The 46768-nt window shown below is 64.7% G+C and carries 48 protein-coding genes; 18 read left to right on the top strand and 30 right to left on the bottom strand.

What is annotated here, in order from left to right; all coding sequences use genetic code 11:
* Together Q0X61_RS05465 and Q0X61_RS05460 are read left to right on the top strand one after the other, a co-directional pair.
* The coding region (locus tag Q0X61_RS05465) for a M24 family metallopeptidase (protein ID WP_297741124.1) at positions 1–506 on the top strand (506 nt) is incomplete at its 5' end.
* A 165-nt stretch (positions 507–671) separates the two neighbouring features.
* The gene (locus Q0X61_RS05460) at positions 672–1190 is read left to right on the top strand and encodes a general stress protein (protein WP_297741123.1); all 519 of its coding nucleotides are present in this window, start codon (positions 672–674) and stop codon (positions 1188–1190) included.
* Positions 1191–1205: 15 nt separating this feature from the next.
* Here the strand turns inward: Q0X61_RS05460 and Q0X61_RS05455 are convergent, their stop codons facing one another.
* Positions 1206–1559: an FKBP-type peptidyl-prolyl cis-trans isomerase gene (locus Q0X61_RS05455; protein WP_297741126.1), complete on the bottom strand. Its 354-nt coding sequence runs from the start codon at positions 1557–1559 to the stop codon at positions 1206–1208.
* A 277-nt stretch (positions 1560–1836) separates the two neighbouring features.
* Between Q0X61_RS05455 and Q0X61_RS05450 the strand changes: the two genes are divergently transcribed.
* Complete coding sequence (locus Q0X61_RS05450; protein ID WP_297741121.1) at positions 1837–2682, top strand: alpha/beta fold hydrolase; 846 nt, start codon at positions 1837–1839, stop codon at positions 2680–2682.
* Between the two features lie 2 nt (positions 2683–2684).
* Here the strand turns inward: Q0X61_RS05450 and Q0X61_RS05445 are convergent, their stop codons facing one another.
* Positions 2685–5315, bottom strand: a complete 2631-nt coding sequence (locus Q0X61_RS05445) for a multicopper oxidase domain-containing protein (RefSeq protein WP_297741119.1) — start codon at positions 5313–5315, stop codon at positions 2685–2687.
* 161 nt (positions 5316–5476) lie between these two features.
* Positions 5477–6337 (bottom strand): DUF559 domain-containing protein, encoded by an 861-nt coding sequence (locus Q0X61_RS05440; RefSeq protein WP_297741117.1) that lies wholly within the window; start codon positions 6335–6337, stop codon positions 5477–5479.
* Between the two features lie 234 nt (positions 6338–6571).
* Between Q0X61_RS05440 and Q0X61_RS05435 the strand changes: the two genes are divergently transcribed.
* Genes Q0X61_RS05435 through Q0X61_RS05420 form a run of 4 tightly spaced genes read left to right on the top strand, consistent with a single transcriptional unit; the run spans position 6572 to position 9909 of the window.
* Positions 6572–7849 carry a magnesium transporter MgtE N-terminal domain-containing protein gene (locus tag Q0X61_RS05435; RefSeq protein WP_297741115.1) on the top strand — a complete coding sequence of 426 codons (1278 nt, stop codon included), beginning with the start codon at positions 6572–6574 and terminating at the stop codon, positions 7847–7849.
* Positions 7842–8354 (top strand): DUF1003 domain-containing protein, encoded by a 513-nt coding sequence (locus Q0X61_RS05430; protein WP_297741113.1) that lies wholly within the window; start codon positions 7842–7844, stop codon positions 8352–8354. The genes Q0X61_RS05435 and Q0X61_RS05430 overlap by 8 nt, the downstream gene beginning before the upstream one ends.
* Positions 8341–8721 carry a hypothetical protein gene (locus Q0X61_RS05425; RefSeq protein WP_297741112.1) on the top strand — a complete coding sequence of 127 codons (381 nt, stop codon included), beginning with the start codon at positions 8341–8343 and terminating at the stop codon, positions 8719–8721. Before Q0X61_RS05430 ends, Q0X61_RS05425 begins: the two co-directional genes overlap by 14 nt.
* Before the next feature lie 27 nt (positions 8722–8748).
* The gene (locus Q0X61_RS05420; RefSeq protein WP_297741110.1) at positions 8749–9909 is read left to right on the top strand and encodes an Mrp/NBP35 family ATP-binding protein; all 1161 of its coding nucleotides are present in this window, start codon (positions 8749–8751) and stop codon (positions 9907–9909) included.
* A 228-nt stretch (positions 9910–10137) separates the two neighbouring features.
* Here Q0X61_RS05420 and Q0X61_RS05415 read toward each other — a convergent pair whose 3' ends face one another.
* The 4 genes from Q0X61_RS05415 to dapA form a co-directional block, all read right to left on the bottom strand.
* The gene (locus tag Q0X61_RS05415) at positions 10138–10563 is read right to left on the bottom strand and encodes a sec-independent translocase (protein ID WP_297741108.1); all 426 of its coding nucleotides are present in this window, start codon (positions 10561–10563) and stop codon (positions 10138–10140) included.
* A gap of 18 nt (positions 10564–10581) precedes the next feature.
* Complete coding sequence (locus Q0X61_RS05410) at positions 10582–12015, bottom strand: anti-sigma factor (protein WP_297741107.1); 1434 nt, start codon at positions 12013–12015, stop codon at positions 10582–10584.
* A 1-nt stretch (position 12016) separates the two neighbouring features.
* Positions 12017–12589 carry an RNA polymerase sigma factor SigE gene (sigE, locus tag Q0X61_RS05405; RefSeq protein WP_297741104.1) on the bottom strand — a complete coding sequence of 191 codons (573 nt, stop codon included), beginning with the start codon at positions 12587–12589 and terminating at the stop codon, positions 12017–12019.
* A 79-nt stretch (positions 12590–12668) separates the two neighbouring features.
* Positions 12669–13577 (bottom strand): 4-hydroxy-tetrahydrodipicolinate synthase, encoded by a 909-nt coding sequence (dapA, locus tag Q0X61_RS05400; RefSeq protein ID WP_297741103.1) that lies wholly within the window; start codon positions 13575–13577, stop codon positions 12669–12671.
* 80 nt (positions 13578–13657) lie between these two features.
* Here dapA and Q0X61_RS05395 point away from each other — a divergent pair, with 80 nt between their 5' ends.
* Positions 13658–14308 carry an O-methyltransferase gene (locus Q0X61_RS05395; RefSeq protein WP_297741101.1) on the top strand — a complete coding sequence of 217 codons (651 nt, stop codon included), beginning with the start codon at positions 13658–13660 and terminating at the stop codon, positions 14306–14308.
* Positions 14309–14348: 40 nt separating this feature from the next.
* On the opposite strand, the gene glgC is transcribed toward Q0X61_RS05395, so the two are convergent.
* Positions 14349–15575 (bottom strand): glucose-1-phosphate adenylyltransferase, encoded by a 1227-nt coding sequence (gene glgC / locus Q0X61_RS05390; protein ID WP_297741099.1) that lies wholly within the window; start codon positions 15573–15575, stop codon positions 14349–14351.
* Between the two features lie 117 nt (positions 15576–15692).
* Here glgC and glgA point away from each other — a divergent pair, with 117 nt between their 5' ends.
* Positions 15693–16883 (top strand): glycogen synthase, encoded by a 1191-nt coding sequence (glgA, locus tag Q0X61_RS05385; protein ID WP_297741097.1) that lies wholly within the window; start codon positions 15693–15695, stop codon positions 16881–16883.
* A gap of 64 nt (positions 16884–16947) precedes the next feature.
* Here the strand turns inward: glgA and Q0X61_RS05380 are convergent, their stop codons facing one another.
* The 4 genes from Q0X61_RS05380 to dapE are packed head-to-tail and all read right to left on the bottom strand — an operon-like array spanning position 16948 to position 19332.
* On the bottom strand, positions 16948–17115 hold the full coding sequence (locus Q0X61_RS05380) for a DUF3117 domain-containing protein (protein ID WP_108870483.1): 168 nt from the start codon (positions 17113–17115) through the stop codon (positions 16948–16950).
* A gap of 10 nt (positions 17116–17125) precedes the next feature.
* Positions 17126–17521 (bottom strand): hypothetical protein, encoded by a 396-nt coding sequence (locus Q0X61_RS05375; RefSeq protein WP_297741095.1) that lies wholly within the window; start codon positions 17519–17521, stop codon positions 17126–17128.
* Complete coding sequence (locus tag Q0X61_RS05370) at positions 17521–18249, bottom strand: TIGR00730 family Rossman fold protein (protein ID WP_297741093.1); 729 nt, start codon at positions 18247–18249, stop codon at positions 17521–17523. Before Q0X61_RS05370 ends, Q0X61_RS05375 begins: the two co-directional genes overlap by 1 nt.
* 30 nt (positions 18250–18279) lie before the next feature.
* Entirely contained in the window at positions 18280–19332 is a 1053-nt protein-coding gene (gene dapE, locus Q0X61_RS05365; RefSeq protein WP_297741091.1) for a succinyl-diaminopimelate desuccinylase, read from the bottom strand.
* 51 nt (positions 19333–19383) lie between these two features.
* On the opposite strand from dapE, the gene dapD reads away from it, so the two are divergent.
* On the top strand, positions 19384–20310 hold the full coding sequence (dapD, locus tag Q0X61_RS05360; protein WP_297741090.1) for a 2,3,4,5-tetrahydropyridine-2,6-dicarboxylate N-succinyltransferase: 927 nt from the start codon (positions 19384–19386) through the stop codon (positions 20308–20310).
* Positions 20310–21128 (top strand): hypothetical protein, encoded by an 819-nt coding sequence (locus tag Q0X61_RS05355; RefSeq protein ID WP_297741088.1) that lies wholly within the window; start codon positions 20310–20312, stop codon positions 21126–21128. Before dapD ends, Q0X61_RS05355 begins: the two co-directional genes overlap by 1 nt.
* 53 nt (positions 21129–21181) lie before the next feature.
* Here Q0X61_RS05355 and dapC read toward each other — a convergent pair whose 3' ends face one another.
* The 4 genes from dapC to Q0X61_RS05335 form a co-directional block, all read right to left on the bottom strand.
* Positions 21182–22267 carry a succinyldiaminopimelate transaminase gene (gene dapC, locus Q0X61_RS05350; protein WP_297741086.1) on the bottom strand — a complete coding sequence of 362 codons (1086 nt, stop codon included), beginning with the start codon at positions 22265–22267 and terminating at the stop codon, positions 21182–21184.
* Positions 22268–22269: 2 nt separating this feature from the next.
* Positions 22270–22587, bottom strand: a complete 318-nt coding sequence (fdxA, locus tag Q0X61_RS05345) for a ferredoxin (protein ID WP_297741084.1) — start codon at positions 22585–22587, stop codon at positions 22270–22272.
* A 79-nt stretch (positions 22588–22666) separates the two neighbouring features.
* Positions 22667–24370 carry a VanW family protein gene (locus Q0X61_RS05340; protein ID WP_297741083.1) on the bottom strand — a complete coding sequence of 568 codons (1704 nt, stop codon included), beginning with the start codon at positions 24368–24370 and terminating at the stop codon, positions 22667–22669.
* Between the two features lie 90 nt (positions 24371–24460).
* Complete coding sequence (locus Q0X61_RS05335; protein WP_297741081.1) at positions 24461–26146, bottom strand: S49 family peptidase; 1686 nt, start codon at positions 26144–26146, stop codon at positions 24461–24463.
* A gap of 196 nt (positions 26147–26342) precedes the next feature.
* Here Q0X61_RS05335 and Q0X61_RS05330 point away from each other — a divergent pair, with 196 nt between their 5' ends.
* Both Q0X61_RS05330 and Q0X61_RS05325 read left to right on the top strand, forming a co-directional pair.
* Positions 26343–27887: an AbgT family transporter gene (locus Q0X61_RS05330; protein WP_297741079.1), complete on the top strand. Its 1545-nt coding sequence runs from the start codon at positions 26343–26345 to the stop codon at positions 27885–27887.
* 12 nt (positions 27888–27899) lie between these two features.
* Positions 27900–29090: a M20 family metallopeptidase gene (locus Q0X61_RS05325; protein ID WP_297741078.1), complete on the top strand. Its 1191-nt coding sequence runs from the start codon at positions 27900–27902 to the stop codon at positions 29088–29090.
* Positions 29091–29196: 106 nt separating this feature from the next.
* Here the strand turns inward: Q0X61_RS05325 and tkt are convergent, their stop codons facing one another.
* From tkt to Q0X61_RS05305, 4 genes are all read right to left on the bottom strand, one after another.
* Positions 29197–31248, bottom strand: a complete 2052-nt coding sequence (gene tkt, locus Q0X61_RS05320) for a transketolase (protein ID WP_297741076.1) — start codon at positions 31246–31248, stop codon at positions 29197–29199.
* A 119-nt stretch (positions 31249–31367) separates the two neighbouring features.
* Entirely contained in the window at positions 31368–31553 is a 186-nt protein-coding gene (locus Q0X61_RS05315; RefSeq protein ID WP_297741075.1) for a hypothetical protein, read from the bottom strand.
* A gap of 60 nt (positions 31554–31613) precedes the next feature.
* Entirely contained in the window at positions 31614–32180 is a 567-nt protein-coding gene (locus Q0X61_RS05310) for a hypothetical protein (protein WP_297741073.1), read from the bottom strand.
* The gene (locus Q0X61_RS05305) at positions 32180–32686 is read right to left on the bottom strand and encodes a phosphoribosyltransferase (protein ID WP_297741072.1); all 507 of its coding nucleotides are present in this window, start codon (positions 32684–32686) and stop codon (positions 32180–32182) included. Before Q0X61_RS05305 ends, Q0X61_RS05310 begins: the two co-directional genes overlap by 1 nt.
* A 69-nt stretch (positions 32687–32755) precedes the next feature.
* Between Q0X61_RS05305 and Q0X61_RS05300 the strand changes: the two genes are divergently transcribed.
* From Q0X61_RS05300 to Q0X61_RS05290, 3 genes are read left to right on the top strand one after another with little or no spacing between them, the layout of a single operon-like run.
* Positions 32756–33535, top strand: a complete 780-nt coding sequence (locus tag Q0X61_RS05300; RefSeq protein ID WP_297741071.1) for a hypothetical protein — start codon at positions 32756–32758, stop codon at positions 33533–33535.
* A gap of 10 nt (positions 33536–33545) precedes the next feature.
* Complete coding sequence (locus Q0X61_RS05295; RefSeq protein WP_297741069.1) at positions 33546–34157, top strand: SIMPL domain-containing protein; 612 nt, start codon at positions 33546–33548, stop codon at positions 34155–34157.
* Between the two features lie 57 nt (positions 34158–34214).
* Positions 34215–35636, top strand: coding sequence for an MBL fold metallo-hydrolase RNA specificity domain-containing protein (locus tag Q0X61_RS05290; protein WP_297741067.1), 1422 nt, complete (start codon positions 34215–34217; stop codon positions 35634–35636).
* On the opposite strand, the gene Q0X61_RS05285 is transcribed toward Q0X61_RS05290, so the two are convergent.
* The 9 genes from Q0X61_RS05285 to Q0X61_RS05245 all read right to left on the bottom strand — a co-directional run bounded on the left by Q0X61_RS05285 (position 35597) and on the right by Q0X61_RS05245 (position 44111).
* Complete coding sequence (locus Q0X61_RS05285) at positions 35597–36202, bottom strand: ATP-binding protein (RefSeq protein WP_297741066.1); 606 nt, start codon at positions 36200–36202, stop codon at positions 35597–35599. The two genes, Q0X61_RS05290 and Q0X61_RS05285, sit on opposite strands and share 40 nt — an antisense overlap.
* Positions 36195–36620, bottom strand: a complete 426-nt coding sequence (locus tag Q0X61_RS05280; RefSeq protein ID WP_297741065.1) for a hypothetical protein — start codon at positions 36618–36620, stop codon at positions 36195–36197. The genes Q0X61_RS05285 and Q0X61_RS05280 overlap by 8 nt, the downstream gene beginning before the upstream one ends.
* A 60-nt stretch (positions 36621–36680) precedes the next feature.
* Positions 36681–37031: a DUF4298 domain-containing protein gene (locus tag Q0X61_RS05275; RefSeq protein ID WP_297741063.1), complete on the bottom strand. Its 351-nt coding sequence runs from the start codon at positions 37029–37031 to the stop codon at positions 36681–36683.
* Between the two features lie 88 nt (positions 37032–37119).
* On the bottom strand, positions 37120–38235 hold the full coding sequence (locus tag Q0X61_RS05270; RefSeq protein ID WP_297741062.1) for a DUF4185 domain-containing protein: 1116 nt from the start codon (positions 38233–38235) through the stop codon (positions 37120–37122).
* 240 nt (positions 38236–38475) lie between these two features.
* A complete protein-coding gene (gene fumC / locus Q0X61_RS05265; protein ID WP_297741060.1) occupies positions 38476–39885 on the bottom strand; it encodes a class II fumarate hydratase in 1410 nt (469 codons plus the stop codon).
* Between the two features lie 112 nt (positions 39886–39997).
* The gene (locus tag Q0X61_RS05260; protein ID WP_297741058.1) at positions 39998–41167 is read right to left on the bottom strand and encodes an AZOBR_p60025 family cell surface glycopolymer formation protein; all 1170 of its coding nucleotides are present in this window, start codon (positions 41165–41167) and stop codon (positions 39998–40000) included.
* 204 nt (positions 41168–41371) lie between these two features.
* Positions 41372–42112 (bottom strand): MOSC domain-containing protein, encoded by a 741-nt coding sequence (locus Q0X61_RS05255; protein WP_297741057.1) that lies wholly within the window; start codon positions 42110–42112, stop codon positions 41372–41374.
* A gap of 187 nt (positions 42113–42299) precedes the next feature.
* Positions 42300–42920: a response regulator transcription factor gene (locus Q0X61_RS05250; protein ID WP_297741055.1), complete on the bottom strand. Its 621-nt coding sequence runs from the start codon at positions 42918–42920 to the stop codon at positions 42300–42302.
* A gap of 12 nt (positions 42921–42932) precedes the next feature.
* Positions 42933–44111 carry a sensor histidine kinase gene (locus tag Q0X61_RS05245; RefSeq protein WP_297741053.1) on the bottom strand — a complete coding sequence of 393 codons (1179 nt, stop codon included), beginning with the start codon at positions 44109–44111 and terminating at the stop codon, positions 42933–42935.
* Between the two features lie 128 nt (positions 44112–44239).
* Between Q0X61_RS05245 and Q0X61_RS05240 the strand changes: the two genes are divergently transcribed.
* Together Q0X61_RS05240 and Q0X61_RS05235 are read left to right on the top strand one after the other, a co-directional pair.
* Positions 44240–45304 carry an ABC transporter permease gene (locus tag Q0X61_RS05240; RefSeq protein WP_297741052.1) on the top strand — a complete coding sequence of 355 codons (1065 nt, stop codon included), beginning with the start codon at positions 44240–44242 and terminating at the stop codon, positions 45302–45304.
* A gap of 29 nt (positions 45305–45333) precedes the next feature.
* The gene (locus Q0X61_RS05235) at positions 45334–46023 is read left to right on the top strand and encodes an ABC transporter ATP-binding protein (protein ID WP_297741050.1); all 690 of its coding nucleotides are present in this window, start codon (positions 45334–45336) and stop codon (positions 46021–46023) included.
* An 11-nt stretch (positions 46024–46034) separates the two neighbouring features.
* Here the strand turns inward: Q0X61_RS05235 and Q0X61_RS05230 are convergent, their stop codons facing one another.
* The gene (locus tag Q0X61_RS05230; RefSeq protein WP_297741048.1) at positions 46035–46472 is read right to left on the bottom strand and encodes a dCMP deaminase family protein; all 438 of its coding nucleotides are present in this window, start codon (positions 46470–46472) and stop codon (positions 46035–46037) included.
* Positions 46473–46768 lie beyond the last annotated feature (296 nt).

The following is a 46768-nucleotide window of genomic DNA, read 5'->3' as shown; positions in this document are numbered from 1 at the left end:
CCGTCGGAGGTACGTTCACGCCCGAACAGCGTCGGGTCTACGACGCCGTGCTACGTGCCCAGCAGGCCGGCATCGATGCGTGCGTGGCGGGGCGACCTTGGAAGGACGTACACGCCGCGTCGATCCGGGTGGTGGCAGAGTTTTGTGAGGAGCTGGGCATTCTGCCGGTGAGCGTGGATGAATCGGTGTCCGAAGAGGGCGGGCAGCACCGTCGCTGGATGGTGCACGGCACCTCGCACCACCTCGGGCTCGACGTGCACGACTGCGCGCACGCGTCGCGCGAGGACTACCGCGAGGGCACCCTGCAGCCGGGGATGATCATCACCGTCGAACCGGGCATCTACTTCAAATCCACCGACCTGCTCGTGCCCGAGGAGTATCGCGGCATCGGGGTGCGCATTGAAGACGACGTGCTCATCACCGAAGACGGCCCCGTGGTGCTGAGCGACGCGTTCCCCCGCACCGCGGACGACGTCGAGGCCTGGATCGCGCGCCTGCAGGGCTGATGAGCCGGCCGGCACCACGAGTGCCCACGACAAGAACTGCAAAACTCGACATCAGCGGGAGGCGTCACGCGTAGATCACGCATGAGGCGTCAAACTAGTGTCGAGTTTTGCAGTTTGGCGGTCGACGCGACAGAGCTCTCTATCCACACCGGCTAGCCTGGAGACATGACGGTGAACGGCGGAAGACCCATGCGCGGCAGAATGCAAGAACGTTTTCGGTTGCAATTTCCTCAATCGCTGGGGGAATTCACCCACTACGAGGATGCCCAGGCCGCGGTGGACTTCCTGTCTGACAAGGGTTTCCCCGTCCAGAACGTGCTCATCGTGGGCACCGATCTACGTCTCGTGGAACGTGTCGTCGGGCGCCGTACCTGGGGGCGGGTACTTGGACAAGGCGCATTCTCCGGCATCACCACCGGCATGATCCTCGGCCTACTGCTCATGCTGGTCTTCGGCGGCGACAACCCCCTCCCCCTGCTGACGATGGGTCTGGCACTCGGCATCGTCATGGGCGTGCTCACCGCCGGTCTCGGCTACTCGCTCACTCAGGGCAAACGGGATTTTGATTCGATGAGCCAAACCGTCGCAGGCAAGTACGAGGTGCTCGTGGAGCACAACATGGCTCAGCAGGCGAAAGACACGCTCGCAGAGATGCCCGGCTACCGGGCTCGCCACTTCGACTGAGACGACGCCCGCTTCTTACTTGACGGCGACCAGGTCGCAGACGAAGATCAGCGTCTCATTCGGGCCGATGACGCCCTCCACTCCCTCACTGCCGTACGCCATCTCAGGCGGAATGGTGATGCGACGTCGCCCGCCCACCTTCATGCCTTGTAGGCCCTCATCCCAACCCTGGATAACCATGTTTGCGCCAACCTGGAACTCCAGCGGCTCGCCGCGGCTCCAGGAGGAGTCGAACACCTCACCCGTGCTCCAGGAAGCACCGACGTAATGCACCTCGAGGGTGCTCCCTTTCGTGGCCTCGGCACCGCCTCCCACAATCTCATCGTCAATCTTGAGTTCTGCAGGTGGGTTACCCTCCGGCGCTTCGATAGCGGGCGCTTTCCGGCTGTCGGGCACCTCGGTGGGGGCGCCGTCGGAGGAGGGAGCCTCGGAGGCGTCGCCGGAGGGGGCGTCACCGCCGCAGGCGGCCAGCGTGGTGCCCGCGGCGAGCGCGCTGAGGACGGAGAGCATCGTGCGGCGGCGCATCAGGCAACACCTCGACCGAGCAATACAACCAAGAGCTTCATCATGCGAGAAAGCCTAGTCGGAGGCGCTCGTTTTCCCCACCTCGCGCGCCCGCCAGACCGGGTGCAGGTAAGTTACTGGTATGGAACTGACGTGGCACACCTACAACCCCGAGTCCGACGCTGATCGCCTCCTCATCGTTGCTGGCAGTCTGGGCGGCGACACCGCACACCAGTGGAATCAGGTGGCGGGGCACCTCGCCAAGGACGCCGTCGTGGTGTTCTGTTACTTGCCTGGCCAAGGCATGGGAGCGCCATGGAGCGAAGCTATGGAGCCGACGATGGAGGCCCTAGCTACGGCGCTGGCCGAAACCGTCGAAGACATCATCAAGCACTTCCCGGATAGGGCGACGATCTTCGCCGGGCTCTCCTTGTCTGGCGCGCTCGGCCTCTACCTCGCCCGCGACCACAGCGATCTGCTGGAGGGCGTCGTCGTCGTTGCTTCCGCCGCCACCATCGGCACCCCGGAGACGTGGCTCGAGCGCGCGGAACTCGTCGAACGCGACGGCACCGCCAGCCTTGTCACAAGCACCCAAGATCGCTGGTTCACCCCCGACTTCGTCGCCGAGGAACCCGGCAAGGTAGCTGCCATCATGGAAGGGCTGGCGGCATCCGACGACTACTCCTACGCGCAGCTATGCCGCTGCCTCGCCACCTATGATTTCCGTGGCGACCTCCACAAGCTCTACACCCCGATCATGCTGATCTCTGGCGAGAAGGACGAGTCGCACCCGATTGCCGACCTCGAGCTGGTGCTGGAATCGGCACCCGGAGCGGACATGCGCATCGTGCCCGACGTCGCCCACCAGGTGACCGTCGCCGCGCCAGGTACCGTCGCCGACATCATCCGCGGCTTCTTCCGCCGGCTTCGGCAGCAGCACTGGTCGGTGTACGACATCACCGACGGGGACACCCGCCTGGGGCACTGAGCTCAGTTGGTCACCTCGACGATGCCCCGCGCGCCGCGTTCGGCGTCGAGCATGATGTGGTTCACGAATGTGTAGTGTCCTGCTTCCGGGAAGGTGAGTTCGACGAAACCACCCTGAGCGGCGAGGAGCGGCAACACCTGGGCCCCGCCATCTGTGCCACCGTCCGCGGACTCGCCCCGTCGGATGGTGTAGTGCCCTTCCGTCCACACGGTATCGAATTGTCCTCCCACAACGTGGAATGACAGCGCCCGGTTGGGGCCCGCGTCGAGCAGCCAGAATCGCACGCGCTCGCCTGCTCGTACTTGCAGCGGGTGGTGCACGTATTGATCGGCAACGCCGTTGAACACGACACGGTCGGGCTTCTCCGCAGCCAACTTGTCGGCGTCGATTTCCGTCGCGTCGTCCGCGGAGCGCGCAGCGTTGCCGAGGTACAGCTCGGACTGCACCATGACGTACTCGTGATCCACAGGGTCGAGATCGTCTGGCTCGATCACCACCGCCCCGTGCATCCCCGCCGCGATGTGCGTACTCATGGGCATGGTGGAGCAGTGGTACATCCAGATACCCGCGCGCTCAGCGGTGAACCGATACACCAGACGTTCGCCCGGCTGGATGGTGCGCATCGGCTCGTCGGGGGCGAGCACGCCGGCGTGGAAATCGATGGAATGGCCCATCGACCCTTCGTTCACCAGCGTGATTTCGAACTCGTCGCCCACCTTGCCGTGCAGCGTCGGTCCCACGGAAGCTCCGTTGAAGGTCCAGCGGGTCTGCCACAGCCCCGGCGCCACTTCGAGCGGCACCTCGGTGACGGTGAATGTGGCGCGATGCACCCGTTCATCAGGGCGGGGCGGGAGCTTCGGATCCACCGCCGAGGGCAGCGTCGCCCCCGCGACGGGCGGCACCGCCGTCGAGGCTGTGACGGTGTGATCTGGCTGCCCGTCGGTGTCGACCCCGGTGGCGACCACGTCGAAGGTCATCCCCATCTGCTTGTGCCCGGCGACGGTGCAGTAGCCCTGGATGTCGGCTCCGATCACGCCAGCATCCACCTCCGCTTCCTCGCCGGGCGCGAGCCTGCCGGAATGCGCTCCGCCTATCCTGAGGTCGTGCGCGTCATCGCCCGTGTTGCGCAGATGCACGACGAGACGATTTCCCACCGGCACCTCCACCCGACTAGGCACGAAGTGCATACCCTCGACGGTCACCTCCACCCGCGTGGTTTCCCCCGTCGCGACGACGCTCTCCCCGCCGCTTTGCCTATGGAACCCGGCGGCGCCTGGGTCCACCGCGATGCCTACCGCCACAGCCAACGCGAGCGTGAGGCCCGCCGCGAGGAGCCCGCGAGCTGTCCACGCCGTCGGCACCTGAGCCGCCGGAACCTCGTCGCCTGCACGCTTGGCGCGGGCGGCGCGCACGCTCGTGTACGCGCCGCGGATCAGGATGGGCAAGGACAGCGCCAACGTGACGACGCCTACCGCGGAACTGGCAACTTTCACCCACGACGGCACCGGCGCCAACCACAGCACGAGCGCGACGTTGGGCACCACGATGCGGAAGGTGGTCCAGCGGTGCAGCACAGATTGTCCGGCGCGCACGACCGAAGGTCCGCCACCAATCACCGAGGGAATGAGGTAGGTGAGCGCGCCAATGAGAATCTGCGCGCCGAAACCAGCGGCAATGACCCCGCCGATCAGGGGAAACCTTGCCGACGCGGCGGCCCACCCGTCGCCGGTTGCGAGCTGCCACGTCACCCAGCACAACGAGACGAAAGCCCAGCACAGCGCCAACCCGACGGACGCCGGAGCAAATTCGCGGATGCCCTTGCGCGCAACCGGTGCCAACAACGCCCGCCCCCACCACATCAAGCCTGCGAGGTAGGCGACGAGTCCAGCCACCGCCAGCTCGCGCACCCCCGCGAGTGAGCCCGTCGCTCCCAGCAACACTGCCCCGACGAGCACAGGAAGCGCCTGCACGGCCAGGCGCGGCGCGCGGTCATCCATACGTGCGCGCACCATGGTCGGCCAAAAGGTTACGAGTGTGCCCGTCACGGTAAGCCCTATCCAGCCACCGACGTTGATCATGATGTGCGCGGTCAGCACTCGCCCAAACCAAGGCTCCGGGATGCCGAACGCGAGGGTCGCCCCGAGCGTGATGCCGACCGGGAACAGGCCTGCAGCCGCGGCGTAGTAGCGGATCACCACCCGAAACCTCGAAGGCAGCGCCCGTTTCACGACGTAAACCAGATGCGCGCAATGCCAGATGATACTTGCGGCCACGAGCGTGGCGCCTACGACGAGCACCCACCACCACGATGCGGGGTACCCAATGAACACGAGCAAGGAACCGGTGGCCAGAAGTGCGATACGCCACGCTTGACTGGCTTTGGCCTGGTTATCCGGGGTATAGCGCAGCAGCGTGTGGGCGAAATGCTCACTCCACACCAACACCGAATGCGACAACGCGCCCAGCAACACCAAGTGGATCATCAGCCAAGTGGCCTGCGGCACCCACACGTGAGTCACGATCACCACGATCAAGGCGAAGAGCCAAGCGAACGCTACCTGGTCGCGCAAACGGCGTCGTCGCGTGCGAGTGGGCTGGGTAGCGTCGTCGAAAGGGGGCTGCCCGGGGTGCATAGATCCTCCATGGAGTTGATCAGATCAATCTTTCCACAGTGGCCATGATGGCCTTAGCGTCCTCGCCCCTCCCTAGCCCACGACTGCAAAACTCGCCATTAGTTGAGCAGCTCACGCTTGGCTCACGCGGGAGAGACTCAACTAATGGCGAGTTTTGCAGTTCATCGCACGGAGCCAGCGTTCAGCATCTGCAGTGCCGCGCGCACCGAGGGCACCAGGTCGTCCATGGTGTCTTTGGTGAACCGCAGTACCGTCCAACCTTGCAACGTGAGTTCGACGTCTTTCCTCCGGTCGTCGACGAAGGCCTCGCGCGACGAATGGTGCGTCCAGGAGTCCAGTTCCACCACGAGCTGAGGCCCCTCGTAGACGATGTCCCCGTAGCGCACCGCGCCATTGGGCAACACGATGCGATAGTTGCCTTTCCACCCGGAAAGGCGCGCACGCCGCAACCTGCGATGGCCATCTCGTTCAAGCTCAGACCACGGCTCATCCCTGGATTCCAGCAAGAGCCTGCGTCGCTCCGTATTGCCGGGCCGATCTCTCATCTGCCCGAGCGCCCAACGCATGGCGGGCAGCGAGGTGGCTCGTCGGCGCAGGACCTCGTCGATGGCTTCGCCGCCCAGTTCGTCGGTGAGCTCCAGCGCGCTCCACGCGGGATGCACCAACCGTACACCTCCGTGCTCGAACACCACGGACGGTTCGACGGTGCCTCGCGTGAGACGGAGCCCAGGCACCTCGCGGGTGGTTCTGCGTCGTGAGATGGCCTGCACAGTGTCTACCGGAAGGTCATCCCACCAACTGAGCTTGGCTGCCGTGGCGCCGGTGAATACGGCGTCAGGGTCCCATAGCCTGACAGCCGCTACGAGGGTAGAAAACGAGCGCTCCACCGAGTAGGTGCCGGGAAGCAGCGGGACGAGCTGCCCCGCTTGCACCGCGTGGCGAATGGGATTATGCAGCTCAGGGTGCTGGCTGCGTGCGATGGCCCCATCCTCAGCGATGAGCCTGCGAAGTTCTGCGTGCATGCCCACACTTCACCGGAATTCTCCGCTCAGGTGAAGGACGAATTTCTGGGCTGTGGATAACTCCGGTGCCGGGGGTGGCTGGAGCGAACTGCAAAACTCGCCAACAGTGCGACGCCTCACGCTTGGCTCACGCGGGAGAGACTCAACTGTTGGCGAGTTTTGCAGTTCGCGTCAGCATGCCCCGCCACCAAGCGTTGTTCTGAGCCCACGTGAGCAACCGCTAGATTGGTGCCTATGGAGCAGGTGTTCATTTCGCGCGTGATCGGGCTACCCCTCGTCGACGCCTCCGACAGTCAGGTCGGCCGCATCCGCGACATCATCTGCTACATCCGGGCCGACGGTCGCGCCCCCCGGGTGAAGGGCCTTGTCGTCGAGCTGTTTGCTAAGCAGCGGATCTTCATTCCCATGGTGCGCGTGCACCACATCACGGGCAACCAGGTGTCGATCCAGGGCACCATCGATACCCGAAAGTTTCAGCGCCGCGAAGGGGAGCTCCTCGTCGCCGCCGATCTGTTCGACCGCCCGCTCGAGGGCGGCGACGGTACCACCACCATCCTTGACGTCTCCATGAACGAGTTCCGAAGCCACGAGTGGGAGCTTTCCCAGGTGGCCATCCGGCGGGTCACCAAGGTTGGCCGGTTCGGTTTCGGCGGCAAGTCGGAGCCGAAGGTGGTCTCCTGGAAGGAAGTCCCCGCGCTCAAGGCCACGAGGGGGCGCACGACGGCGAACCTCGTCGCCGAATTTGCCGACATGAATCCCGCCGATATCGCCAAAGAGCTGCACGACATGGATCCTGGCCAGCTGGGCGAAGTGCTTGACGCGCTCGAGGACGACATGCTCGCGGAGGCGCTCGAAGAGCTGCCGGAGGATGAGCAGATCGAGGTGATCTCGGCCTTGAATACCGAGCGCGCCGCCGACGTGCTTGAGGAGATGGACCCCGACGACGCGGCGGACCTCATCCGAGACCTGCCCGCAGCCGTCGCCGAGGATCTGCTGCAGCACATGGAACCCGAGGACGCCTCCGACGTGCGACGGCTGCTGGTGTACGGCGAGTACACCGCTGGCGGCATGATGACCCCCGAGCCCGTGATCGTTGAGAGTGATGCGACGGTGGCGCAGGCCCTGGCGTACGTCCGCAACGAAGACCTCACCCCTGCGCTCGCGTCGATGGTGTTCGTGGCCCGACCCCCCGTCGAAACCCCTACTGGCAAGTACATTGGTGCCATCCACGCCCAGCGCCTCCTGCGTGAGGCGCCGACGCTGATGGTGGCCACCATGATGGATGAGACGCTCGAGCCCCTGCACACCAGCACCCCGTTGGCGCAGGTGAGCCGATACTTCGCGACATACAACCTCGTCGTGGCGCCGGTGGTCAACGATGCGGGGCAGCTCGTCGGCGCGGTCACCGTCGATGATGTGCTCGACCACATGCTTCCCGACGACTGGCGCGGCGACCAGATGGACGGTGAGGAACCGTCTGACGATCGACGTGAGGAGGTAGACCATGGCTGAGGTTGATCTCTCGAAACCGCGCGACGGGAAACGCTCCTTCTTCCCGAAGGTGCAGCTCGATTCGGAAGCGTTCGGCCTGTTCGCTGAGGCGGTGGCGCGCTTCATGGGCACCGCCAAGTTTCTGGTTTACATGACGGTCATCGTCGTGGCTTGGGTGGCGCTGAACCTCGTCGGCATTTATGGCTTCAAATGGGATCCGTACCCGTTCATCTTGCTGAATCTATTCTTCTCGACGCAGGCCTCGTACTCGGCGCCGCTGATTCTGCTGGCCCAGAACCGCCAGGAGGATCGCGACAAAATCAGCCTCGACGAGGACCGTCGCCTCGCTGCCCAGTCGCGAGCTGACATGGATTTCCTCGCCCGCGAGATCGCCGCGATTCGCATGAACCTGGGCGAGCTCGCCACCCGCGATTTCGTGCGCTCCGAACTGCGCACCGAACTTCGCGATCTCCTCGACGAACTCGACGCCCGCCAACAGCCGGAGGCCGACAATGCCAACTCCTGAGATACCCAACGACGCCGGCGCCCCGGTGCGCATCCGCTGGTTCGCGCTGCTGTCGCTGATCGGACACCTCATCTTGCTCGCCACGGGTGCCTATTCGCTCTCCAACATCGGCGGGCACGGCTGGGTGGCCATCGTGATCGCCGTGGTCTTCGGCGTCTCCTACGCGGGCATGTGGTGGGTGCTGCTCACCCCGGGGTCTCGACGTAGCCTCGGCCTGCAAGAGCGCTTCATGTTGAAAGTCGTCGTCGTACCGATAGTCGTGGTGATCGCCGCGCTCGGTCATGTGTGGTTGTTGGCGCTCGTCGGAGCGTCGTTCGTGTTCCTCGGGGATGCGCTCGACGGGCAACGCGGCCCCCTCTCCCCTTGATCCTTCCACGATCCGTGACACACTGAGATGGTGACTGAAAACCCACTTCTTCCACTTGTTCGCCAGGCGCTCCACGGCGTGGAGGATCCCGAGATCCGCCGCCCCATCACCGATCTGGGCATGGTTGACGAGATCGACGCCACCGACGACGGTCACGTGTTCGTGCGCGTGCTGCTCACCGTGTCCGGGTGCCCGATGCGCACCGAGATCATCCAGCGCGTACGCGCCGCTGTCGAGCCCATCGACGGTGTGACCAGTGTCGATGTCGAACTGGGCGTCATGAACGACGAACAGCGCGAGGCCATGCGCCAGATGCTGCGCGGCGGCGAACCCGAGCGCGTCATCCCGTTCGCGCAGCCCGGAAATCTCACGAAGGTGATCGCGGTGTCCTCCGGTAAGGGCGGCGTGGGCAAGTCGTCGGTGACGGTCAACCTCGCCGTCGCGCTGGCGAAGGCTGGGCGCTCCGTCGGCATCCTCGACGCCGACATCTACGGCCATTCCATCCCCGACCTGTTGGGGCTCGGCGACGCCCGCCCCACTGTCGTCGACGACATGATCCTCCCCGTGCCCGCGCTCGAAGGGTTGAAAGTCATCTCGATGGGCATGCTCAAGCAGTCGCGCGACCAGGTGGTGGCTTGGCGTGGGCCCATCCTTGACCGCGCGCTCACGCAGCTCCTCACCGACGTGTTCTGGGGCGATCTTGACTACCTCCTGCTCGATCTTCCCCCCGGCACGGGTGATGTCGCGATGAGCCTCGGACAGAAGATTCCCGGCTCCGAGGTGCTCGTGGTGACTACCCCGCAGCAGGCTGCGTGGGAGATCGCGGAGCGCGCCGGCACCATGGCACACATCATGGAGCAGCGGGTGCTGGGGGTGGTCGAGAACATGGCCTACCTCGAGCATCCTTGCTCACATTGCGGCGAGACGGAACGCCTGGAGCTGTTCGGTTCCGGCGGTGGCGCGTTGGTGGCCGAGGCACTCACTGAGCGAGTCGGGTACCCCGTCGAGGTGCTCGCGCAGGTTCCGTTCGACGAGCAGCTCCTCGCCGGCGGCGACCGCGGCACCCCCGTCGTCGACTCCGCTCCGGACCACGCCTCAGCTCAGGCGCTCACGAAACTGGCCGACGATCTGCTCACCCGCAAGCCCTCGTTGCTCGGGCAGCGCCTCAACCTGACCCCGCGCCAGTAGCGTCCGCCCGCTCAGGTGGTTGAGTAGCCCGCCCGACCACCTGGCACCCCGGTGGTTGAGTAGCCGCCGCAGGCGGCGTATCGAAATCCGGGGCGAGATGATTTCGACTCGCGGGCTGCGCCCGCGGCTCAATCATCTGTGTGGAGGCTAGGCGGCGTATCGAAACCATCACCGCGTCTCGATACGGCGGCTACGCCGCCTACTCGACGGTCTGAGGGCGGCAGATGCCTACGTCGCCTCGTCATCGAAGGGGGAGGCCACCCAGGTGGCAGCCGTACCGTCGTCAACGCTGCGGCTCGTGGCGGCGTGAGCCGCCTCTTTCGCCCCGTCGACCTCGCTCTCCACCTTGTGCGTGGCCTCCTCGAGCTGCTGGCGCATCTCCTCGATCTCGCGCTTGGCTTCCTCGATAGCGGCAACCTCTTGGCTGAGATGCTTCTTCACAAACGCTTTGGGGTTCAGATCGGCGAGTTCGAGATCGGCGTACTCAGGACCAAGCTGGTCGCGCAACGTGTTCTGCGTGTTGTTAGCGATACCTCGCAGATACACGTAGATGCGAGCCACCTTCCGCGAAAACTGCGGAAGCTTCTCGGGCCCGAACAACAACACGGCAAGCACGAGGATCAAGACGAGTTCAACCGCATCAATCCCAAACATGAACGAAATGGTACCGAATCAGCCGAGGCCCGTGAGTCGGCCCAGCCCTGCGACGAGTCTCGCGCCAAGCCCTCGGTCGTATGGCGCACGATCAGGCAGCTCCTCGACGGCCTCGGCGAGCAGCTTCTGGCTGCCGTTCGTCGTGACCGACACCACGCCTCGCCCCGCCTGCCATGCAGTCACCGAGGGGAGCCCTGTTACAGCGGCTGCGCTGACAGCTTCACCCTCGGCCAGTCTCCCTTCCATCCACCGCACGCTGAGCGTCTGGAAGCCATTCGAGTACACCAGGCTCATCGTCTGCTCGCCCTGCGTGCTCGTCGACGAGTACGCAACCAGCGGCAATCCGGCGAGCTCATTGGGGCACGTTGTCAACCCGACGCACCACCCGCGCGCACCGCTCGTCGTAGCCTTCGACAGCGACACCGCACGCGGAGCATCCTCGGATAGCGCTACCTCCCCTAGCCGCACTTCTCCGTAGCCAAAGACGATGGTCGGCCGCTCGGACGTCCCAAACCGTTCACTGCGCAACGTGATGCCGGTGGCCACGTCGAGCCACCAGCGAGCAACGACGGCAGCGCCGCTGCGCGCTTCAAGCTCCATCGTCGGGCGCCCCGCGAGCTGCACCGTCGACGGGTAGACATAGAAATCCCAGCTGTCGGGGGCCTGGACGACGCCTGCGATGTAGTCGGGCGCGAAACTCGACGAGAACCGATTGCCATCGCGGTCGAATACCACCAGTTCGGAGCCTCGCCCAGCCACATGGGTGACAGCAACATTGCCACGCACGTATCCGCCGCCGTCGTCGGTTGCGATGTACACCTCCTGCACCCCGCCAAGCCCGACGTAGGACGTGGCGCCCCGCGACAGCATGGCGTCGGCTGCGGTACGCGAAATGGGAAGCGCTGGCGAGGAGGGCACACCGTACACCTCGGCGTGCTGCACGACGGGGAACTGCGCGCCCTTGTCTTGGGCCAGCAGCAACGCGCCCACGGACTCCTGCACGTTCACTGCCGTTATCTGCTGGGCGAACTGCTCGCGCGCTATGTCGACGGTGTTGTCCAGGCGGCGCGGGCCAGGCGCCAACACCACCGCCAGCACGACCACGCCCATAGCGAGCGTGAGCACCGCTGCGGAACCCCGCAGCACGAACCGTTGTCTTGTTCGACGCTTCGAAGGCAGCGTCGAAGGCCCTTCGCTCCCCCAATAAATGGGCACATCGGAATCGTCACCGGCGATGGCTTCGAGTCGGTCAGCGAGCGACGCGGGGGCATCGACATCGACGCTGCGCGCGTTTGACAGCGCCGAACGCAGTTCCCGGATCTCCGCGGTTTCCTTACGGCAGCTGACGCATCCGGCCAGGTGAATCGCGACTTCGTCCCACCGTCTGGGCGTTAGCGTCTCGTCGACGAAGCCCGACAGATCGTCGTGAAATCTCCCACAGCCTTGCGCCACGTCAGGCAACCCCGAGGAAACGCGAACGTCCCTCGGCAGGTGCACGATGCTTCAGCGCCTTACGTAGCTGAGAGCGGCCACGGGCAATGCGGCTGCGAACCGTACCGAGCTTGATGTCCAACACTTGGGCAATCTCTTCGTAGCTCAGACCCTCGACGTCGCACAGCACGACGGCCACACGGTATTCAGGCTTCAACGCGGCGAGCGCGGCGGCAACATCGGCGTCGAACTGGCCGTCGAGGTGCACGTTCTCTGGGGCTTCGCTGAGTCCCCAGATTTGCTCCGGTGCGGTGGACAGCGCATCCATGCGGATTTTCTGGCGGCGACGGGCCTGGTCGAGGAACAGGTTCGTGGTGATGCGATGCAACCAGCCCGACAACGTGCCCGGCTTGAAGGTATGAATCGACTTGAACACGCGCACGAAGACTTCTTGGGTGAGATCTTCCGCGTCGTGCGGATTCCCAGTGAGACGCAGCGCGTAGCGGTACACCTGTGCGGAGTGATCACGCACGAGCTCTTGCCACGTCGGCGCCACCCATTCGGCCGTCGCAGCGTCGTTCATCTGGTGCTCCATGTGCTCTACTTCACCACGGTTTCCTGTGAGGAACCTGTGCATCCACTACAACGAACCAATGAATTGGTTTGTTCCCCGCTCACGCTTCGCCGCGCTCGAATGCGAAATGCGCGTCGAGGATCCGCAGAAAGCCTTGCAGTTGCTCGTCGGTGACCTCTCCCATGGGTGGGCGGCACGGGCCGACGTGCATGCCGCGGGCATTCAGCGCGGCCTTCACCATCATCACTCCCTGTGAAGCGAATACGCCGGTGAACGCGGGGAGCGCGAACTGGTTGAGCTGCGTCGCTTCTCGCACGTTGCCCCCCAGGAACGCTTCGGTGATCTGGCGGGCAATCTTCGCCGTGAAATGCGTCGACGTGCCCACCACGCCCACGCCGCCGACGGCCAGCAGAGGCAGCAGCATGGCGTCATCGCCTGCGTAGTACTGCAGGTTCGTCTGCGACATCACCACAGAACTCGACGCGACGGCGCCCTTGGCGTCCTTCACGGCGACGATGCGGGGATGCTCGGCAAGCCGGATCAGCATGTCTTCCGGGATAGGCAGGCCCGAGCGGTGCGGAATGTCGTAGAGCATGCACGGCAGATCTGTGGCGTCCGCGACGGTGTTGAAGTGCTGCTCGAGCTGAGCTTTCGGCGGGCGGGAATAGTACGGAGTCACGACGAGCACCCCGTCGGCCCCCTGCTCAGCGGCCTCCTCCGCGCGCCCAACCGTGTGACGGGTGTCGTTGGTGCCGATGCCCGCGACGATGCTGGCCCTATCCCCCACAGCTTCGACGACGGCCGCCAGCAGGTCGCGCTTCTCGGCGTCGGTAGTGGTGGGTGACTCCCCCGTCGTACCGTTGATGACGAGCCCGTCGTTGCCGAGGTCGTCAACGAGGTGCTTCGCGAGCGTGACGGCGGCGTCGAGATCCAGTGAGAGATCATCACGCAACGGCGTGACCATGGCGGTCACGATGCGCCCGAAAATCGGCTCGAGCTGTTCGGTCATCAGTTCCTCCCGGGGGTGGACGTGCCTGTCATTCTAGTGTGTCTACGCATTGCGGTGGTGAGCCGACTACGATTGGTTGTGTGAGCACTCCAACGCATCTGGCCGCCCCCACCACCCAGACGTGGGACTGGGCCGAAGACTACGTACCCCCATCGGATGCCGTCCGCGCGGCACGCGACGAGGCCATCGTGAACGGACGGGTTCCCGTCAGCACCGGCGTAGTCGCCACGCTCGCCACCATCACGAAGGCGATGGCGGCGACGAACGTCGTCGAGGTAGGCACGCAGCACGGGGCCTCCGGCATGGCGTTCCTCGAGGCGATGGGCCCGAACGGTGTGCTCACCTCGATTGACGCTGAGACGGAAAACCAGCTCGACGCCCGCACAGTATTCACCGATGCCGGCGTCCCGAATTCGAGATTCCGCCTTATCGCCGGCGCCCCCATCGAGGTGCTGCCGAAACTTCGCGACGGTGCCTACGACATTGCGTTTATCAACGGCGACAAGCTTGAATACGTCGAATACATTGCCGCAGCCGGAAGGCTTCTGCGCCCTGGCGGATTGCTCATCGTGCACGACGTGCTGTGGTTCAACCTGGTGCCCGACGCCGACGACGAGTCAGACGAGACGATCATCATCCGCGAAGCGCTCGAGGCGATCAGCCTCTCCGAGGAGTACACGCAGGCGGTGCTGCCCGTCGGCAACGGCTTGCTGCTCGCCAGCAAGAACTAATGAGCGAGGCCCTCGCCGCATCGGCTAGGGCCTCGCCAGCTCAGTCGCGCGGGACGACCGTGCCCTTCTCCACGACGACGACGCCGCCTGCAGACACGTTCAACCCACGTGCGCGGTCGTGTTCGTGGTCGACACCGATCTGTACACCGTCGGGAACCACAACGCTCTTATCCAGAATCGCGCGACGCACGACGGCGTTCTTACCGATGCGCACCTTGTCCATGAGCACCGAGTCGGACACCTGTGCCCACTTGTCTACCCGGACGTGCGGGCTGAGCACTGAGCGGTCGATCTCGCCGCCGGAGATGATGCAGCCCGAGGTGACGATGGAGTCCTCGGCGCGCCCGCGGATGACGAACTTGGCGCCGGGGGCCTGCACCTGCGAGGTCCAGATGGGCCAGTCGGTGTTGTAGAGGTTGAACTCCGGGTCGACAGAGACGAGATCCATGTGCGCCTCGTGGAACGCGTCGATGGTGCCCACGTCACGCCAGTAGTCCTGGTCTTTTTCCGTCGCGCCTGGGACGACGTTGGATTTGAAGTCGTACACCTGCGATTCGCCCTGCTCGGTGAAGGCGGGGATGATGTCGCCGCCCATGTCGTGCCTCGAGGTTGGGTCTTCGGCGTCGGCGCGCAACATCTCGGTCAGTTGCTTGGCGCTGAACACGTAGTTACCCATCGACGCGAACGACTCATCGGGGGAATCCGGCAGCCCGGGTGGGTCGGTTGGCTTCTCCAGGAACTGGCGGATCTTGCTGTCGGCGCCTGCGTCGATGATACCGAAGGCACTCGCCTCCCGACGGGGCACGCGGATGCCGGCGACGGTAGCGCTCAGCCCGGAATCGATGTGGGCGTCCACCATCTGCCCGATATCCATCCGGTAGATGTTGTCTGCACCGAACACCACGACGTAGTCAGGTTCGGCGTCGCGGATGAGGTTCAGCGACTGGAAGATGGCGTCCGCGCTGCCCTGATACCAGCGCGGCCCGAGCCGCTGCTGCGCGGGCACCGGGGCGACGTAGTTGCCGAGCATCGTCGAGAACCGCCACGTCATCGAGATGTGACGGTCGAGTGAGTGCGACTTGTACTGGGTGAGCACCGCGATCTGGCGCAACTCCGAGTTGGCGAGGTTCGATAAGACGAAGTCGATCAGGCGGTAGGTGCCGCCGAACGGCACTGCCGGCTTCGCGCGATCCGCCGTCAGCGGCATCAAGCGCTTTCCTTCGCCACCCGCGAGGACGATAGACAGAATCTTCGGGCGTGTCACCATGACAACGAACCTATTGCATCCGCGCTCGTTTTTTCGCGTTTTCCGAAATTGCGCCCATTCCGGACCTGACTTACTGCTTCGCCAACATGAACGCCCCAAATCTGGGACGATGCCTCTATGACCTTCAAGCTGTCCTTGTTGACCCGCGAATACCCCCCGTCCATCTACGGAGGCGCCGGGGTGCACGTCGCGCAACTCGTTCCGCAACTGCGCAAGCTCATCGACGTCGATGTGCACTGCATGGGCGAGCCTCGCGACGGGGCCACCGCGCACGCAGAAACGTTCCCCGACGGCGCAAACGCGGCCCTGCGCGTGCTCGGCGCGGATCTCTCTATGGTCGCTGCCCTGGCCCCAGATACGCAGATCCTGCACTCGCACACCTGGTACGCCAACATGGCGGGCCATATCGGCGGGCTCATGCTCGACGTCCCACACGTTGTCACGTCGCACTCGCTCGAGCCCCACCGGCCGTGGAAAGCCGAGCAGCTGGGTGGCGGCTACCGCGTGTCCAGCTGGGCCGAACGCACCGCCTACGAAGCAGCCGACGCCGTGATTTCCGTCTCCGAAGGGATGCGCCGCGACGTGTTAGACAGCTACCCGGAGCTGGACCCGTCGAAAACACATGTGGTGAAAAACGGCATCGACACCGACGAGTTCCGTCCAGATACGGGGACGGATGTCGTCGGGAGCCTCGGGATCGACCTCGACAAGCCGTACGTGGCGTTCGTCGGGCGCATCACTCGCCAAAAGGGCCTCGTGCATTTGGTGCGGGCGGCGCAGGAGTTCGACGACGATGTCCAACTCGTGCTGCTCGCGGGCGCACCCGATACCCCCGAGATCGCTGCCGAGTTCCATCAGGCGTTCGACGAGCTGCAGCGCCAGCGTTCCGCGAAGGTGCTGTGGGTAGAAGAAATGCTGCCGCGCGAATCCGTACGGCAGGTGCTCACCCATGCGACGGTGTTCGCCTGCCCGTCGGTGTATGAACCGCTTGGCATCGTCAACCTCGAAGCGATGGCCTGCGAGACGCCCGTCGTCGCCTCTGCCGTCGGCGGCATTCCTGAGGTGGTGAACGACGGGGAGACCGGCCTGCTGGTGCCCTACGACCCGACGCGCGGCGACGACCCCGCGTTCGTGCGGGCGTTCGAGCAGGATTTCGCGGCGAAGGTGAACGAGTTGGTGCGCGACCCCTCACGCGCGCAGACCTTCGGCAAGGCAGGGCGCCAGCGCTGCATCGACGAGTTCTCTTGGGCGACGATTGCTCGGCAAACCGTCGACGTGTACCGCACGGCCATGGAGCGGCACGGGTGAGCTGAAATACAACGACGCCCGGCGAAACGCGATGCGCCGGGCGTCAATTGGGTGGTGTGGATCGTCAACCGACCACTGCCTGCAGCTCGTCGAGGAGCGCGTTGGCTTCGTCGGCGTTCATCTCGACGACGAGCCGGCCACCTCCGTCGACGGGGACACGCATCACGATTCCACGGCCTTCCTTAGTGACCTCCATGGGGCCATCACCGGTGCGGGGCTTCATCGCTGCCATCGTTGTTTCCTCACTCTTGAACCGAACTGGAGCTCATTCTACCGTCTGGGCCGAAATGGGCAGGCACGGATGCCGCAATAGGTTCCCCAGCACCCAGCCTGCTGATGAGTTCGTCGACGAACTGCATGTCGTAGCCGCGCTGCCGAATGGTGAACTCGACAGGATCGGCGACGATCACTCCGCTGGTCACCAAACTCACGTACTCATCAACCTCGGCGCGGTCGTAGCCGAACATTGCCCCAGGGATGCGCACGTCATCGACGTTTTCGGCGGTGATTCGACCGTCGGGCAGGCGCCCCTTCTGCCGGTCGTTCACGGGCTCCGCCCATTCGCCGAACTTCCCGGTGCCGGCGAGCGCGGCGAGCGCCATCACGGCGAAGGCCGCCAACACGATGACCACCACCATTATTTGCCCTGCGGGGTGGGTTCGCCCATGGCGTCGACGGCTTCATCGATGCTGTCGGTGAGGATGAAGAGGTCGGTGTCGCCGGGTGAGATGCAGCCTTGAGCCTCGACGGTGTGCCTCAGCCAATCGACGAGCGGCGACCAGTAGTCAACGCCGAACAGCACGAGCGGGAACTGCGTGACCTTGCCGGTTTGCAGCAAGGTGAGCGCTTCGAAAAGCTCATCGAACGTGCCGAACCCGCCGGGCATGGTGATGAAGCCGCGGGAGTATTTGAGGAACATCACCTTGCGGGCGAAGAAGTATCGGAAGTTGATGCCGAGGGTGACGTGCTCGTTGATGCCCTGCTCGTGCGGCAGCTCGATGCCGAGGCCCACCGATGTGCCGTCGGCTTCCCGAGCGCCCTTGTTGCCGGCCTCCATGATGCCCGGACCGCCTCCGGTGATGATGGCGAAACCGCGCTCGACGAGCCGCCGCGCGAGCTCCTGGCCCGCCTGGTACATGGGGTCGTCAGGGTTGATGCGGGCTGAGCCGAAGATGCTCACTGCCGGGGGCAGGCCCGCGAGCGCGTCGAAGCCTTCGACGAACTCCGCCTGGATGCGCAGGACACGCCACGGGTCGCCTGTCTCCCAGCGGTACTGCTCGTCGAGGAGCGCCTGGTCGGCGGTGGGTTGGTTGGCGTGTGCACCGTCGAGCACGAGCGGTCCCTGCGTGCGACGAAACGGGATCATAGGAAGGCCTTTCTTTACGGGGTGGGTGTACTACTGGAGCCAGGAGCGTAGAGCGTCGGCGCATTGATCGAGCTCTGCGACATCGACCCGCTCGTCTTGTCTGTGGGCGAGGTGGGCGTCGCCGGGCCCGTAGTTGACGGCGGGGATGCCGAGTTCGGAGAACCGGGCGACGTCGGTCCAGCCGTATTTCGGGCGGGCTTCCCCGCCCACTGCCTGCACGAAGTCCTCAGCCAGCGGGGCGTCGAGGCCGGGCCTGGCGGCAGGCGAGAGGTCGTCGATACGGAACTCGTGGCCCGCGAATACGTCGCGCAGGTGGGCGACGGCCTCGTCGGTGGTTTTGTCGGGCGCGAAGCGGTAGTTCACGGTGAGCGTCGCGCTCGGGGGGATCACGTTGTTGGCCATGCCGCCGTCGATGGCGACCGCGTTGAGGCCCTCTCGGTAGCGCAGCCCCTCGACATCGACCTGCTGCGGCTCGTAGGCGACGAGTGCGTCGAGGAGGGGCACCAGTGCGTGGATGGCGTTGACGCCCATCCAGCTGCGCGCGGAGTGTGCGGCCTGGCCTGCGACGTCGAATATGATCCGAGCCGTGCCTTGACAACCGCCTTCGATGCGTGCGGAGGTGGGTTCCATGAGCACCGCGAAGTCGCTTTGCACCAGATCCCGGTGGTTGCGGGTGAGCCGCCCAAGGCCGTTCTTCGACGCGTCCACTTCCTCATGGTCGTAGAAGATCCAGGTGATGTCGCGCGACGGCGAGGTGAGCTCCGCGGCCAGCTTGAGCATCACCGCGATGCCGCCCTTCATGTCGACGGTGCCCCTCCCCCACAGCACGTCGCCGTCGTGGCGCGACGGGAGGTTGTCTTCTACCGGCACGGTGTCGAGGTGGCCGGCGATCACCACGCGTTCAGTGCGCCCCAGCGAGGTTCGCGCGACGATGCAATCGCCGTCGCGGGTGAGCTCGAGATGCGGGAGGCTGAGCGCCTCCTCGACGAGGTCTGCGAGCGCGCACTCGTTGCCGGAGACGGATTCCACGTCGACGATCTGCGCCAGCAAGGCGGATAAAGGTGCATCCAGGTCGAGGCTCATACGACGAGCTTAGCCAGATAGGCTTACAGGCACTTGGCTACACTGTCGGGCATGACTGAAGCGCGCACAGCTTGGGCCTGGGGCCTCGCCACTATTCACCCACAGGGAGTTCTCGACGTCTGGTATCCCAACCCGCAGCTAGGGGATGCCGTCACCGACGAGGCGCCCGCCGATCTCGCCGATGCTCAGGGAGCCGACGATCTCCGCGGCGTCGAGACCAAGGTGGTGCGCACCCAGATTCAGCTCGACGACGACCCCGCCGGCGTGGAGGACGCCTACCTGCGCCTGCACCTGCTCTCCGCCAGGCTCGTGAAGCCGCACGGAGTCAACCTCAACGGCATCTTTGGCCAGCTGCCCAATAACGCTTGGACGAACTTCGGCCCGGTGCGCGTGCAGGATGTCGCGAAGGTACGGGCAGCACTGCGCGGCAAGGGCGTCCAGCTCACCGTCTACGGTGTCGACAAGTTCCCCCGCATGGTCGACTACGTAGTGCCGACGGGCGTGAGGATCGGCGACGCCGACCGCGTGCGCCTCGGCGCCCACCTGGCTGAGGGCACCACGATCATGCACGAAGGCTTCGTCAACTTCAATGCAGGCACGCTCGGCAACTCCATGGTGGAAGGCCGCATCTCGGCTGGGGTTGTCGTCGGGGCTGGAAGCGACATCGGCGGAGGCGCGTCGATCATGGGTACGTTGTCTGGCGGTGGGCAGGAGATCATCCGCATTGGGGAACGCTGCCTGCTCGGCGCGGAGTCGGGCATCGGTATCTCGCTGGGCGACGACTGTGTCGTCGAGGCGGGGCTGTACGTCACTGCCGGCACCAAGGTGTTGCTGCCCGAGGGCGACGTGGTCAAGGCGCGTGAGCTCTCCGGCCAGAACGATTTGCTCTTCCTGCGTGATTCCGTCACCGGCCAGGTGATCGTGAAGCATCGCCGCAGCAACACGGTGCAGCTCAATTCAGAATTGCATTCCAACTGATGCGCAAACGCTGGATCATCCTGCTGCTGGTCCTCGCGCTCCTCGTTGGCGTCGGGTTGCTTGGCTGGAGGATGTGGAAATCGGTGCACCACGCGCTCACCCCGGAGCGCTGCAGCATCGTGAACCCGAATGGCGAGCCCGTGACGCTCACCGCCGAGCAAGCGCGGATGGCATCGATCATCGTCGCCGCCTCCTACGAAGCCGGACTCTCGGAGCGAGCTGCCACCATTGCTCTGGCGACGGCGTATCAAGAATCCGGCATCCGGAACCTCGATTACGGTGATCGCGACTCACTTGGGCTATTCCAACAGCGCCCCGACCCTCGGTTCGACTGGGGCACAGCCGAGGAGATCATGGACCCTTGGTACTCGAGCCTCAGGTTTTACGAGGAACTGGTGAAGTTCAAGGGTTGGGAGACCCGCGACATCAACGATCAGGCGCAGAAGGTGCAGCGCTCAGGCCACCCGCAGGCGTACCGCAAGCACGTCCCCAATGCGACGGCGCTCGCCGCTGCCGCGCGCGGGTCGCGGAAGGAAGCCATCACGTGCGCGACGACGCAGAATCTCACCGCTGATCCAACGCCCATCCTGGAAGTGCTCGATCGCGTCAGCCAGATCCAGTACACCGTCGAAGGGAACACCATCCGTATCACGGCTGAGTCCGACGAGATGCTCTGGAGCGCCGCCCAACTCGCGGTCTTGAACACGTACGAGGCAGGCGTTGAGTCGGTGCAAGTGCACGATCGACGCTGGAGCCTCAACGATAAGCGCTGGTCGAAGGCGAAACCGGTCGAGGGCGCCGTCGTGACACTCGGCTAAGCAGCGCAGCGGCCCTGCCCTCGGCGCTGTACGCTCCCGCGGAGACGCTCGAGCTACGCGCTGAGCAGACGTTCGGCCGCGGCGGCGATGCGCTCGTCGGTGGCGGTGAGCGCCACGCGCACGTGATTGGCGGCCTTAGCTCCGTAGAAGTCGCCCGGTGCGACGAGGATGCCCCGCTCGGCGAGCCAGTTCACCGTCGCACGGCAATGCTCACCTCGAGTAGCCCACAGGTACAGCGAGCCTTCCGAGTGGTCGACGGTGAACCCCGCAGCCTCCAGCGCAGGCCGCAGCACGGCGCGGCGCGCGAGGTAGCGCTCACGCTGGGCCTCGACATGCTGCTGGTCGTCCAGCATTGCCACGAGTGCAGCCTGCACTGGCGCGGGCACCATCATGCCGAGATGCTTCCGCACGCTGACGAGCCCCTGCACGAGCTCGGGATCACCGACCACGAACCCCGCGCGGTAGCCGGCAGCATTTGATCGCTTGGACACCGAGTGCACCGCAAGCAAGCCCGTGAGATCGCCGTCGTTGACCTTCGGGTCGAGCACCGAGACGGGCTCCGCATCCCAGCCGAACTCCCCATAACACTCGTCGCTGGCTAGCACCGCCCCCAGCTTGCGTGCTCGCTCAACGAATGCCCGCAGCTCTTCAACGGACAGCACCCGCCCCGTCGGGTTCGAGGGCGAATTAATCCAGATGAGTGCCGTCTGCTGCGGGAGCGCTGCCGGGTCGTCGCACGGCTGTGCCTGGAGCCCACGAGCTAACGCGCCAATTTCATACGTCGGGTACGCCTCTTCCGGGAACGCGACGACGTCGTCTCCCTCCAGCCCAAGCAGAGTGGGCAACCACCCGACGATCTCTTTGGTTCCCACCACGGGCATCACGTGCTCGTGGGTGAGCCCGACGGCGCCCCATCGGCGCTGCATGTAGCAGGCGATGCTGTCTCGACACTCGGGTGTGCCCCACACCGTCGGGTACCCGTGCGCATTCGACGCCTCTGCGAGCGCCTTACGCGCCACGTCGGGGGTGTCGTCGACGGGAGTGCCGACGGACAGATCGACGATGCCCCCAGGATGCTCGCTCGCGCGATCCTTCGCGGAGGCCAGTGAATCCCAGGGGAAGCTGGGCAGCTCAAGCATGGTCAGGCTTGCGGCGGGAGCGCCTCGACGATCGGGTGGTCCTTGTCGATGACGCCCAGCTTGGCAGCGCCACCCGGCGAACCGATCTCATTGAAGAACTCCACGTTGACGTCATAGTATTCCGCCTGATCTTCGGGCAGGTCGTCTTCGTAATAAATGGCCTCAACAGGGCAGACCGGCTCGCAGGCACCGCAGTCGACGCACTCATCCGGGTGGATGTAGAGCATGCGGTTGCCCTCGTAGATGCAGTCGACGGGACACTCGTCCACGCAGGCGCGGTCTTTCACGTCAACGCAGGGCAAGGCGATGATGTAGGTCACAACAGTTCTCCTCGTTCGAAGCTCGACTCTAAGCTTAGCCCCGTGATGGTGGGGAAGCACGCGCGCTCTTTGTGTGGCGTCAGGCGCAGGTGATGCGGTCTCCAGCGTCGTATTTCCAGCTGAAGGGTTCCTCTTTGACGACCTTGCCGCCCTTGTAGAACAGGCGTTTGTAGTTCACTGTGAAACCTTGAATCGAACCCTGGGGCTCACAGTTGGCTGCGTGCGAGACGCGAGTGGAGCCCGAGTAATACTCGGACTTCACCAGCGGCGACGACTCCACTTTGTCCCAGGTCTTGATCGACCAGACCTTGAAAGTCACCGACCCAGGCTTACCACTCGACGACGGGTTGATGTACCCCTGGATGATCGCGGGATACTTCGTGTTGTTCTTGAAGCGCAGATCCACCGAGCCGTAGTACACCGTCGCCTCGCGCCCGGCGGGGTAGCGCGGGAAGTACAGCGAGTGCGGTTTGTGCTCGACGTCCTCAAACCCGGCAAAGAACCCTGCGTTGAACAGCGTGGTCGCAGCCTGGGAAACACCGCCGCCAGTTTCCCTCACAAGGTTGCCGCTATTAATCACGTATCCCGCGGTGAAGCCGTTCGACGCCGTGCGCTCACCCACGGTGTCGTTCATGCTGAACGTTTCGCCGGGCAGGAGCACGCTGCCATTGATCCGTTTCGCCGCTGTGCCGATGTTGGTGTTTCGGTACGACGCGTGCGGATACAGGGTGGTGAACTCACCGATCACTTCCTTCGGCTTCACCTTCTCTGCCGCTGCCGTGCTGAACTCAGGCTCTTTCTCCTGCGCCTTGAGTTCCACCGTGCGCTTCGGCCCCGTCACTGCCTGCTTGAAGGCCTCGACCACGCTCTTCTGCTCGACGACTAGACCAGGCCTGCTTGGCACGACGGCGATGCCGCCATCCTTGAACTGGTAGCTCGCCGACCGCGGGCCGTTCTGGTTGAGTTTCTTCAGCCCAGCTTCAGTGGCTTTCTTCACCGCCTGTTCGTCAATACCGACCGCGAGATCCTTACCGCTACCCGTGAGCGTAAGCAGCTTTGGCACATCCGCCTCGGCGATGTCGATCGTGCCGTTCTTGCTGGTGAGGGAGATGGGGCCCGTCAGCGCCTGCTTGAGCGCCCCATCGCGGAAGCTCTGCACGTCGCCGTCACTCACACCGGGCGCGATCACCTCGACATCCGCGGCAGCCTCGTGCTTACCTGCCTGGAAGGCTTCCTTGACGGCGGTGATGCTCTCGTCCACCTTGAGCTTGATGCCTTCCTGAGCCTCGGTGGTGGCCACCTCGCCATCCTTCAGCCCGATAGTGGCGTCGGTGGCTTCCTTGTCGAAGCGAGGTGCAGCGTCGGAGACCGCCTTGGCGAGCGCTTCCTCGTCGATGGTGCGCACCAGCTCGACGGGGTGACCGCCAGTGAGCGAACGGTAGAGGATCACCGGGTTCCAGCTGGCGCCTCCGCCTGCTTGCCCCACCGTCGCAGCCCAATCGATGCTGAGCCCCGACTCTGCGAGTGGCAGCTCTACCGTTACGTCGTTGTGGGCGAGGCTGATGGGCGCTTCCGCGCTCTCGGCCAACTCGTCGCGAAGCTTCTGCTGCGCATCGGCCGGGCTCAACCCGCCAATCGCAACATTCTCGACGCTGGCCTTGGGCGGAACCTGGTCGCCGGCGACGAGATAGGCGGTGACGTAGGCCGCGGCGAGCAGCACGACGAAGGCACCAATACCGATGCCCGTCCACAGTTTCGTATTGCTCTTCGTATTCTCAGCCACCCGTCACCCTTCTATTTCGCCTCTCATCGCGGCGTCAGTGATTCTACGAGAGTGCGGCGGGGTACCCAAACACGCTAGCCCACCGTTCATTCAGCGAAGAGAGAACAGCACTGGCATGCTGAGCACACCCACCGACCGGATTCCGGCCCGGGCGAGCACACCGTCGAGCACTGATTCGACACTGAGTGGGCTCATTCCGGCGGAGCCGACGCTCTCCGACGACTGCGCGGGTAGGTACTTCGCCAGCATCCCGCCGTGCCCGGCTGCAGTGACCTCGACGTTGTCGAGGTCGACGCCAGCCAGCGCGGCCGCACGCTCCAGGGCTAGGCGTCGGCCACCGACGTGGTCGATGAGCCCGTGCTCGGCCGCCTGTGCACCTGTCCACACCCGGCCGCGCGCGAGCGACTCCAACCGGTCGTACTCCATGCCGCGATCTTGGGCCGCGAACGTGGTGAAATCCAGGTAGACGCGATCCAGCCAGGCGTTCAGCCGCTCCCACGCCTCGTCATCCATGGGGTGCGCGTCTGACAGCGCCGCTGCGCCCTTGTCGACGGTGATCGACTCCCGCACGAGCCCCAGCTTGTCGTAGAGCTCCTGCGTGACAAACTTGCCTGCGACGACGCCAATCGAGCCGGTCAAGGTGGTGGGCAACGCGACGATCTCGTCGGCCCCCATCGACACGTAGTACCCACCCGACGCCGCGTACGCGCCCATGCGCGCCACCACCGGCTTGCTGGTCTCCTTGACGGCGAGCACGGAGCGCCGGATGAAGTCAGAAGCGACGGCCGACCCGCCGGGCGAGTCGACGTCGAGCACGGCGGCGACGATGTCGTCGTCGCGGATCACGGCGCGCAACTGCTCATCGACGACGTCGGAGCCCACGTTCTGCCCCTGTAGACCGCTGCTGCCGCGCCCGGTTAGGATGCCACCGTGGACGGGGACGATGCCGATCTTTTTGCGATTCCGACGAGTCACTGCGCGCTGAATATTGGACTTGACGGCATAGCGGTTGACGTACAGCAGGTGCTCCGGCTCGACTCCCCAGCGCTGTAGCAGGCTAGTGTAGGCCTCGTCGCGGTACCCCACCTTGTCGATGAGCCCCAGCTCGAGCGCGCGGCTGGCGTCGATGGAACCCTCGTCAACGACGGAGCGCACAACGCTCTCGTCGAGGTTGCGGCGCCTAGCGATGGTCTGCACACCATCGTCGACGATGGATTCGACGACGGCGGTCATCATCTCGCGGTTCTCGGGGGTGACTTCATCCGCGGCGAAGCGGTCGGCCGCCGTCTTGTATTCATGACGCTTGCCGAACTCGGGCTCGATGCCGAGCTTGTTGAGCCCACCCTTGAGCAGCACGATTTGCGCCTCGATGCCGCCGATGCTGAGCGCTCCGGTGGGTTGCAGCCACACCTCGCGGGCGGCCGTCGCCATCTTGTACAGCGCCAGCGACGGCGCCAGTTCGCCGAAACTTTCGCTCCACACAGCGGTCGGTTTCGATACCCCGAAGCGTTCTATCTCCAGCGCAATCTCGTCCAGCGTGGTGACCGGCATACGCACCGCCGCGGAGGCGTGCACGATCAGCCCCCTCACCTTGCTTTCCTTCGCGGCGGCACCGAGCACGGTGCGCACAGCGCCCGTCGTGGTGATGTTCAGCATCTGCATCGCCTGCAGCGGGTTCGAGGGCCGGGCCTCAAGCACCCCGCGAGCGAGGTCGAGCTCAAGCACGACGGGTTTCTTGGACAGCAAATTCTGGAGTGCGCGCAACGGGTTCGGCATGGCGCCATCCTACAAAACAGCGCCAACCCGACCGGCTCACATCTCCCGACGGCGTCCCTCACCGCAGTGGGCCGTGAACGTCGGCAGCTCGCCATATTGTGGTCTATGGCTGTGACGACCCCGTTTGTGGTTAGGGTTGCCTCCGTACGGCGCAAGTACCCACGAGGATGTGCACCCGACAGGCCAAGGAGCTGCCATGAGTACTGATTCGACTACCGCGAACAAGCCCGAAAAGAGGGGTTTGCTCGACCGATTTTTGGATTTCATTGAGTGGACGGGTAACAAGCTGCCTGATCCCATCATCATCTTTGCGGGTCTGTGCCTCGTCACGCTCCTGCTGTCACTACTCGCCGGCGGCCTGGGCTGGAACGCAACGCACCCGGGCACGGGTGAGGTCATCACCGCCGTGAACCTCCTCACCGCCGACGGGATGCGCGTCGTGCTCGGCGACGCCATCAAAACCTTCGGCGCGTTCGCCCCGCTCGGCCAGGTGCTCATCATCATGCTCGGCATCGGTGTCGCCGAACGCTCCGGCTGGTTCGAGACCATGCTGTCGCACTCCATGCGCAGTGCACCGAAGATGCTCGTCGTGCCCGCCATCGCGTTCATCGGCCTGCTCGGCAACATCGCCGGCGACGCGGCCCCCATCGTGCTGCCCCCGCTCGCGGCGCTGATCTTCATCCAGCTCGGCTGGCACCCCATCGCAGGCATCGCACTCGCCTACGCCGCTTCCGTCGGCGGTTTCGCAGCCAACCTGATGATCGGCATGTCCGACGCGCTGGTGCAGGGCTTCACGCAGGAAGCGGCCATGATGATCGACCCGCAGATTCAGACGTCGGTGCCAATGAACTGGTACTTCATCGCGGCTTCCGTCGTCGTCTTGCTGCCCATCTTGTGGGTGGTGACGTCGAAGGTGATCGTGCCGCGTCTGGGCAGCTACGACAACCCCGAGTACGTACACGAAGATAAAGAAGTCACTCCTCTGCAGCGCAAGGCGAACTTGTGGGCAATCGTGTCCGTTCTCGTCGTGTTTGCCCTCATCGTGGTGGCTTGCATCCCGGCAGGTTCCTTCATGCGCAATGCGGAGACGGGTTCGCTCACCACAAATTCACCGCTCATGAACGGCATCGGCCTGATCCTGTCGATCATGTTCCTGGTTCCCGGCCTGGTGTACGGCATCATGACCGGCTCCATCAAGAAGTCGAAGGACGCCACCGACATGATGGTGGAATCCATGGCGTCCATGGCGAACTTCATCGTCGTCGTGTTCTTCGCATCCCAGATGCTGGCCTACATTTCGACGTCGAACATGGGCGCGATCCTCGCCATCAAGGGCGCGAACCTCCTCAAAGACCAAAATGGCGTCGTGTTGATTCTCGGCATCTTCGTGCTGTCGGCCTTCGTGAACCTGTTCATCGGTTCGGCGTCGGCGAAGTGGGCCATCTTGGCCCCGATCTTCGTGCCCATGATGATGCTGCTCGATTACCACCCCGCGTTCACCCAGATGATCTACCGTGTCGGCGACGCCATCACCAATCCCATCACCCCGATGTTCCCCTACTTCGCACTGGTGCTCAGCTACGCACAGAAGTACGACAAGAAGATCGGCATCGGCACCTTCATCTCAACGCTCGTCCCATACTCCCTCGCCATGGGTATTGGATGGGTGCTCATGCTCATCATCTGGTTCCTGATCGGCTTGCCGGTGGGTCCGGATGGGCCGATTATGCTGCCGCGATAGGAAGGACGATACATGTCTGAATTGGATCCCTACCTGAAGCAGCTCCTCACCTGGCGACGCCACCTGCACCAGTGGCCGGAGGCGTCGTTCGAGGAGCACGAGACCGTCGCCTACATTCGCGACGAGCTCACCCGGCGGGTGCCTGATGCCCAGCTCGAGAATCTCACACCGACGAGCCTCGTCGCCGTGCTCGACACCGGGCGTCCGGGACCGAAGGTGGGCGTGCGGGCAGATATCGACGGTCTCGCCATGACCGAGAACCGCCCGGATCTGGAGTTCGCGTCGAAGGTGCCTGGCCGCATGCACGGCTGCGGCCACGACGCGCATACCGCCACCGTGATGTCGGCGCTTGCCTGGGCTGCCGATCATCTCGACGAGCTGCACGGCACCATCGTCGCCATCTTTCAGCACGCCGAGGAGACACCTCCTGGCGGTGCGAAAGAGATGGTCGCCACCGGCTACTTCGACGATTTCGACTACATCTTCGGATTCCATTACTGGGCAACGCTGCCGACGGGCACCGTCGATGTGAAGGATGGCCCGGCCTCAGCGAACTCAGACCTATGGCAGGTGCATCTTCATGGCAAGGGCGCGCACGCGTCGCTGCCTGAGCTTTCCGTCGACGCGGTGCTCGCTGCGACGACGCTTGTCCAGCAGCTGCTGCAGATTCCGGCTAGGCGCATCGGCGGGCTCGACCCAGCCGTCGTCACCACAACCTGGCTCGATGCGGGAAGGCAGCAAGCCCTCAACGTGATTCCTCCGGACGCAAACGTGGGCGGCGTGGTACGCACCCACTCCGACGAGGTGCGCGAGCTCGTGATGGCTGCCTTCAAGGACATCTGCGCGGGGCTCGAGGCTGCGAACCCTGGGCTCACGTGCGAGCTGGACTACCTCGTCGGATATGACATGACGTGGAACGCCCCCGCTCCAACGCAGATTGTTCGGGAGCTCGCGACGAAGCGCTGGCCTGACAAGGTCATCGCCGAGCCGGCCATGCTCGGCGGCGAAGATTTCGCAGCGTTCTCACGCACGGCTCCTTCCACCTACGTCTTCGTGGGCGCTGGCAACGCGGAGAAGGGCTTCGATTCCAGCCATCACTCCCCCACGTTCGGCCTCGACGAGGACGCCTTCCCCATCGCGCTCCAACTCGTCGTTGATGTGCTGCGTAACGCGGAAGCTCTCGCAGCTGCCGGACGCGACTGAGCATGACAATGGGTTGAGCCCTCTCCCGCCTGCACGGGGGAGGGCTCAACCCATTGCTACGTTGCCGCCGGATGCTGGTGGGCCGACGTGGCCCACCAGCCGCGCGTCAGAGAAGGCCCTTGGCGGCCTTCACGACGGCATCGGCGGTCATGCCGAACTCCTCGAAGCACTTGGCGCCGCTCGCCGACGCACCGAAGTGTTCGATGGACACCGACGCGCCATTCGCGCCGAGGTACTTGGCCCAGCCCATCGAGATGCCGGCCTCGACGCTGACGCGCGCGGTGCCCTCCGGGAGCACCTCGGCCTGGTACTCGGCGGGCTGTTCGTCGAACCACTCCTGGCAAGGCATCGAGACGACGCGGGTGGGGGTTCCCTCCGCCTCGAGCTTGTCCTGTGCATCAAGGGCAATTTCCACCTCGGAGCCCGTGGCAATCAGCACCACCTTGGGCGTTGACGACGCCTCGCTCACCACGTAGGCGCCGCGAGCTACACCGTCGGCAGAAGCGTACTTCTCGCCGCGTTCGATGGTGCGCAGGTTCTGGCGCGACAAGATGATGGCCGCCGGCTCGTCGGCACGGCGCAGGATCTCGCCCCACGCCACCGACGTCTCATTCGCGTCGGCAGGGCGCACCACCGAGAAATTGGGGATGGCGCGCAGCGATGCCAGGTGCTCGATGGGCTGGTGGGTGGGCCCATCCTCGCCAACACCGACGGAATCGTGCGTCCACACGAACACCGTCGGAATGGACGACAGCGCCGCGAGGCGTGCCGTTGGGCGCATGTAGTCGGAGAACACGAGGAACGTGCCGCCGTAGGCGCGGGTGAGGCTCGAGAGGTTGATGCCGTTGAGGATGCCTCCCATGGCATGCTCGCGAATGCCGAAGTGGAGGGTGCGGCCGAGCTCGGAGCCTTGCCACTGCGCGGTCTGATGCTCTTCGGGGATAAAGCTCGGCTGGCCCTTCATCGTCGTGTTGTTGGAGCCGGCGAGGTCGGCTGAACCGCCCCACAGCTCGGGCAGCTGGTCGGCCAGTGCGGTGAGCACTTCGCCGGAGGCAGCGCGCGTCGACATCGACCCTTCTTCGAACACGGGCAGCGACAGATCTTCAGGGAGCTTGTGCGCGCGGATGCGTTCAAGCAGCTCGGCGCGATCGGGATGAGCTGCCTTCCACTCGTCGAAGCGGGTGTTCCACTCGTCGCGGGCGGCCTTGCCGCGCTCGGCCAGGTTGGCGCGGGTGGCGGCGACGATGTCATCTTCAATCTTGAAGGGCTCGTTGTCGAAGCCGAGGAGTTCCTTCATGGCGGCGATCTCGTCGGCACCGATCTTGGCGCCGTGCACGCTGTGGTCGCCCTGCTTGTTCGGCAGCGGCCAGCCGATGACGGTGCTCAGGCGGATGAAGGACGGCTTGTCCGTTACCTGCTGGGCCTGCTCGATGGCGTTGTACAGCGCCTCGACATCCTCGCGGTACTCGGTGTGGCCATTCGTCCAGTCGACCTCCTGCACATGCCAGCCGTAAGCCTCATAGCGTTGAGCGACGTCCTCCGTGAAGGAGATTTTCGTGTCGCCTTCGATGGAGATGTTGTTGTCGTCGTAGATGACGATGAGGTTGCCGAGCTCCTGGGTGCCGGCCAGCGACGACGCCTCCGACGTGATGCCCTCCTGGAGGCATCCGTCGCCGACGATGCAATACACGTTGTAGTCGAACAGCGACTCGCCCGCCTTGGCTTCGGGATCGAACAGCGCACGGTGGCGACGAGCAGCCATCGCCATGCCGACGGCGTTACTCAAGCCAGCGCCGAGGGGCCCCGTCGTGCACTCAATGAACTTGGTGTGGTTGTACTCGGGGTGGCCGGGCGTCTTGGAGCCCCAGGTGCGCAGCGACTGGATGTCTTCCATCTCGAGGCCGAGGCCGCCCAGGTAGAGCTGTGCGTACTGCAGCATCGACGCGTGGCCGGCGGAGAGCACGAACCGATCACGGGCGATCCATTTGTCGTCTGCGGGGTCGGTGCGCATCACCTTCTGATACAGCAGGTGCGCCACGGGGGCCAGGGAAATCGGCGTGCCGGGGTGGCCGTTGCCCACCTTCTCCACCGCGTCTGCGGCAAGCACGCGGGCAGTGTCGACAGCGCGGGCGTCAGTGTCAGTCCATTCGAGCGTCACGATTGCTCCTCTTCGAGAAAATACAGTTACTCAGATTCAAGGGTAGTCGGCTTCCAACTGGCAGCGACGCGGAGGTCTCCCCCAGCGCCACACCGTTCGGACCCGCGAGTGGGCCTGGATCAGAAGTCGAAGTCGGGCAGGTCAACGAGCGACGCGGACCCGTCGTTGGCGTCGCCATCCTCCTGGGCGACGGTGCTGGGTGCGGTGCCCGGCTCATTGGGGCGCACGTTGCCGCCTATCGCGTCGCGTACGAGTTTGGCGAGGTCGTCGCCCTCGGCTGGGTCGAAGGTTCGGGTCTCAGGCATAGGCGTTTCCTTTCCACAGAAAGCATAGGCAGGCGGGCAACCCTGTGAGTGTTACGCGCCTCAGTGGCGTCGGCGACGGAAGCCCGCGATGAGCATCCCCACCACCACGCCGAGCAGCACCAGCAGCGTTCCTCCGATGAGCACAATATTCATCGGGTTGGGTTCGACACCGTCCATCTTGACCTCGCCTGGAGGGTAGGCCGGATCCAGCGACGGCGCAACGCCCGGGCCAAGCACGGCGGTGACGGCCTCGTCGAGTTCTGGCGCATACGTGCCACTGCCCGAGCACGCCTCGAGCGTGGCGACGCCGTCGGAGCCAAAGTTGGCGATCAGCATGAGTTCGGTGCGCAGCCGAAGGTTCGGCATGCCGCACTCGTTCACGTCGGCCGCGGTGCGCGCGAGGAATGCTGAGTCAAAGTCGCCCTTCCAAACCTTCAACGGAGTCACCGTGTAGAACAATTCACCGTTGGCGGGCGCGGTCTCGATGCGGTCGATGCGCACCTGCGCAACGACAGCTGCATTGCTGGCGTGCTCAGCCGTGGGCGGCGTCGGGCAACTGCAGGCCAGCGCCTGGGGGGCTGCCACGGCGAGGAGCACCGTCGCAAGCAAGGCGATGAGCCTGCGCATCACTCAGCGCCCGGCAGCAGCGGCGGTTTCGCCGACCAAGGAAAGACGATCCACTTGTCCGTGCGCCGCCAGACGTACTCCGGGTCGACAACAGTCTGCGGTTTCGCGTACAGCACGGCCGAGCGAACGTCGGCACCGAAACCGCGCAGCAATTTGATGACCAGCGCGAGGGTGCGGCCGGAATCTGCCACATCGTCGACGACGAGCAGCTGCTTGCCTGCGATAGCATTCGTGTCGAGCATGGGAGCCAGCAGCACCGGGTCAGGCAGCGTCGCGTTGACGTCGGTGTAGAACTCGACGTTGATCGCGTCGGTGAGCTTCACACCCAGCGCGTACGTCAGACCGCCGGCGAGCAGCATCCCGCCGCGAGCCACGGCGACGATGATCTCGGGGCGAAACCCGGAATCGACGACGGTGCGCGCCAGGTCGTCGGTGGCGTCGCCCAGCCCCTGCCAGGTGAGCACTTCCTTGTCGTCGAAATCCGTCGCATCTGCGTGGTAAGCCATGAGTAAAGGGTAGTCGAGATCCGATATCGGCTCGGCGTCGGGAGGGCGAAGTCGGGTAGCGTTTTCCGTATGGCCACTCGACGAGTTTTCTCCAACGCACACTGCACCGCGGCAGCGCTCGATCGCGGCGCCACCATCACCAGCTGGCATCCGCGTGACGGCCACGAGGCTCTTTTCGTCACCAGCGAAGCGAACCCCGACGCCGAGTTCCACGGTGGCATCCCCGTGTGCGCCCCCTGGTTCGCCTGGGGCAGTCAGGAGAAGCGAAAGCCCACGAAACACGGCCTCGTGCGCTGGGTGGACTGGAGATTCGACGGCGCCACCGAGCTGCCGGAAGGCACCCGCGCGTCGTGGTCGTTGCAGGCCCCCGAGACCGCGCATATCCCCGGCGCGACGGGCTACCCCCACGACCTTTCCTACCGTTATGAAGCCACGTTCGGAAAGGCCCTCGATGTGGCCCTCACTATTTCCTCGCCCACCCAAGACTGCGTGGTCGACGATGCGCTGCACACCTACTTCCTCGTCGGCGCCGTGGGCGATGCTCGAGTGGAAGGCGTCACCGCAGAACCCATCGCCGTGCCCGACGCGCACGACGAGATCTACCTCGGCGCGGCCACCGGGCCGGTGCGCATCGTGCTACCCGACCGCACCATCACCATCACCGCCCACAGCGCGCAGGACGTCGTCGTCTGGAACCCCGGCGAAGAGTATGCTGCTGGCCTGGCTGACTTCGATGGCAGTGAATGGGCCCGCATGCTGTGCGTCGAGGTGGGCAACGTGGGCGAGCATGCCGTCACCATCCCCGCCGGGCGACAGCACACGCTGGGCATGCGCATCACAATGGCATGAGGAGAACGTCATGGAAATCACCATCACCGGACGAGCAGAGCGCTCCTACACACCTCAACTCGCGGCGTTGTATCTGAGCGTCGAGGGCGAGGGTCTCGACGCAGCACGCGTGGTAGCCGACGTGCAACAACGTGCGGGCTCGCTCATCCAGCAGCTCGACGAGCTACCCTCGAGCGTGCTCGAACGGTTCCACACCGACGGGGTGAGCAGCTGGTCCGCGAATGACTCGGAGAAGGTGGTGTACCGCGCGTCGTGTGCGCTACGGGCGACGTTTCGCGACACGGCCGAGATGGCACGCCTGAGTGCTGCCTGGGCAGCCGGCGGGGTGCACGTCGGGTATATCTCGTGGCGCCTCACACCTGAGCAGCGCGATGACGCCGAGCAGAGCCTCATCGCGGATGCGCTGGCTGAGGCGCGCACCAAGGCCGAACGCATCGCCAAGGAGCTCGGGGCGAAGCGGTGCGTTGTCGAATGGGTTCGCGACGGGTCGCTGCCTGGTGCCGACGGATTCTCCCCTCGCCAGATGGCCTTCGCCAGCGTGGGCGCCACTGAGCCCGTCGAGGCGCGCCCTGAAGACGTGGAGGTGAGCGTCGAGCTCACCGTCGGCTTCCGCGCGGAGTAGGCCCGCAACCTTTCGGATTCCGCACACAAACGCTCGCCGCTGCGGCACAGTGGAGCCATGACTGAACCTGTCACCCTGCAGTTCCTCGGTGCCGCCGGCACCGTTACCGGCTCGAAGTACCTGCTCGAGCAAGGCACTAGGCGCATCCTGGTGGATGCAGGCATGTTCCAAGGGCAGAAAGACCTTCGCCGGCTCAACTGGCAGGAGTTCCCCGTCGACGCCGCCAGCTTAGAGATGCTTCTCGTCACCCACGCGCACGCCGATCACACCGCCTACATCCCTGCCCTTGTCAACCAGGGATTCAGCGGGCCGATTTGGTGTACGGAGGCCACGGCTAAACTCGCGGAGATCGTGATGCGTGACGCCGCGCACCTCCAGGAACTCGCCACAGAGCACGCCGTCAAGGGCGGCTACTCCAAGCATCGAAACCCTCGCCCGCTCTACACCACTGAGGACGCGGAGCGGGCCATCCGGCAGCTGCGCTGGGTGCCGTTCGACGAAGATGTCGAGCTGGGCGATGAGCTCACCGCACGCTGGACGCGCACCGCGCACATGTTGGGAGCCGCGTCGATCCACGTGCGGTTCGCGGGCACCGACGTGCTCTTCTCGGGCGATGTCGGGCGTCCTGAGCACAAGCTGCTTCGTGCCCGCGACACCCCGCCAGGCGCACGCTTCGTGCTGTGCGAATCAACCTACGGCGACCGCGAACACGCCGAGCCGGAAGTCCCTCACGAGGTGATGGCCGACGCCATCACCCGCACCATCGAACGCGGCGGCGCGGTGCTCATCCCGGCTTTCGCCATCGACCGCACCCAGTCGGTGATGTATGCGCTCGCACACCTGCAGGCCGAGGGCCGCATCCCCGAGGTTCCCATCATCGTCGATGGGCCCATGAGCATGAAGGCCCTCGACGTGTACCGCGACATGTCCGACGAGTTTCGCGACGAGGTACAGCTGAGCGATTTCATCGCCAGCAAGCACTTCGTCGAGGCCCGCACTGCGCAGCAGTCGAAGAAGGTGCGCGCTCGACGCGATCCACGCATCATCATCTCGAGCTCCGGCATGCTCGAAGGCGGCCGCGTCCTGTCCCACCTGCAGCAGCTCCTCCCCGACCCGAAAAACTCCATCATTCTCACCGGCTTCCAGGCTCAGGGCACCCGTGGCAGGGCGCTCATCGACGGCGCCCGTCACGTGAAGATCTTCGGCAGGCACGTGCCGCGTCGCGCCGAGGTACTGCAAGACCGAGAATTTTCAGGGCACGCCGACGCTTCCGAGTTGGTGAGCTGGCTGGCTGCGCTCAGCCCCAAGCCGGAAACCATCTTCCTCACCCACGGTGAACCGGCCGCAGCCGAAGCGCTCGAAACCCGGGTTGAGCATGAGCTGGGCATCATGACCGTCGTCGCTTCGCTGGGCGAGAAGGTACTGCTGAGCGATCCGCCTCAGGATTCGGATGACGATGAGAGCGAGGATGAAGCCTGAGCTAACCCAATATCCACATGCGATTCTCGATCTGCCTCGATTTCACCGTTGTCGGCAAACGCATGTGGATATTGGGTTAGGTCCGCTTCGGTAACCCGCACCGCGCCCTCGTCGTCGGCGGGCGGTTCGAACGTCGCGATCCACTTGTCGAGCTGTTCTGGCGAGACGCACACTTGGTGCGGCCCGCGAGAGCCGGCATTTCTCGCCGCAAGCCGGCGATGCAGCTCCGCCGCAGGCACATCCAGGTGCACCAACACGACGCGCGCCCCCGCGTCCTCAGCGAGGGCGCGATACTCGTCGCGGCGTGCTCTGGAGACCAGCGCATAGTCCAGCACCACGTCTCGCCCCTGAGCGACGAGCTTCCTGAGGCGCCGCTTGTGTTCCACCTTGATCTGGCGCTGCACGGCCGGCGGCAACGGCTGCTCACGGCATCCGGCGTCCCAGGCGTCCTGGTCCACCGATAGCCACACGAACCCTTGTTCTGCGAGTTGCCGTGCGAGCGTGCTCTTGCCCGAACATGTGAGCCCGCACAGCAAGACGACGGTGCTTCTGCGTGAGTTACTCAAGGGTGAAGTTGCACGTCGTGCTGACGTCCATGGTCGGCGTCGAGAAGTCGACTGTTTCACCGCGCGTGATGCGAACAGCACGCTTGAGATCGCTGTGGTCGAAGCCGCCCTCGCTCACCCTGGGGGCGAGCGCCTCGCTCAGCCCGAGCTTCACGTCGTCGCCGCTCACTTCCTTCACCGTGACCTTCAGATCGCCGGTGAGTATGCGGATAGTGAGTGTGTCTCCTTCCTGGAGGTCGCGCAGCGTGGCGATACGCGGCTCCGGAGGTTCAGGCGTCTCGCCGTCTAGCAGGGGCCAACCGTTTGCATCCGTTGCTGTGACCGTCAGCGTCAGCGGTGGCTGCACAGGTTCTTCCGCACCCCCGCATGCGGTGAGCGCCAGCATCGTGAGAGCAGCGGCTGCAAGCACCTTCTTCATCTTCATCCTCCTAGGCTCCAAGCATAGGCAGCGCGGGGCATGCCACCCACGTGTAATCGACTACGCGTCGGTGTTGCCTTCCTCCACTTCGCGGGTGGGGCGCTCGTAGGCGTCTACCAGGCGCTTCGCAACCTCCGCGATGTACTTCGTCGCCTCGTAGAAGCGGCCCATCTCGTTCCAGATGCCGTCTTCGCTGAAGACACCGTACTCACCGTCGGGAGTGCCGTCGAGGATCTTGAAGTCCTCGCGCCACTGGCCTTCGTAGTACTCCATGAGCGGTTTGAGCGCGGCCCACGCGGCCTCGAGGCGCTCGTCGACGGTCCAGAGGTCGTCGTTGAGTTCCGTGATTGCCGCGAGGCGCTTCTCGTTCTCGCGCACCCGCTCCATGCGCTGGTCGTGATTATCAGCCATGCCCTTCATTCTACGAGCACTATCCCCGACACAGCACAGCCGAAGCATCCGCCCCACGCTCAACTACGGCGGAGCGGACGCCACATCGTTAGACGCTGCCTACCCAATGCTCGACGTGATACGCCCGCGTCACGTTGTTCCAATCTCGCTTCCATTGGGAAACCATCAAATGCAGACCGTTCCTCTTCGATGTAGACCAGGGATGGATGAAGCCGCCGTAGTACTGCGCGGGCATGATGGGGCTAATCTGTACGACCGGATCGCTCCAGAGGCCGTCAGGACGGCTGGCTGTGCGCGTGACGAGCTGCCCTAGGCCCACGCCGTAGTCGACGTACGCCATCACCCAGGTGCCATCCCTGAGCTTGCGCACCGACGGTTCACCAAACTTGGCTTGCAGGATGGGGGTGCAGGGGCGACCCCAGCCCCAGTTGGATCCGTTCCAGCCCCAGCCCTCATAGGCGTTTTTGTCGAGAATGCGGGTCCAATGCACGCGCTGCAGCATCATGGGCCCGTATTGACGGCCCGAACATACGGAGAAGACGTAGACGAAATCGCCATCGCGCTGCATCGTCCACATCTGAAAAGCGTTGGTGTTCTCGGGAGTATTGAACCAATGCACGGGGACGCGCTGGAAGTCATTGCCGTTGTCGGAGTACGCGAGCCCAGCAAAGCCGCTGCGAAAACCACGCGGATGCGCCCAGTTGTCCATGCTCATGAAGGAGACCACCTGCCGGCCCGTCTCGGGGAATGAAACGCCATCGTTGGGGATGACAGTGAATTCGTGCTGGCCAGCCACCCAGCCGCCATGCGCGTTCCACATCAGCTCTCGTGCCGGGGCGTTCCCGTAGACTCTGGCCGCACTATCAAAGATGATCCCGTCGTTCGGGTGCCTCGCGCTTCGCAGCATCACCGGCGAGCGATGGTTGCCGCCACCTTCGGGGCTCATGGTGGAAAAGGTGTCGCCGAAGAGATACCCAATGGAGCCGTTTTCCAAGACGTAGGGGATGCCGAGATCGGTACCGGCAACCTGCCAGTTCCTGGCGGTATACATGTCTGCCCCCGTGAGGCGAGCCTTGTGATAGGCGCGCCCGGCTGCCTGCGCCGTGTCCAGCATGGACGTAGGCGCCAGCGTCGGTGCTGCCGCAGCCGCGAGCGCACCGCCCGCGATCAGCTTTCCGAATCCGCGACGGTTCAGCTTGGCCATCGTTGGTTCCTTTCGAGCGTGGTGTGCTTCCCAGCGATTCAACTGCCCGCCAGGAGCATCATCGTCGGGAACCAACACTTCTGGCAGGAACCGGACACCATGATGGAGCAGCGATGCTTCCCTCCCGACGGTGCTCGCTCGCCGACACTGGTGGGCGCGGCACATGCAACGGAGCCGTGGAACGCGACACCCAAACGGTGTCGGCCCACGGCTCCGCCGGCGGTTACCGCGTCACGACGATCACTCGTCGGCAGCGCTGGGATGGGTCATGTCGGCGGGCACCACCCACTGATCGAACTGCTCTTCGGTCAAGAACCCCAGCTCGAGGGCAGACTCGCGCAGCGACAGCCCCTTCTTGTGCGCATTCTTGGCGATCTGCGAGGCCTTGTCGTACCCGATGTGGCGGTTGAGCGCCGTCACCTGCATGAGGTTGGTGTCCAGATTCTCCTGGATCTTCTCCCTGTTGGGCTCAATGCCGTAGGCGCAGTGGTCGTCGAAGGAGACGCAGGAGTCGCCAAGCAGCTGAATGGATTCCAGCACGCACCATGCCATGACGGGCTTGTACACGTTGAGCTGGAAGTTGCCCTGCGAACCGGCAAACCCGACGGTGGCGTCGTTGCCGAACACCTTCGTCGCCACCATCGTCATGGCCTCGCACTGGGTGGGGTTCACCTTGCCAGGCATGATCGAGGAACCGGGCTCGTTCTCGGGGATGAGGAGTTCGCCGATGCCGTTGCGCGGGCCGGATGCATACCAACGCACGTCGTTGGCAATCTTCATGAGCGCGTCAGCGAGCACACGCAGCGCGCCGGAAACGAGAACGAGCGCATCATGGGCACCGAGGGCGGCGAAGAGGTTGTCGGCCTGCTTGAAGTCGATGCCGGTTTCTTCCGAGATCTTCTTCGCGGCGAGCTCACCGAACTTCGGGTGCGCGTTGAGGCCGGTACCGACGGCGGTACCACCGATCGCGAGTTCGCGGGCGCGCGAGTCTGCATACTCGATGCCCTCGAGCGCGAAGTCGATCTGCGCAACCCAGCCGGAGAACACTTGGCCCAGCCGGATCGGGGTGGCGTCCTGCAGGTGGGTGCGCCCCACCATGATGATGTCGTCGAACTCCTTGGCCTTCTTATCCAGCGTGTCGCGCAACTGGCGCACGCGCGGATACATCGCCTGTAGCTCGTTCACGACAGCGATGTGCATGGCCGTCGGGAAGGTGTCATTTGACGACTGGCCGCGGTTGACGTGGTCGTTCGGGTGCACCGGCGTCTTCGAGCCCAACTCGCCGCCGGCCAGCTCGATGGCGCGGTTGGAGATGACCTCGTTGACGTTCATGTTCGACTGAGTGCCAGACCCGGTCTGGAACACCACCAGCGGGAAATGATCGTCCAGATCACCGGCGATCACTTCATCGCCGGCCTTGACGATGAGGTCGGCGACGTCCTGCGGCAGCTCGCCCAACTCAGCATTGGCGAGCGCGGCCGCCTTCTTCAGCGTGCCCAGGGCCTTCACCATGGGGCGGCCCCAGACGAAGGTCTCGCGGCCAATATCGAAGTTGTGGAGGGAGCGTTCGGTCTGGGCTCCCCAGTAGCGGTCGGCAGCGACCTCAATGGTGCCCATCGAATCGGATTCAGTACGAGTATGCTCTGCCACTTGTGGCTCCTTCGCGTGACGGAAACGTGTGGTTCCAAGCCTAGCCGGGGGCTGTGCCCCGCTTCCGGGCAGCCATGGTTCAAGCAGCGCGCAGCCGACGATTCGCCGTCCGTTAGCCCCTTCGGGTTGAGTTCGCGCGCGTAGGGGTGCCTCGTTTCAAGTTCAACGTCACGCCCAGGAGCAGGACGGCGAGCGTCACCGGCACCGACGGAATGCGGAACATCTCGTGGGGGTAGAGCAGGGTGCGCCACCCGAGACACGCCACCAACGCCGACTGAAACACGACGACGAGGCCGAACGCGTCGAACCGACGAAGACCCACCGTCGAAGCAATCACCAGCACGGCCGCCGTCGCCATCAGACCGGGCACCGCCGTCGATCCAATCTGCGACTGCATGGCGCCGCCGAAGCGCAGGCTCGTGGCGAGGCGGAAGGTTTCGAGCCATCCTTCGATCGGGCGGCCGAGATTGCCGTCGTCGTACGTCTTTTGCTCGGCTGCGAAGCGCCCGCGGATGAACAGCAGCCACGCGCCCAGCGCCATGGGCCCGGCGAGCAGCGCAAACAGGCGGCTCCACTCGATGTTGCGTTCGCGTAGGCCTTGGATGAGCCCGCTCACACCGAGCGCGACGGCGACCAGCACGAGCGGCTCTTTGAGTAGGCACATCGCTGCGGTGAGCGCGGCGATTTCGATGGGGCTCGTGCGTTGGTCGAGCCAGCGCAAACACAGCAGCGCGACGAGGAGTAGTTGTGCTGGTTCGGTGAGCGCCGTCGAGGCACTGAACAGCAAACCGGGGCTGCACGCCACGATGAGGCCGAGCCACGGCGACCCGCCAAGCCGTACGGCCAGCCGCGAGACCGCTACCGCCGCGCCAATCATCGACACGAGGCTGAGCGCCCAGAACACCCATGGCAAGGCCGGTGCGTGGCCGAAGCTCAGGGCTCCGGCGATCCAAGAGTAGAGGGGGTGGCCGTACCGGTAGGCCGCCAAGTCGATGAGCTCGTGTGAGCCTCCGGCTACCGCGAAAGGATCCGTCGCCATGGCCCATAGGTAGACGCCGTCGTAGTGGTCGTGCGTCGTGGTGAATTGGAAGGCTGGGTCAACGGCCGCGATGCGAGGCGCGATGGCGTCGGTATCCGCCACGTTCAGTAGCAGGCTCGGGTGGAACACACCCCAGCGCGAACTCATCTGCGTGAGGAGCGCCACCACGGCTGCGATGGCGCCCGTCAGCCACGAGACAACCCACCCACCTGCTGCAGAAGCTGCCGACCTATCTCGACTCATCGGTGGGCGGCCTCCGCACAACGTGCGCCGGGTGCGCTCGGTTCGGGCCGCTGCGGAGGCGTCGCATCAGGGGCGTCCAGCATGCGCACAGTCTAGGCGGAAGCGGGTGGCGGCGGTGAACAACCGAAAAGTGACCGTTATCCTCCACGCGCGGCAAATCTTCGCCGTATAGGCGGGAAATAATGCAGCTGTGGAGGATAACGGTCAGATTCTGCTGGTACCCACCACGCGACCCTGCACGCCGAAGCATGGTTCTCCCGCATCGTTGCGCGGGCGGTAGCCGGCGAGCGTGCGCAGCACGCTGAGGTCACGCTCGCCTGTCGTGGGATGTGCGTCGATCACTGCGCAGCGCCCGATGGCGCCAGTCACCTCGACGAGCACCTCGCCCAAGCGAATTACCTTGCCAGGCCACGCATCTTCCGCGTAGGCCTCGTCGTGGTCCACCAGGTAGGTAGCACGAAATCGAGCTGCCTGCTCGAGGAGATCTGTTGCGTGCACACGTGTGCCCAGGTCGCGTACGCTCGCTGATGTGATGAGAGAGATGGGGCTGCCGTACACGATGGCGCCCCGCTCGGGCTGGGCGAGGCGCACGGATGTGCCCAGGTAGTCGCTGAAGGCAACGTCCAGCTCCGACGGTGCGAAGGTCGCAGGAACCATGCGCTTCCAGTAGCCAACCATGCACTGCTCACCGGTGGGCTGCGGGGAAGTCACCACCGTCGTTCCGTCCGGGAACTGAACGGTGAGCTGCCCCATTTGATGCACGCGAACCGCCAACAATTCGAGATGCTGCACCGTACGCAGCACCTTGAGCTGATCGTCAACGAGGCACCAACGCCGGTCCCCTACCGGGCCGAACGCGTCGACATCGACGGTCCTCGGTTCATGCCGGACGCCCTTGATGGGTGCGTAGCCGAAGCTCACCACGGAGAACGATGGAATGTTCACGTCGCCATGTTGCTACGCCAGGCGCGCGGGCATGCGCGCAGTCTGGGCAGAAGCCGCCTGCAGCGGAGACCAACCGAAAAGTGACCGTTATCCTCCACACACAGCAAATCTTCCCCGTATGGGCGGCAAATGTTGCAGCCGTGGAGGATAACGGTCACTTTTCGCAGCGTCCCGCCCTGCTGACTGCTCAGTCGAGCAGCCCTTGCTCCCTGGCCTTAGCGAGGGCTGCCGTTCGACTGGAGACCCCGAGCTTCGAATACAGCCTTGCCAGGTGCGATTTCACGGTGGCCCGGCTGAGAAAGAGTTCCGCACTGATGGCCTGGTTACTGAGGCCGCGGTCGAGACACAACAGCACGTCGCGCTCCCTTGCGGTGAGTTGCAATGATGGCGTGCGCAGCCGGTGCATCAACTTCGACGCTACTGCCGGTGCCAACACCGGGCGCCCGGCTGCCGCGTCGCGCACTCCGCGGACGAGCACGTCGGCAGGTGAATCTTTCAGCAGGTAGCCGCCGGCGCCGGCTTCCACGGCGCGCAAGATGTCGGTGTCGGTGTCGTAGTTCGTGAGGACGAGCACGGCGGGCGGATCGTCGAGTGACTGGATGCGTTCGACGGCGTCCACCCCTGACGGACCGGATGGGAAGCGGAGGTCCATGGTGATGAGGTCGATGCCCCCTACCTTCGCCCGGTCGACGGCGTCGAGCGCTCGATCGACCTCCCCCACTACCTGGAAATCGGGCTCGGCTTCGAAGACGGCGCGCAAGCCGGCACGCACGATGGGGTGATCGTCGGCAATCAGGATGCGTATCATGCTCGGCTCCTCTCAGGCGGGGACTCTGGCGGCGACGAGGGTGCCGTCGTCGCCCGATGAAACGATGGTGAGCGTCCCTCCCAGTTCCTCGATGCGCGAGCGCATGCCTTGCAATCCGAATCGGCCCTTGCGCGCGGCCGCATCGACGTCGAAGCCGCAGCCGTCGTCGTCGATTTCCAAGGCTACTTCTTCCGGCTCATAGATGAGCGTGATCTGGCAGTGCTGGGCGTTCGCGTGGGCCTCGACGTTGCGCAGAGATTCCTGCGCAACGCGAAACAGCGCTGTTTCGCTGCGTGCATCCAAGCCGCGAGCTGCACCTTCCACGGCGAGCTTTGTGGGCACCTTGGCGTCGTCAGCGAGGCGACGCAGCGCGGGCGCCAGTCCGGTGTCGACGAGATCTGGAGGCGTGAGTTCGCCGATGAATGCCCTGGTCTCGGCGAGCGATGCCTGGGCGGTGTCGCGCGCCAGCGCCAGGTGCGCCCGCACTTGGTCTGCGTCTGTCGCGCGCTCGGCGGCTTGCAGCAGCAGCTGGATGCTCGACAGGGATTGCGCGACGGTGTCGTGCAGGTCGCGTCCAATCCTGGCTCGTTCCGCAATGCGCCCCGCCTCGCGTTCGACCCGCGTCCTCTCCGCCTGGCTCGCGCGCAGCTTCATCAGTAATACTTTCGACGCGTCTGACGAGCGGTACACCATCCGAATCATCGCTACGAACGCGACGATCAGCACGGCCACGACGATCGGCCCGACGACGGTGCCTGCGGTCAGTCCGTGGTGAAACACCTGGCCGGCCACGGTGAATCCCGCGACGATCGCCGTCGCGATGGCGCCTGCGATGGGCGGAAGTAGCCACGACGCGAGCAGCGCCAGCGCGGTGAGGAAGTACGACGCGTCGGGGGATTCGACGATCACCATCGCCCACGGCACGGTCACGGCCAGCAGGAAGATCAGCACGTCGACGTGGAGGTCGTTGGCGGGCCGGCTGAGGTCGTGCATCCGGCTGAGACCGACGAGCCCACCGGCGAGGATGACGCAGGTGATGGCGGTGAATACGACGATGCCGGTCAAATGCGGGTGCCCAAGCGCGAAGGCCATCCCCGCCGGATAAACCGCCAGGCCAGCGAAAAGCAGGCCGATGCCGAGCAGCGCCAGCATCTGCGTCGGCGAAGGGTGCGGGGTTGTGCGTCTGGCCACGTTTCCAGGCTAGTCCGTCGGGGTTGGGTGAAGTTCAGCCAAAAGGATGAGGTGAATCCGTCCCGAAGGTTCTCGTGCGAGAGCACAGGCCAGAGCAGCATGGAAGGTGTTCGAGAAAGGGACTGGCTATGTACTTGGCTTTGCGGGATCTGCGGCACAGCAAGGGCCGCTTCGCACTCATCACTATCGTCGTCGCGCTCATGACGTTGCTCGTCGGGTTCCTCACTGGCCTGACCGGCGGTTTGGCGTCGCAGAACGTGTCTTCACTGATGCGACTTGGTGCTGACAAGGTAGTGTTTTCGATGCCCGACGACGAATCACCCTCGTACACGACGTCTCGGGTGAGCGAACAGCAGGCGAGGGCCTGGAAGGAAGCGGCAGGCGTCGACCGTGCTGACCCGCTCGGCCTCACCTTCGCGCAGGTTGAACGCGGCGATGCCGACGTCGCCGTCGCGCTGCTCGCCACTACGACAGGGCGGATCGACGAGGTGCCCGGCGATGCGGATCACATCACGCTCGGCAAGAGCATCGCGGACGACTTGGGCGTCCACGCGGGTGACACCGTGACGCTCGCCGGCCGCGACATGACCGTCGGGAAACTAGCTGAGAACACGGAGTTCTCCCACCGCGACGTGGCGTGGGTCACCACCGATGCGCTCCACGAGTACCTGGAGAGCACGCGCCAGCCGCAGGCCTACGCCAACGTTCTCCTCGTCGACGGCAACCCCGATGTCAAGGCGATGGATACGGCTCAGAGCACGACGACGCAGGCCCTGCTGCCATCGCTACTCGCGGTGGAGGCACTCAAGTCGGAGATCGGTTCGCTGGGCATGATGATCGGGATGCTCATGGTGATCGCCGTGCTCGTGATCGGCGTGTTCTTCCTCGTGTGGTCGATGCAGCGCCAGCGCGACATCGCGATTTTGAAGGCGCTTGGCGCAAGTAATGGTTGGATTTCGACGGATGCGCTCGGCCAGGCGCTGCTCGTGCTGCTGATCGGGGTGGGGCTCGGCACCGGGGCCACCGTCGGGCTTGGACTGCTCGTCGGCAATGCGCTCCCGTTTGTGATGAATTGGCTCACCCTGCTCGTGCCGTCGGTGGGCATGGTGATCGCCGGCCTGCTGGGTGCCTATGTGTCGCAGCGGCGCATCACCGCCGTCGATCCCCTGGTCGCGCTGGCTTCGGCCGCCTGACCCTCACTCTCGCCACGAAAGGAACGCTCATGCTGAAACTCACCGATGTCATCCTCACCTACCCCGACGGCGACGAGCGCGTCACGGCGCTCGATAACGTCTCACTCACGGTGGAGCCCAACACCTTCGCGGCCGTCACCGGCCCGAGCGGCTCGGGCAAATCCAGCCTGCTGGCCGTGGCGTCGACCCTTGTCACACCAGATTCCGGCCACGTGGACATCGACGGCACAGACATCACGACGTTGAACTCGAAGGGGAAAGCGGCACTTCGTCGAAGCAAGCTGGGGATCGTCTTTCAGAGCCCGAACCTCATTCCGTCCCTCACCGTGCGCGAGCAGCTCGAAGTGGTGCTGCGGATGGGCAGCCGTGGGGCCCGTGAGCGCAGCATGGCGCAGATCCCGGAGGTGCTCGACGCCGTCGGGTGCAGCAAGCTCGCCGATCGCCTGCCCGCACAGCTGTCCGGTGGTCAGCAGCAGCGCGTCAATATTGCACGGGCGATCATCCACGAGCCGTCGGTGATGCTCGTCGACGAGCCCACGAGCGCGCTCGACCAGGAGCGGGGCAACGAGATCATCGAGCTGTTGCGCCGCATCACGCATGAGCGCAAGCTGGCCACCGTCGTCGTGACGCACGAACCGGAGCAGCTGCCCAGCTTCGACGCTGCGTTCGAGATGCGCGACGGTGTGCTCGCCCAGATGCGCCACCGCATGGCTGCGTGAGGGGCGGCGGGTCAGGCGTCGAAGGCGCTGACCTCTACGCCTGCAGCCCGTAGGATCTCCGCGCCCGACGGGAGCTGCGCGTCCACGCGGTTCTGCTCCTTATACGGTGACGCGTAGAGCACGCGGCGCACGCGGCGGCTGTTGACGATAAGGCGCGCGCAGGTGGCGCAGGGCTCGTGCGTGACGTAGAGCGTGTGCTGCTCGCCGTTCCAATTGGCGGCGAGCAGGGCGTTCACCTCAGCGTGGATGAAGCCCGAGAGGCCCTGCTCCATCGATTCGCGTTCGTTCGGCTCACCCGCGGCGCGCCCGTTGTAGCCGACGCCGACCACCCGGTTGTTGTGATCGAGCAGGCACGCTCCGACCTGCACCTTCGCATCTGCGGAGCGGGTGCCCCACAGCCTGGCTGTGGCCATGCCGAGTTCATCAAATGTAGGGCGTTGCGTAGTCACGCGCTCACTCTACCGCCGACGGTTCGCCCTCGCCCTTGCTGTTCGTCGAGCGCCCTTTGCCAGATCGTCGAGTAACGGGCGAAGCCCGTGTATCGAGACGCGTCCCGGGGTTTCGACACGCCCGCTACGCGGGCGGCTCAACCACCGGTCTTGCTCACCCGGCGCCCCGATCGTCGAGTAGCGCTGAAGGCGCGTATCGAGACGCATCTTCACACTCACCAAAACTGCAAAACTCGCCAACTGAATCGCCCTGGGTTTCGTTCCTACCTGCTTCCCTGTCCAGCGAGCGCTGGCTG

This window comes from uncultured Tessaracoccus sp. (genome assembly GCF_947255005.1).
Classification (GTDB): Bacteria; Actinomycetota; Actinomycetes; order Propionibacteriales; family Propionibacteriaceae; genus Arachnia.
Note: the sequence above shows the minus strand (reverse complement) of the source record. Positions and strands in the feature narration are given on the sequence as shown.

What these genes read in the sequence shown, in the direction of transcription:
- Q0X61_RS05460 (WP_297741123.1), top strand. Translation starts at nt 672, where the DNA reads ATGACGGTGAACGGCGGAAGACCCATGCGCGGCAGAATGCAAGAACGT.
- sigE (WP_297741104.1), bottom strand. Translation starts at nt 12,589, where the DNA reads ATGGAGCACCAGATGAACGACGCTGCGACGGCCGAATGGGTGGCGCCG.
- glgC (WP_297741099.1), bottom strand. Translation starts at nt 15,575, where the DNA reads ATGGTGACACGCCCGAAGATTCTGTCTATCGTCCTCGCGGGTGGCGAA.
- glgA (WP_297741097.1), top strand. Translation starts at nt 15,693, where the DNA reads ATGACCTTCAAGCTGTCCTTGTTGACCCGCGAATACCCCCCGTCCATC.
- Q0X61_RS05260 (WP_297741058.1), bottom strand. Translation starts at nt 41,167, where the DNA reads ATGAGTCGAGATAGGTCGGCAGCTTCTGCAGCAGGTGGGTGGGTTGTC.
- Q0X61_RS05430 (WP_297741113.1), top strand. Translation starts at nt 7,842, where the DNA reads ATGGCTGAGGTTGATCTCTCGAAACCGCGCGACGGGAAACGCTCCTTC.
- Q0X61_RS05270 (WP_297741062.1), bottom strand. Translation starts at nt 38,235, where the DNA reads ATGGCCAAGCTGAACCGTCGCGGATTCGGAAAGCTGATCGCGGGCGGT.
- dapA (WP_297741103.1), bottom strand. Translation starts at nt 13,577, where the DNA reads ATGACCGAACAGCTCGAGCCGATTTTCGGGCGCATCGTGACCGCCATG.
- dapE (WP_297741091.1), bottom strand. Translation starts at nt 19,332, where the DNA reads ATGAGCCTCGACCTGGATGCACCTTTATCCGCCTTGCTGGCGCAGATC.
- Q0X61_RS05415 (WP_297741108.1), bottom strand. Translation starts at nt 10,563, where the DNA reads ATGTTTGGGATTGATGCGGTTGAACTCGTCTTGATCCTCGTGCTTGCC.
- Q0X61_RS05450 (WP_297741121.1), top strand. Translation starts at nt 1,837, where the DNA reads ATGGAACTGACGTGGCACACCTACAACCCCGAGTCCGACGCTGATCGC.
- Q0X61_RS05380 (WP_108870483.1), bottom strand. Translation starts at nt 17,115, where the DNA reads ATGGCAGCGATGAAGCCCCGCACCGGTGATGGCCCCATGGAGGTCACT.
- Q0X61_RS05445 (WP_297741119.1), bottom strand. Translation starts at nt 5,315, where the DNA reads ATGCACCCCGGGCAGCCCCCTTTCGACGACGCTACCCAGCCCACTCGC.
- Q0X61_RS05355 (WP_297741088.1), top strand. Translation starts at nt 20,310, where the DNA reads ATGCGCAAACGCTGGATCATCCTGCTGCTGGTCCTCGCGCTCCTCGTT.
- Q0X61_RS05325 (WP_297741078.1), top strand. Translation starts at nt 27,900, where the DNA reads ATGTCTGAATTGGATCCCTACCTGAAGCAGCTCCTCACCTGGCGACGC.
- dapD (WP_297741090.1), top strand. Translation starts at nt 19,384, where the DNA reads ATGACTGAAGCGCGCACAGCTTGGGCCTGGGGCCTCGCCACTATTCAC.
- Q0X61_RS05370 (WP_297741093.1), bottom strand. Translation starts at nt 18,249, where the DNA reads ATGATCCCGTTTCGTCGCACGCAGGGACCGCTCGTGCTCGACGGTGCA.
- Q0X61_RS05330 (WP_297741079.1), top strand. Translation starts at nt 26,343, where the DNA reads ATGAGTACTGATTCGACTACCGCGAACAAGCCCGAAAAGAGGGGTTTG.
- Q0X61_RS05310 (WP_297741073.1), bottom strand. Translation starts at nt 32,180, where the DNA reads ATGCGCAGGCTCATCGCCTTGCTTGCGACGGTGCTCCTCGCCGTGGCA.
- Q0X61_RS05425 (WP_297741112.1), top strand. Translation starts at nt 8,341, where the DNA reads ATGCCAACTCCTGAGATACCCAACGACGCCGGCGCCCCGGTGCGCATC.
- Q0X61_RS05375 (WP_297741095.1), bottom strand. Translation starts at nt 17,521, where the DNA reads ATGGTGGTGGTCATCGTGTTGGCGGCCTTCGCCGTGATGGCGCTCGCC.
- Q0X61_RS05305 (WP_297741072.1), bottom strand. Translation starts at nt 32,686, where the DNA reads ATGGCTTACCACGCAGATGCGACGGATTTCGACGACAAGGAAGTGCTC.
- Q0X61_RS05440 (WP_297741117.1), bottom strand. Translation starts at nt 6,337, where the DNA reads ATGCACGCAGAACTTCGCAGGCTCATCGCTGAGGATGGGGCCATCGCA.
- dapC (WP_297741086.1), bottom strand. Translation starts at nt 22,267, where the DNA reads ATGCTTGAGCTGCCCAGCTTCCCCTGGGATTCACTGGCCTCCGCGAAG.
- Q0X61_RS05295 (WP_297741069.1), top strand. Translation starts at nt 33,546, where the DNA reads ATGGAAATCACCATCACCGGACGAGCAGAGCGCTCCTACACACCTCAA.
- Q0X61_RS05250 (WP_297741055.1), bottom strand. Translation starts at nt 42,920, where the DNA reads ATGATACGCATCCTGATTGCCGACGATCACCCCATCGTGCGTGCCGGC.
- Q0X61_RS05420 (WP_297741110.1), top strand. Translation starts at nt 8,749, where the DNA reads ATGGTGACTGAAAACCCACTTCTTCCACTTGTTCGCCAGGCGCTCCAC.
- Q0X61_RS05315 (WP_297741075.1), bottom strand. Translation starts at nt 31,553, where the DNA reads ATGCCTGAGACCCGAACCTTCGACCCAGCCGAGGGCGACGACCTCGCC.
- Q0X61_RS05280 (WP_297741065.1), bottom strand. Translation starts at nt 36,620, where the DNA reads ATGAAGAAGGTGCTTGCAGCCGCTGCTCTCACGATGCTGGCGCTCACC.
- Q0X61_RS05300 (WP_297741071.1), top strand. Translation starts at nt 32,756, where the DNA reads ATGGCCACTCGACGAGTTTTCTCCAACGCACACTGCACCGCGGCAGCG.
- Q0X61_RS05240 (WP_297741052.1), top strand. Translation starts at nt 44,240, where the DNA reads ATGTACTTGGCTTTGCGGGATCTGCGGCACAGCAAGGGCCGCTTCGCA.
- Q0X61_RS05290 (WP_297741067.1), top strand. Translation starts at nt 34,215, where the DNA reads ATGACTGAACCTGTCACCCTGCAGTTCCTCGGTGCCGCCGGCACCGTT.
- Q0X61_RS05335 (WP_297741081.1), bottom strand. Translation starts at nt 26,146, where the DNA reads ATGCCGAACCCGTTGCGCGCACTCCAGAATTTGCTGTCCAAGAAACCC.
- Q0X61_RS05275 (WP_297741063.1), bottom strand. Translation starts at nt 37,031, where the DNA reads ATGGCTGATAATCACGACCAGCGCATGGAGCGGGTGCGCGAGAACGAG.
- Q0X61_RS05235 (WP_297741050.1), top strand. Translation starts at nt 45,334, where the DNA reads ATGCTGAAACTCACCGATGTCATCCTCACCTACCCCGACGGCGACGAG.
- Q0X61_RS05435 (WP_297741115.1), top strand. Translation starts at nt 6,572, where the DNA reads ATGGAGCAGGTGTTCATTTCGCGCGTGATCGGGCTACCCCTCGTCGAC.